Source organism: Actinomadura napierensis (assembly GCF_039529375.1).
In the GTDB taxonomy this organism is placed as follows: Bacteria; Actinomycetota; Actinomycetes; order Streptosporangiales; family Streptosporangiaceae; genus Spirillospora; species Spirillospora napierensis.
In genome coordinates, this window is sequence record NZ_BAAAMR010000032.1 from 1 (window position 1) to 57237 (window position 57237).

The following is a 57237-nucleotide window of genomic DNA, read 5'->3' on the forward strand; positions in this document are numbered from 1 at the left end:
GAGACCGCCGAACAGAACAAGACCGCCCGCGTCAACACCCTCAAAGGCCTGGTCAACGGCTGACCCCCACCCCCACCACCCAACCGCCACACCCCGCCCACACCGCACCGGGAGGACCCGCGATGAGCACCGACTACACCTACGTCAACTTCGGCGGCATGCAGAACGCCCAGGGCAACTTCACCAGCGCCCTCAAGAGCTACCAGGCCACCCTGGACACCCTCGACAGCCAGGTCCGCGCCCACCTGGCCGAATGGGACGGCGACGCCCGCAACGCCTACGAGCAGAAGTCCCGCGAATGGAAACTCGCCGCCCAGCGCATGGCCACCGCCGTCTCCAGCATGAGCAAGGTCATCGGCGAATCCCACGACATCCACCTCGGCGCCGAACGCCAGAACACCGCCATGTGGGGCAGCTGAACCCACGCCCTAAGCTCCCATCCGCCCCAGACGCCAAACCCCAGCCATCAGGGACACGGACGCCACACCACGGCGCGAGCCGCGTCGACCCGGACGGTGCCCGGTGGTTCAACGCCGACGATGCACGCCCGCTCAGCTAAGGCTTCTTCGAAGGCATGGAGCTCCTCCCACCGGGCGTGGTGTCGTGCACCCTGTGGAACCCTCCGGCCGCAGAGACCGCCTCGGCAAGCACGTGCAGCGCCTCGGCACCGCCTGCATGAATTGGCTCGGGCCTAGAAGAAGCTCATCGAAAGAACGAATGAACTCGCCAGAATCGTCGAGCTCATGACTTCGGCGGAAGCGTCGAAGCAGCGGAACGGTACTCCTGGAGGAGCAGGCAAAAGGTGCCAAGCAGGCTAACGAACAGGCGCAGAAGGTCGCCGCAGAAAAGCTGAAGTCGCTTTACTCTGGCATGGGGGAGAGTGGTCTGCCCTGCAGGGGAATCGGAAGCTTTGGAGGGTCGGTCGGACTTGGGGTGGGTGCGGCGGTCGGCGGAACCATCGGGAGTGTCGGCAGCGCAATCTGGGGCGACATCGAGGATCTCTTCCAGGAAGGGTCGCTCATGTATCAGTTCCAGCTTGCCGTCGGTATCGTCGTGATCGCCTTGGCGCTATTTTCCCTGATCGGTTGCGTGGTGAGGGCCAGTCGGAATGCGCCCTTGGATGGCACGCAGTTCGTCGTCGCGGCGAACTTCGGCCTTGGTCTGTTTCTGGTGGGCCATGCGCTTTCGTGGGACGGGGCCTTTGGCGGGGTAATCCTGATCTGCTCTGCGGTTATCGGCTTCGCTTCGGGCATTGTGCTTATCTTCAGGCTGATTCGCTCGCAGCTAAAAGACCCGTTTCGGTGAAGTTCTTCATCCTTTCGCGCTTGAATTATTCAGGGTTCGAGAAGAGCAATGTTGTGTTAGGGGGTGCGGCGGAGGTGGGTTAGGAGGTCTTGGTGGCGTTGCCAGTATTCGGGGGAGTAGCCGTCGCCCAGGTGGAACCAGGTGAGGGGGGCGTCCGGGGGGCCAAGGCGTTTGCGGGAGAAGCCCGGCGGGCCCGTGTAGACGCCGGCGGAGGCCAGGCCGATGGGAGCCGAGGAGCCCGTCCAGCGTGGTTCGGTGGTCAGGTCGGGGCGGCCGGGGGTGAGCTGGGCGAGGAGGGCGGTTATCGGGTGGTCGGCCGATAGGAGGTCGATGAGGGACGGGAGTTGGCTGATCGGGGGGTCTTCGTCCTCGGTGTAGCCGATAGTGAGGGTCGTCATCTCGGCCGTGCCGGAGGCTGGGGGGACGAGGGGCGAGAAGTCCGAGGTGGCCATTGCCGGGCGAGTGCTCGCGCCAATGGTGATGAGGCGGGACGACGTGCTGTTCGTTGCGCAGGTCGTGAAGTGTTCGGGGCTCCAAGGGTTTTGCACCGGCTCGGTCAGGCCCCAGCCTTTCGGGGGCTCGCCGGTCAGGAGGCGCATGAGTTTTTCCGTGTGCGCGCCGAGTGGAGCCGTTGGGTTGTGGCGGGCCTGGAAGGTCAGGACTAGCTGGCTGCCGGCGGGAGCGGTCGGGGGTGTTCTGTACGTGGGGGCGTAGTCGCGGGCGTCTGGGTCGGGGACGAAGGCGGTGCCGCTCCATTGCATGGGGCGGCCGGTGAGGCCTTCGTAGTAGCCGTTGCCGTCGTGGACGAGCCAATGGGTTCGCGACGCGCGCAGGGGGATGGTCAGCCGGCTCGTGGTGGGCGTGACGAGTTGGAGGATGCGGTTGGTGCTTTCGCACTCGGAGAGGGCCTGGGAGAGAGCCGGGGTGAGAGGGACGACGGGACGATCGTTCAGCACGACCATGGCCTGGGTGGTGAGGACGTCGGCGCCGCCGGTGGTCTGCGTCATGGGACCGTCCAAATCGTGCCATTGAGAGTTTCGGCGCAGCGGTGGGCCAGGTGATCGGCATCGGGTGAGTCTGTGGCGGCGTGGATTTCCGTCCACCAGACGGGAGCGGTCGATTCGATTCCCAGCAGGCGTTCTGTTTCGCCGGGGACGGACACCAGGACCGGTTCCTGGACGCGCAAGAGGAGGCGATCTTCGGAGTCGAAGACGTAGTTTCCCGCCGCCTGGAGGGGCGGCGGTGCCAGCGCCTGGAGGTCGAGTTCTGGTTTCCGGGCGGTCAGGACTATCAGTTCGCGGCTCATGGGGCGCTCAGGGAACGGGTGAAGACGTCGGCCGCGATTCTGGTCGCGGCGGCGTGGGTGGGCATGCTGACGCGTTCGGGGGCGATGGCGATGCCGGCCGCCAGGTGGCGGTCGAACGGGAGGAGGGTGACGGGGAGCGTGCCGCTGCTGAGGAGGTGGGCGGCGCGGTCGAGGTCGGCGTCCGGGTTCGGGGTGTGCGAGACCAGGGCGATGACCGTGCGCTGGAGGAGCGGGGCGAAGCCGTTCAGCGCCATCCAGTTGAGGGCGGCGCGGGCGCTGAGGGCGCCGTCGGGGGTGCCGGGGGTGACGAAGACCTGGGCGTGGGCGCCGTGCAGGATCCCGCGTTGCAGATCGGAGACGAGGCCTCCGCCGCAGTCGATGACGGTGGTGGAGAAATAGCGTCCGAGGCGGCCGGTTCCGTACTGGAAGGCGGTGTGGTCGAGATCGTCCGCGACGGCGCCCTTCGGAGCGGCGGGCAGGACGAAGAGGCCTTCGGGAGTGCGGCCGAGGTGGGCGGCGGTCTCCTCCCAGCTGAGCGGACGGGTGGCCGCGAGGTCGCGGAGCGAACTCGGGGCGCTGACGCCGAGGCGCAGTGCGAGGGAGCCGAGCCCGGGGTCCGCGTCGATCGCGAGGACGCGGTCCGGGCGGTACTGCCGGAGGATCCCCGCGATGAGCGCGGTGATCGTCGACTTGCCGGCGCCGCCGCGGATGCTCGTCACCGCGATCCGGCGGCCTGACGGGACGGGGACGCCGATCTGCACTGTGAGCTGATCCAGTTCACGGACCCGGCCCGCGGCCGACGCCCCCACCGCGCGGCGTACGCCGCGTCCTAGGCGGCGGGCCATCGGATCGCCGTGCGGGTTGCGTCGGACGAGGTCCTGAGGAGCCGGCACGCTTCCCGGCTGTGGGGCGGAGCGGCTGGTCAGGCCATTGCTCGCGGGCGGTCGCGCCGGCGGCGCGGCGTTGTGCGCGGTTGTCCCGGACGGCGGCGGCGCGGGCGTGCTGCTCGGCGGCGGCTCGGATGGCGGAGCGATCGTCCAGCCTGGGGACGCGGGAGGTGTCGAGGGGCTTGGCTGCGCGGGGACGACACCGGTCGGCCTTTCCGGACGCGCGATGGGCTCGATGTCTCCGGGCGGTGGCGTGTTGAGAGCAGCCCGCCCCGGCCGGGTGGTGGGTGGTGTGTTGTGCGCGGGTGACGTCGATGGTTCGTCGGTCGGGGCTCTGGGCGGCGGCTCGGGGAGAGGAGGGATCGCCCATCCTGGAGTTGCCGGTGCCGGTGCCGGGCGTTCGGTGTCGGGGGCGGTCGCTTCTCCTCGGGGTTCGGGGGGAGATGCCGATGTGGTGTGGGGGGTCGCTTCCCCTGGCGGTTCGGAAGTAGCGGGGGTGATCGCTACTTCGGAGGGCTTAGTGCTGGGGGTGGTCCTTGGTTCGGCGGGTGCCGGTACCTCGGCGTTCGGGGGCGCGGCGGGGGCGGTTGTTCGGCTGATGGAGGCGGCCGGGGCGGGGACCGTGTCGGCGGGTGGGGTCGGAGGGGGCGTCTCCGCAGTCGTCGCGGGTGTGGCCGAGTCCGCTGGGGTGGGTGGTTCGGTGGGGAGGTCCTTCGCTTCGGACGGTGATGGATCGTCGGTGTCCGACGTCGTTTCGGGGCCGGTGGGGGAGGCTTCGGGCTCGGATGCCCGGCTCGCCTGCGCGGCATGGGGTGGAGGGGCGGCGACCGGTGGGGGTGTTGGTTTCGGATCGGTCGCCTGAGGGGCTGGTTCGTTGGTTGTGGCTGAAGGGGTGGCTGGTGCGGGGAGTGTGGCCGCGGTTTCAGGTGTGGGGGATGGGACGCCGTTCTCGGACGTGGGGAACGTGGTGCGGGCGAAGGGGGCTGTCGGAGTGCGGGTGCCGGCGGGTGGTGTGGGGTGGGGGGCCGGTCCGGGGGCTTGAGACGAGGTGCCGGTGGCGGGGGTTTCAGGCGCCGGGGCAGAGATGGCGGGCGCCGGGGATGCGTTGCGTGTCCGGGGGCGGTCCGCGAGTGGCGGGGCGGGCTCGGGCGCCGGGGACGTGTTGCGAGGGCGGTCCGCGGGGGCGGGGGCCGGGGGCGTTGGGGGTGGTACCGGGCGCGGGTCCGGGGGGACCAGGCCGGTTTTCAGTGCGCCGAGGTCGCGCAGCACCGCGTGCTGCCAGTCTCGATCGGACACCGAGCCCCTTCCAGCTCCGCATTGATTGGGCGAGACGAGTCTAGACAGGCACAGGCGGAAGATTCCGACCAATTGTGTGTTGGGGCGTCAGACGTGGTGTGGACGGTCAGAGGTACAGTCCCGTGGCGGTGTCCGACGGCGTGGGGGCGGCGGTGCGGAGGTCGTCGGCGCGCAGGGTGGTGATCTCGGTCTCGGACGGGGCGCCCGCCGAGGTGAGGCGCTCGGACTGGGCGGCGATGGCGGCGTCCAGGAGGTTGCGCATGAGGCGGCCGTTGCCGAAGGACGGGCCGCGCGGGGTGTCGCGGAGGACGGTGCGCAGTCGCGAGGCGACGTCCGGGGCGAGGGCGAGGCCCTCGGCGGCGGCGAGGTGCCCGAAGATGGCGACGAGTTCGTCGTCGGTGTAGTCGGGGAACGCGATGCGCTTGGGGAAGCGGGATTGCAGGCCGGAGTTCGCGGCGAGGAAGGCGTCCATTTCGCGTTCGTAGCCGGCGGCGATGACGACGAGGTCGCCGCGGTATTCCTCCATGAGCTGGACGAGGGTGGCGACGGCCTCCTGACCGTAGGCGTCGCCGGCGAGGGAGTAGGCCTCGTCGACGAACAGCACGCCGCCGAGGGCCTGCTCGACGGCGGCGCGGACGCGCGGTGCGGTCTGGCCGAGGTAGGGCCCGATGAGGTCGGCGCGGGACACCTCGACGAGGTGGCCGGACGACAGCAGCCCGAGGTGGCCGTAGACGGACGCGACGAGGCGGGCGACGGTGGTCTTGGCGGTGCCCGGGTTGCCGGTGAAGATCATGTGCCTGGTCGGGACGGTGACCTGCTTGCCGGCGGCGCGGCGCAGTTCGGCGCCGCGGGCCTCGGCGGCGAGGCGGCGCACCTCCTCCTTGACCGCGGGCAGCCCGATGAGGGTGTCGAGTTCGGCGAGCGGGTCGGTGGCGGGCAGGACGCGTCCGGCGCCGCTGAGGCTGTCGGGGATGTCGTCCGGCAGCAGCGCGGCGAGGTCGTCGGGGGTGGCGCGGCGCAGGGCGGTGACGCGGCGGGCCTGCAGGGCGGTGGCGCGCTCGCACAGGTTGCGCATGACGCGGGCGTTGCCGAACGAGCGGCCGCGCGGGGCGCGGCGGAGCAGTTCGGCGATCTTGTCGAGGGCGGCCGGGGCGGGCGACAGGCCGGCGGCGGACGCCTGGCCGGTGAAGATCTCGATGAGCTCGGCGTCGGTGAAGTCGGGGAACCGGACGGTGGTGGGGAAGCGGGACGCGAGGCCCGGGTCGGAGGCGATGAAGCGCTGCATCTCGCGCTCGTAGCCGGCGACGACCACGACGAGGTCGTCGCGATGGTCCTCCATGACCTTGATGAGCTCGGCGATGGCCTCCTGCCCGTAGTCGTCGGACATGGTGGTCTGGGTGAGCGCGTAGGCCTCGTCGATGAACAGCACGCCGCCGACGGCGCTCTGCGCGACGCCGCGCGTCTTCACCGCGGTCTCGCCGACGTAGCGTCCGACGAGGGTGGAGCGGGACGCCTCGACGAGGTGGCCGGACGACAGGACGCCGAGGTCCTTGAAGATGCGGGCGAGCAGCCGGGCGACGACGGTCTTGCCGGTGCCGGGGTCGCCGGTGAAGACCATGTGCCGGGCCGGTGCGGCGGGCGAGGGCAGCCCGGCCTCGCGGCGCAGCTTGGCCGCCTTGGTGCCCGCGACGAGCAACTCGATCTCCGCCTTGACGGTGCGGAGGCCGGTGAGGGCGGCGAGTTCGGCCATCGGGTCGGACGGGGTGCCGGCGGTGTCGAACGTGGCGGGGACGTCGGCGCGCTTGACGACGAGTTCCTCGCCGGGCGGGGTGTTCGCGCGGACGTTCTCGACGACGATGTCGGCGAGGCGCTGGGCGAGGCGGGCGTTGCGCAGGTTCCGGACGGGCGGCGTCCGGACGAGCAGCTGCCCGGCGGCGGTCAGGGCGCGCTTGTGGGCGCGGGCGCCGCGCTGCTGGAGGGCCCGGTTGAACAGCTCGGCGTACCCGGCGGCGTCGAACGGGTGGGTCCGGACGACCTGGATCCGCAGCGCGAGCCCGGGGTTGAGCTCGCGGATCCGCTCGTCGCCGCCGGGTTCGCAGAGGACGACGATGTGCAGGTCGTCGTGGACGTCGAGGGCGCGGTGCAGGTCCTCCAGGACGGCTTCGCCGCTGCGGCCGTCGCGGGCCATGTCGTCCAGGCCGTCGATGACGACGAGGCGGTTCCCGGCGGCGTCGCGGACCTCGCTGTAGAGCTGCGCGGTGGCGGAGGAGACCTCCTTGCCGGCGAAGTAGTCGTCGGCGAGCCACAGCGGCGGCTCGACGATCTGGTGCTCCTGGAGCAGCCGGGCGATCTCCTGGGCGGCGTCGCGCTTGCCGGTGCCGTCGGGGCCGACGAGCATCAGCCGGACGGGCCCGCCGGTCTCGGCGATCTCCTGGAGCGCGGCGACGACGCCGGGCTGGCCGACGAGGCCGGAGCCGGCGTCGGCGCGGCGGGTGCGGCGGGTCCGGGACGGGGCGCCGCCGACGCTCGCGGCGAGCGGGTTGACCATGCGGCGGCGCGGGGTGAACAGCCGGCGGACGTCGGCGCCGAACTCGCCGACGGGGATCCATTCGGGGTCGGGGATGCGCGGCTCGTTGGGCAGGCCCTGGACGCAGCCGGTGAAGCGCATGGCCATGTCGAGCCAGCCGCGGCAGGCGTCGATGGCGCCGGCGCCGAGGGCGCGTCCGAGCCATCCCCATTCGTTGAGGTACCAGGGGTTCGGTTCGAACTTGTCGCGGGCGCGTTCGAAGCGGTCGAGCAGCTCGCCGTAGCGGTCCTCGGTGAGGACGGCGGACAGTTCGGCGGGGACCTGCTTCAGCCCGCCCTGGAGCAGCAGGTGGACGAGCAGGTCGTCGGCGGTCTCGTCGTGCGGGGCGACCTCGCGCAGGTGCTCGTGGACGGGCAGCAGCCCCGAGCACACCCATTCGAGGTAGCCGATGGGTCCGGCGAGTTCGGGCAGGGCGGCGACGATGTCGTCGCTCGCGTGGGCGAGCCACAGGGCGCGCTGCTCGGGGAGGGGCGTCTGGATCCGCAGCGTGGGCGGCGGGTCGTCGTACAGCTTGATGAGGGCCTGGCGGCGCCGCTCGATCGGCTCCAGGCCCGCGAAGACGTCGAGGGACTCGCGGGCGAGCGTGAGGGCGAGGTCCTGGTCGCCGCAGTCCTCCAGCCATTCGAGGGGCTGGAACGAGCCGCGGCTGACGCCCCAGCCGCCGGCGTCGCGCAGGGGATCGCGGGGTTCGTTGTAGTAGCCGTTGAAGAACTGGTACTGCAGCCGGGAGTGCGTGCCCGCGTTGACGGCCCCGGCGCCCAGCAGGAAGTCGAGGGTGAGCAGCAGTTCCGCGACGACCAGCGGGGCGGGCGCGGTGAGCAGCGCGTGGCCGTCGGTGGTGTGGTCCTTGCAGCGGGGGTCGGTGGCGAGCGCGTCGATGCGGGCGCGGATCTCGTCGTAGAGGCCGTCCGGGACGCGCCATGGCCCGTGCGAGTACACGTCGAGGACGGGCTCCTCGGAGACGAGAAGTTCCAGATGTTCCGGCAGCCGCACCGCGTTCCCCCTACAAGCACACGAACCCGACCGAAAGCCTAGAGCGTCGGACGGGGCGCCGTGGGCGAGTCCGCAGGACGCCGGGCCACGGCGGGGGCCTGTGGACGACCGGACCGGACGGACGGAACGATCGGGCATTTTTCCCGCTAAACGCGATCTATCACTTTGTTCACAAGGGAACGGGCTATCCCCGGTCACGTTCCGCCGGTCAACTGGGTAGGTATCCGAAGATTCGGTTCGCCCGCCGGACCGGCCCATGCTTCTGCGACGCTCAGCGCCGAGCCCGGGAGGCCGTCGGGTGCGGGCGGACGCGCCCGAGCCGTCTCCTGGGAGAACACGTGATCACCAAGCTGCTCGTCGCGAACCGCGGCGAGATCGCCGTACGCGCGTTCCGCGCCGCGTACGAACTCGGCATCGCCAGCGTCGCCGTCTACGCCCACGAGGACCGGCTGTCGCTGCACCGGCAGAAGGCCGGCGAGGCGTACGAGATCGGCGAGCACGGCCACCCCGTCCGCGCCTACCTCGACGTGGACGGCATCGTGGAGACGGCGCTGCGGGTCGGCGCCGACGCCGTCTACCCCGGCTACGGGTTCCTGTCGGAGAGCCCGGAGCTGGCGGAGGCGTGCGAGCGCAACGGCATCACCTTCGTCGGGCCGCCGTCGCGGGTGCTGAGCCTGGCCGGCAACAAGATCGAGGCGGTCGCGGCGGCGCGCCGGGCGGGCCTGCCGGTGCTGCGGTCGCTGACGCCGGAGGCCGGACGCGAGCTGGAGGCGGCCGACGAGGTCGGCTTCCCGCTGTTCGTGAAGGCGGCGGCGGGAGGCGGCGGGCGCGGGCTGCGCCGCGTCGACCACCGCGAGGAGCTCCTGGCCGCGGTGGACACCGCGCGCCGCGAGGCCGAGAGCGCGTTCGGCGACCCGACGGTCTTCCTGGAGCAGGCGGTGGACCGGCCCCGCCACATCGAGGTGCAGGTCCTCGCGGACGGCGCGGGCCACACCGTCCACCTGCGCGAACGCGACTGCTCGGTGCAGCGGCGGCACCAGAAGGTCGTGGAGATCGCGCCGGCGCCGCACCTGGACGCGGCCATCGCGGAGCGGCTGTGCGAGGACGCGGTGACGTTCGCCCGCGAGATCGGCTACGTGAACGCCGGCACCGTCGAGTTCCTGGTCAACGACCGGGGCGAGCACGTCTTCATCGAGATGAACCCGCGCATCCAGGTCGAGCACACCGTGACCGAGGAGGTCACCGGCATCGACCTGGTGCAGAGCCAGCTGCGCATCGCGGGCGGCGAGACCCTCGACGACCTCGGCATCTCCCAGCAGGACGTGACGGTCTCGGGGTTCGCGGTGCAGTGCCGGATCACGACCGAGGACCCGGCGAACGGCTTCCGGCCCGACACCGGGAAGATCTCGGCGTACCGGTCGCCGGGCGGCGCCGGGGTGCGGCTCGACACCGGCACGGCGCACGGCGGCGCGATCGTGTCTCCGCACTTCGACTCGCTGCTGGTCAAGCTGACCTGCCGGGGCCGGACGTTCGAGGAGGCCGTGCGGCGGGCGCGGCGGGCCGTCGCGGAGTTCCGCATCCGGGGCGTCGCGACGAACATCCCGTTCCTCCAGGCGCTGCTGGACGAATCGGACTTCCGCAGGGGCGGGGTCAGCACGTCCTACATCGCCGACCATCCGGAGCTGTTGACGGCCCGGTCGAGCGGCGACCGTGCGACGCGGCTCGTCCGGTACCTGGCGGACGTCACCGTCAACAAGCCGCACGGCGACGCGCCCACGACCCTGGACCCGGCGACGAAGCTTCCGCCGCTCCAGCTCGACGGGCCGTTCCCGGAGGGCTCGCGCGACCGCCTGCTGGCGCTCGGCGCGCGCGCGTTCGCCGAGCAGTTGCGCGCGCAGAACGCACTGGCCGTCACCGACACCACCTTCAGGGACGCGCACCAGTCGCTGCTGGCCACCCGAGTACGGACGTACGACCTCGTCTCTGCGGCGCCCTATCTCGGGCGCATGACTCCGCAGCTCCTCTCCATAGAGGCATGGGGTGGCGCCACCTACGACGTCGCGCTCCGCTTCCTGGGGGAGTCCCCTTGGGACAGGCTCGCGGCGATCCGGGAAGCAGCACCGAACCTGTGCATCCAGATGCTGCTGCGTGGCCGCAACACCGTCGGCTACACGCCGTACCCCGATTCGGTGGCGCGGGCATTCGTCAAGGAGGCCGCCAGTACGGGCGTCGACATCTTCCGCGTGTTCGACGCCCTGAACGACATCGAGCGTATGCGTCCGGCGATCGACGCGGCGCTCCAGACGCACGCGCTGGTGGAAGGCACCCTCTGCTACACGGGCGACCTGTCGTCCCCGGACGAACGCCTCTACACGCTCGACTACTACCTGCGCCTCGCCGAGGAACTGGTGGAGTCGGGTGTCCACATCCTGTGCATCAAGGACATGGCCGGTCTCCTGCGGGCTCCTGCCGCGCGCACACTGGTGAGTGCCCTGCGCGAGCGTTTCGACCTGCCCGTCCACCTGCACACCCACGACACCGCGGGCGGCCAGATCGGCACCTACATCGCGGCCATTGAAGCGGGCGTCGACGCGGTGGACGGCGCCGCCGCACCGCTCTCCGGTACGACGAGCCAGCCGCCCCTGCAGGCGATCGTTGCCGCAACCGATTTCACCGGACGCGCCACGGGAATCGACCTCGACGCCCTCACCGTGATGGAGCCCTACTGGGAGGCGGTGCGCAAGCTCTACGCGCCGTTCGAGATGGGCCTTCCGTCGCCGACCGGACGCGTGTACCAGCACGAGATCCCCGGCGGGCAGCTGTCGAACCTGCGGCAGCAGGCCGTCGCGCTCGGCCTCGGCGACCGGTTCGAGGAGATCGAGCGCTGCTACGCCGCCGCCGACCGCATCCTCGGCCGCCTGGTGAAGGTGACCCCGTCCAGCAAGGTCGTGGGGGACCTCGCCCTGCACCTGGTCGCCGCGGGCGCCGACCCCGACGACTTCGCAGAGAACCCCGAGCGCTACGACATCCCCGACAGCGTCATCGGGTTCCTCAACGGCGAACTCGGCGACCCGCCCGGCGGCTGGCCCGAGCCGTTCCGCACCAAGGCGCTCGCCGGACGCCAGTACACCCCGGCCCGCGCCGAACTCGACGGCGCCGAGGAGAAGGCGCTCGCCGGGGCGGAGGTGCGCGACACCCTCGACCGCCTGCTGTTCCCCGGCCCGGCGAAGGAATACCGCGAGTCCCGCGCCGCGTACGGCGACCTGTCCGTCCTGCCCACCGGCGCGTTCCTCTACGGGCTGCGCACCGGCCACGAGGTCGCCTTCGACCTCGAACCCGGCGTGCGCGTGCTGGCGGGGCTCGAAGCGGTCGGCGACATCGACGAGGCGGGCGTCCGGCAGGTCATCTGCACGGTGAACGGCCAGCTGCGGACGCTGTCGGTCCGCGACAAGTCCGTCGTGTCGGACGCGCCGCCGGTGGAGCGCGCCGACCCGTCCGAACCCGGCCACGTCGGCGCGCCGTTCGACGGCTCGGTCACGCTCCGCGTCGCGAAGGGCGACCAGGTGGCGGCCGGCGACGTGGTCGCCACGATCGAGGCGATGAAGATGGAGGCCGCGATCACCGCTCCGGTGGCCGGCGCCGTCTCCCGCCTCGCCGTCCCGCAGGCCACGCCCGTCCAGGCCGGCGACCTCCTCCTCGTCATCGGCTGATCCGGCCGGCGGTCCGCCGCTGTCAGGACTCCGGGCGGACGGCGTAACCGCCCAGGGACGGTTCGAGGAGGTCGAAGGCGTTCTTGGCGGACTCGGTGAGGGCCGCGGCGATCTCGTCGTGGTCCTCACCGGTCCGGGTGCGCCGCAGGGTCTCCTCGAACAGGACGCGGTGGACGCCGATGAGCTGCGCCGAAGCCACGCGGGTGAGCACGTCGTCCTCGCTCACCCCGGCCTCCTGGGCGAGGACGGCGGTGAGCGCGTTCTCGCGCTCCTCGTGGAACTCGCGCAGCCGCGCCACCAGCGCCGGGCTCTCGGTGATCATGCGGGCGAAGCCGGCGCCGGAGAAGCCGATGACGGCGTCGTGCCGGGCCACGGCGTCCAGGAACGCGCGGCGCAGCGCGGCCAGCGCGGACTCGCCCGGCGCGCGGCCGGCGACCGTCCGGGCGGGCTGCGCGACGAACTCCTCGTGCAGGTCGAGGGCCAGGTCCTCCTTGCGCGGGAAGTAGTTGGTGACCGTCATCTTCGCCACCTGCGCGGCGGCGGCGACGTCGGCGATGGTCACGCGGTCGAACCCATGCCGCAGGAACAGGCGGGTCGCCTGGTGCGAGATGGCCTGCCGCGTCTGCTGCTTCTTCAGCTCCCGCAGTCCCATGCCGCCATCCTCTCATAGCTCGGCCTAAATTTATATCTGACCCAGTTCTAGGCTTGACCTAAGTTTATGCCGCCGGGCTGCCGGGTACCGAGATCGCGTGACCCGTTCCCTCCCGGCCGGACGAGCAAAGGACACCGCCCTGAACGCCAGCACCCCCCGCGCCGCGTCCCCCGAGTCCGCCCGCGCCGCGTCCACCCGTGGCGCAGCGGCCCGGGGCACCTCCGCGCGCGGCGCGTCCGCTCGCCGCACGTCCGCGACCCGCGCGTCCACGACCCGCGACCTCATCGACCCGATGAAGGACTACCTCTCCCGCATCGGCCGGACCCCGCTGCTCACCGCCGAGCAGGAGGTCGAGCTGGCCAAGCGCATCGAGGCCGGGCTGTTCGCGCGCGAACGCCTGGAGACCCTCGGCGGCGCCCTGTCCGCGCAGGACCGCGAGGACCTCGCCTGGATCGCCACCGACGGGCGCCGCGCCAAGGAGCACATGGTCGAGGCCAACCTGCGCCTGGTCGTGTCGCTGGCCAAGCGGTACATGGGCCACGGCCTGCCGCTCAACGACCTCGTCCAGGAGGGCAACCTCGGGCTGATCCGCGCGGTGGAGAAGTTCGAGTACCGGCGCGGCCTGAAGTTCTCCACCTACGCCGTCTGGTGGATCAAGCAGGCGATCAGCCGCGCCCTCGCCGACCAGTCCCGGACGATCCGCATCCCCGTGCACGTCGTCGAGGTGCTCAACCGGATGACCCGGACCCGCCGCCGCCTGATGCAGGACCTCGGCCGCGAGCCCACCTCGCAGGAACTGGCCGTCGAGCTGGACGTCACGCCCGAGAAGGTCGAGTGGCTGCGCCGCCAGGCCCGCGAGCCGCTGTCCCTGCAGACGCCGCTCGGTGAGGACGGCGACGGCGAGCTCGGCGACGTCATCGAGGACCCGGACGGCGGCGACCCCGCCGACGTCGTCGCGTCCTCGATGCTGCGCGGCAAGCTCGACGCGGTGCTGGAGACGCTCACCGAACGCGAGGCCGGCGTCATCTCGATGCGCTTCGGCCTCGCCGGCGGCGAACCGAAGACGCTCGAAGAGGTCGGCAAGGTCTACGGCGTGACCCGCGAGCGCATCCGGCAGATCGAGTCCAAGGGCATGCACAAGCTGCGCCACCCGTCCCGCCGGGAGACCCTCGCCGACCTGCTCAGCTGACGCTCACTCGCCCACCTGGCCGGGCTTGTCGTCGGCGCCGAGCCGGTCGACGAGCCCGTCCAGGAGGCGGCGCAGCAGCTCGGTGAGCTGCGCGCGCTCGTCCTCGCCGAGATGGTCCAGGAGCGAGTTCTCGTAGGCGAGCAGCTCGTGCACGCTGTCCTCGATCAGCCGGTTCCCGGCGTCGCTCAGCCGGACCGACGACGTCCGGCCCCGCGGTCCCCGCACGGTCTCCACCAGTCCGGCCCGCTCCGCCCGCGCCACCCGCTGCGTGATCGCCCCCGCCGTCAGCAGCGACGCCTCCCGCAGCTCGCCGGGCGTCATCGCGTACGGCGCCCCGTGCCGGCGCAGCGTGGACAGCAGGTCGAGGGTGGCGGTGTCGATGCCGAGCCGGGCGAGCGTGCGGCGCCGCTCGTCGCCGAGCAGCTTCGCCGCCCGCCACACCCGCGTGATGATCCCGATCGAGCCGACCGGCATGTCCGGACGCTCCCGCGTCCACGCCTCCGCGATCGCGTCGACCGGGTCCGGCTGTTTGCGTCCGTCGTCCACGGCGCCTAGCTTAGAGCAAAAGTTTAGACCTAAACACTGGAGGTTCCCGATGACGCGCAACGCAGTGGTGACCGGCGGCGGGACGGGCATCGGCCGGGCCGTCGCGGCCGCCCTCGCGGCGGACGGCCTGGACGTGGTGATCACCGGCCGGCGGGAGAAGGTGCTCGCCGAGGCCGCCGCCGGCCTCGGCCCCCGCGTCCGGCCCGTGGTCTTCGACGTGACCGACCCCGGCCGGATCGAGGCCGCCCTCCCCGAACTCCCCGAGACCGTGGACGTCCTGGTCAACAACGCCGGCGGCAACACCGACACCGGACGCCCCGCCCCGTCCGGCCTCGCCGCCGTCCGCGACGCCTGGCTCGCCAACCTCGAGGCCAACCTGGTCAGTGCCGTCCTCGTCACGACCGCGCTGGAACCGCGGCTCGCCCGCGGCGGACGCGTGATCAGCCTCGGCTCGATCGCCGGCGGCCGCGGCGGCGGCTCCTACGGGGCGGCCAAGGCCGGCATGCGGGTCTGGAACGCCGAACTGGCCGTCCAGCTGGGCGAACGCGGCATCACCGCCAACGTGATCGCCCCCGGCCTGATCGAGGACACCGAGTTCTTCGGCGACCAGCTGACCGGCGACCGGCGCGCCATGCTGATCGGGCAGACCGCCACCAAGCGCGCCGGCACCCCCGCGGACGTCGCCGCGCTCGCCGCGTTCCTCGCCTCACCGGGCGCCGGCCACATCACCGGCCAGGTCCTCCACCTCAACGGCGGCGCCTACATCGGAGCCTGACTCCGGAATGTCGGCGGCGAGGTCTACCGTCCGGGGGCATGACGAGCACCGCGTGGCAGGAGGTCGCCGCGCTCATCGACGCGCGGAAGGCCGACGCGGTGGCTGGCGCCGTCCTCGCCCTGGACGCCGCCGGGCGCCGCGCCGTCGCCGAGGCGCTGCCCGGCCACGTCCGCGAGGTGCGGTCGCGGCGCGAGATCTGGGAGGGCATCGACGAGTTCGCGCCTGCCTTCCGCGCCGCCGGGGCGGGCGCCCTCGGCAGCGCGTCGGCCGTCGCGTCCTGGCTGACCCGCCGCGAGCTCACCCCCCGGCGGAGGGGCGGCCATCACGACACCGCGCGGCTGATGCGGCTGTGGGAAGGCCGCGACGACGCCTGGCTCGCCGACCTCGCCCGCCGCCTCACCCTCCGGCTGCGCGGCCCGCGGCATGTCGGTCTCGACCTCGTCCTCGCCCTGCTGGCCGAGTCCGGCATCGAGCCGCCCGACCACGATCCCCTCATCACCGGGTGGGTGTCGTCCCTGATGCCGCGCAAGAACGACCCGTTGCGGCCGCACCTGCTGCCGCGCATCTTCGAAGTCGAAGGCGCCGGGCGGATACTGCGGAACCGGGGCTCCTGGCTCGCGGTGCTGGCGCAGTCGGCCGAGCGCGGCGAGGTCGACCGGGAGATGCTGCTCGACGGCTGCGTCCGCCGGTTCCTGCGCGGTGGCACGGACCTCGACCTGCGGTTCTTCGTCCGGCTGCACGAACGGCTCGCACCGTCGGACGCCGAGATCCGCGCCCGCGCCCGCGACTACGTCCGGCTGCTACCCGCCGCGCCCGGCCCGGTGGCGGAACTCGCGCTCGGGCTGCTGACGGAACGCGACGACCTGCCGCCCGAACTGGTGACCGAAGCGCTGGACGGCGTGCTGTTCCGAGCCGAGGCGAGGCTCGTCCGGCCGGGCCTGGCGTGGCTGGAGCGGACCGTCCGCAGGCGTCCCGAACTCGCGGACGGCTGCGCCTCCGCGCTCGCCCGGGCGTTCGAGCATGAGTCGTACGCCGTCCAGCAGCGGGCCGTGCGCGTCGCGCTCAAACTCCCCGACACGACCGACGGAACGCCGCTGCGCGACGCCATGCCGTTGCTGCCCTCCGACCTCGCCGCGCAGATCACCGCCCGCTTCGGCGGCGAGGTGCCTGAACCGGAAGCCGTTGACGAGGACCCGCCGCCAGTCCTGCTGGCTTCGGCGGGCGCGCGCAGCGAGCCCGTGCCCTCATTGGCGTCCCCGATCACGACCCCGGAGGAACTGGCCGGGGCGTTCCATCACGGATACAGCGATCGGAGCGCCGCGGCCGAACAGGTGCTGGCGGCGCTCGTCCGGCTGGCCTGGAAGGACCGGGACGCCGTACGGAACGCGCTCGAATCCGTCATCCGCACCGACTCCCCTCGGCACCTCCGGCAGTCGATGAGCTGGTCCGGGACATGGGAGTGGCTCAACGGCATCGGGCTCGTGCTCACGAGCGCGGTACTGGTGCCCGAAGACGGAGACGAGCGCCTGCCGCATGGCCAGGTGAGCGTTCCGCGCATCCTCTTCCTGCGGCGGTTCGCGGAGGTCTACGACTCGCTGCGGGCGGGGACCCTGCCGCCGGTCCTGCTGGCGACCGCGACCCGGCCCACCGGCCATCTCGACCCGGGCGTGCTCGTGGAACGCCTGGAGATCTGCGAGGCGGCCGGCACCGAGCCCGGTACCGCCGATCTCCAGCACGCGTTGCTCCGGCTGCCCCCGGAGATCGATCCCGAGGCCGTGCGGCGCGCGAGCCGCCTGACGTCCGCGGCGGGCGGAGAGGTGGCGCGCCGGCTGGCCGAGGGCGGTCTCCCGGTCCCCGGGGCGGGCGCGTCGGCGCTCAGGGGGAGCGGGATCGAGGTGGTGGTCAAGGCGGAGGTCACCGGGCGGCCGGTCATCGACGAGGTGTTCTCCGTGCCGCCGACGGACGACCGCACGATCGACGGCTGGCAGGTGCCGTTCTGGTCATGGCTCCTGCCGTCCCATCCCCAGATGGTCGCGGTCCACCTCGTACCGAAACTGGTCGAGGGCGCGCCGGTCTCCGCCCTCATCGAACTGGTGCCGGGGGACGGGCCCTTCGCTGAGGCGGTCGCGTACTTCCTGGCTCGCGAGCTCGTCGGCGAGCGGGCGGCAGGGCCGCTGCTGACCCTGGCGGGGCGGGGCGATCTGCCCGCCGCCGCGCTCGGCCGGCACATCGGGCGGCTGGCGCTCGCCGGGGAGATCAAGCTGGTCCGGGTGGTCGAGGCGCTGGAGGGTGCGGCGGAGGCGGGTGCGTACGCGCAGGTGTGGGACGTGATCGCTGCCGCCCTGCCCGTCCTGCACCCGGAGCCGGGGCGGCGGTCGCTGTTCGCCCACGATCGGCTCATCGCGCTCGGCACCAGGACGGCGCGCTGGGCGAAGGCGTCCGGGCCCATCCCCGAGATCGATGAACTGGCCGGGCGGAAGGGTTCGTCCAACGTGATCCGCGCGGCGCGGGCGCTCGCCGCGCAGTTGGGCTAGGGGCGGTCGATCAGGTCGGTGGGGTCGGTGTTGGCGCCGCAGAGGACGACGACGACGCGCTCGCCGGGGGCGGGGCGGTAGGCGCCGGTGCGGAGGGCGGCGACGGCGGTGGCCGTGCCGTGCTCCACGACCTGCCGGTACTCCTCCCACACGAAGCGGCGGGCCTCGATGATCGCGTCGTCGGTGACCAGGGCGGGGACGACGCCGGTGCGGACGGCGACCGCGTGGGCGATGTCGCCGAGCCGGGTGGCGCCGAGGGAGTCGGCGGCGACGCCGGAGACGGGGACGTCCACCGGGCGGCCCGCGCTCAGCGCCCGTTCGAGGGTCGGGATGGTCTCCGGTTCGACGCCGACCACGCGGGCGCGGCCTTCGAGGGCGGCGGCGACGCCCGCCATCAGCCCGCCGCCGCCGACGGCGAGCAGGACGGTGTCGACGTCGCCGCCGGTCTGGTCGAGGATCTCCAGGCCGAGGGTGCCCTGACCGGCGCAGACGTCCGGCTGGTCGTAGGCGTGGCAGAGCAGGGCGCCGGTGTCGGCGGCGCGCTTGGTGGCGGCCTCCTGGGCCTCGGCGTAGCGGGTGCCGACCTGGACGACGGCGGCGCCGAGCGCGCGCAGCCGCGCGACCTTCACCGCCGGGGCCGTCTCGGGGACGAACACCTCGGCGGGCACGCCGACCTGGGCGGCGGCGTAGGCGAAGGCGAGGCCCGCGTTGCCGCCGGACGCCGCGACGACGCCCTCCGCCGGGAGCCGTCCCCCGGCCCGGGCGGCGAGGATGTGGTTGAACGCGCCGCGCGCCTTGAACGACCCGGTGTGCTGGACCTGCTCCAGCTTCAGCCACATCCGCGCGGCGGCGGCGGCGAGCGGCGCCGGGTCGATCGCGAGCAGCGGCGTCTCGCGGACGCGTCCGGCGACGCGTCCGGCGGCGGCCTGGACGTCCTGAAGCTCGATCACGGGGGGCTCCTCTCGGCGGACGTGGCGCCCGCCCCCTTTATCACTACCATCCCGACCAGACGCTCCTGGCGTCCGGCGCGATCCGCGGGATAGAGGGCGCGTCCGGATCGCTAGCCGCGCTAACTAGCCGGGCGTCAAGTAAGTTGCCGCGATACGGTGGGAGGAGGACGGCCGAGGAGGGCAACACCGTGAGCAAGCCGCAGACGCGCCGCAAGGACACCAGGGAACGCATCCTGGACGTCGCGCTGGAGCTCTTCCTCGAACACGGCTACGACCAGACCTCGCTGCGGGAGATCGCCGAGCGGCTCGACGTGACCAAGGCCGCGCTCTACTACCACTTCCGCACCAAGGAGGACATCCTCGACGCCCTCGTCGGCGGCATCGGCGAGCGGCTGGACGAGCTGATCGCCTGGGCCCACGCCCAGCCGGCGACCCTGGAGACCAGGCGGGAGCTGCTGCGCCGTCTCAACGAGGCGCTGGAGGAATGGGCCCCGGTCTTCCAGTTCCTCCAGGAGAACCAGGCGGCGCTGCGCGGCCGGGCCGGGCCCAAGACCTTCCGCGACCGCATGCAGAAGCTCGGCACGCTGCTCACCGATCCGGAGAGCCCCGTCCTCGACCGCGTCCGCTCCCTCAGCGCGCTGTTCACCGTCTACTTCGGCACCTTCGCGATCTCGTCCATGGACGGTACGCCGGAGGAGAAGCGCGCCGCCCTGCTGCAGGTCGCCTGGGAGCAGATCGACGCCGCCCACGCCGCCGGCTCCCGCCCCTAGCCGCCTGCCGGCCGGCCTCCGCGGTGACCGCGCCGTCAGCGGACGGTGCGGGCGCGGTCAGCGGGCGAGGCCAGTCTCCTGAGTGACGCGGGAAACACCTCCCGCCGACTGACGAGGAGTCACTCATGGAGAACACCAAGGTCCTCATCTCCGGTGCGAGCATCGGCGGGCCCGCCCTGGCCTACTGGCTGAAGCGCTACGGGTTCGACGTCACGATCGTCGAGGTCACGGACGGGCTGAGGGCTGGCGGGCAGGCGATCGACGTGCGCGGGCCGGCGCTGGAAGTGGCCGAGCGGATGGGCGTCCTGAACCGGATCCGCGAGGAGCGCGTCGAGATGCGCGGGATGTCGATGGTGGACGGCGACGGCAAGGAGCTGTACCGCAGCGAGGAGCACACCATCACGTCCGGCGACCTGGACAGCCCGGACATCGAGATCCTCCGCGACGACCTGTCGCGCATCCTCGCCGACGCGGCGGGCGACGGCGTCGAGTACCTGTTCGGCGACTCGATCGCGGCGCTGGAGCAGGACGACGACGGCGTCCACGTGACGTTCCGCAGCGGAACCACCCGGACGTTCGACCTGGTCGTCGGCGCGGACGGCGCGCACTCCAACACGCGCCGGCTGGTCTTCGGGCCGGAGGAGCGGTTCATCTCCCACCTCGGCACCTACCTCGGCGTGTGGACGGCGCCGAACTTCCTCGGCCTGGACCGCTGGCAGGTCTTCCACCAGATGCCGGGCAGCTCGTGGGGCGGCGGCGTGATGAGCGTCCGCGGCAACGAGGAGGTCCGCGTCTACCTGGGCTTCGAGTCCGAGCAGCCGATCGACTACGACTACCGCGACTTCGCCGCGCAGAAGAAGATCCTCGCGGACGCGCTGGAGGGCGGCGGCTGGGAGCTTCCGCGGCTGCTCGACACGATGTGGGACGCCCCGGACTTCCACTTCGACTCGATGGCGCAGATCCACATGGACTCCTGGTCGGAGGGCCGGGTCGTCCTGCTCGGCGACGCCGGGTACTGCGGGTCGCCGCTGTCGGGGCAGGGCACCAGCATGGCGATGGTCGGCGCGTACGTCCTGGCGGGGGAGCTGAAGGCGGCGGACGGCGACCACCGCGCGGCGTTCGCGGGCTACGAGCGCGAGCTGCGCGGGTACGTCGCGGCGAACCAGCAGCTGGCGCTGACGAACAAGGCGCGGGTGGACGCGCAGCGCGACGCGCAGATGGGCGTGGAGACCGAGGTCGTCGACTTCCAGGACTTCGGCGAGATCGTCAACGCGTTCACGGTGAAGGACTACTGAGCGCCGTCCAGGGCGGCGGCCCGGTCGAGGAGGACGCGGCGTTCGGGCGCGTTGCGGGTGAGCTCCGCGGCGTGCTCGAACTCCTTCCTGGCCTCCTCGGCGCGGCCTAGCCGGGCGAGCAGGTCGCCGCGGACGCCCGGCAGCAGCGGGTAGCCGCGCAGCGCCGGTTCGCCGGCGATGGCGTCGACGAGCCGGAGACCCGCCTCGGGGCCGTCCGCCAGCCCGACGGCGACGGCCCGGTTCAGCTCCACGATGGGGGACGGCGCGACCGACGCGAGGATCCCGTACAGCGACGCGATCTGCGCCCAGTCGGTCTCCTCGGCCGAGGCGGCCTGCGCGTGGCAGGCGGCGATCGCGGCCTGCAGGACGTACGGGCCGGGCGGCGCGCCGATCTCGCGGGCGCGCAGCAGCGCGGCGAAGCCGCGGTGGATGAGCAGCCGGTCCCAGCAGGCGCGGTCCTGCTCGTGCAGCGGGACGGGCTCGCCGGACGGCCCGGTGCGGGCCCGGGTCCGGGACACCTGGATCTCCATCAGGGCGACGAGCCCGTGCACCTCGGGTTCGTCGGGCGCCAGGCCCGCGAGGATCCGGCCGAGGCGCAGCGCCTCCTGGCACAGGTCGGCGCGGACCCAGTCGTCGCCACTGCTGGCCGCGTACCCCTCGTTGAAGATCAGGTAGAGGACCTCCAGGACGGACGCGAGCCGCGCGGCCCGCTCGGGGCCCTCGGGCACCTCGAACGGCACGCCCGCCTCCGACAGCGTCCGCTTGGCCCGGACGATCCGCTGCGCGACCGTCGGCTCGGAGGTCAGGAACGCGCGGGCGATCTCCTCGGTGGTCAGCCCGCCGAGCATCCGCAGCGTCAGCGCCACCCGGGCCTGCGTGGACAGCACCGGGTGGCAGGCGGTGAAGATGAGCCGGAGGACGTCGTCCTCGATGTGCTCGTCGTCGACGGCGAGGTCGAACTCGGGCGGGGCCTCCGACGCCTCCGGCTCCAGGCCGTGCCCGATCTCCTCGAGCTTGCTCTCCAGGCGCTGCTGCCGGCGGATCCGGTCGATGGCGCGGCGCTTGCCGACCGCCATGAGCCAGGCGCCCGGGTTGTCCGGGACGCCCGACTCGGGCCACTGCTCGAGCGCGGCGACCAGCGCGTCCTGCGCCAGCTCCTCGGCGAGGCCGACGTCGCGCACCAGCCGGGCCAGACCGGCGGTGATGCGGGCGGACTCCAGCCGCCAGACCGCGTCGATGCTCGCGTGCACGCCGGCCGGGCGTTCCGCGCGCGGGGGCACGCCGTGCGGCGCGGCGGATGCTGTCACGGTGCCGATGACAGCACCCGCACGGACCGCCGCGCAACCCGCACCGGCCGCCGCGGCGCCGCGTGGATCACCGGCGCCGCGGGCGGCGGGTCACGCGCCGGGGCCGTCCTCCGGTCCGAACACCTGCTGGATCACGCCCTCGCCGTCGCCGACGATCTGGAAGAACCGCTTGGACACCTCGATCGCCTCCTCCCGGGTGCGCACCTCGACCAGCGCGAAGCCGACGACGGTCTCCTTGGCCTCGGCGAACGGGCCGTCGGTCACGGTGACCTTGCCGCCCGAGGCGGCGATGTGCGTGCCGCCCGGCTCCAGGCCGCCGGTCGCCAGCAGCACCCCCGCCTTGGCCATCTCGGCGATGAACGCGCCCATCTCGGCCTGCGTCTTCTCGTCCGGCGGCGGGCCCTGCTGCTCGGCGCTGTCGGTGGTCATCATCATGAACCGCATCGTCGTCTCCTCTGCCGTGCCGAGGGCCGGTCCTTCCGGGCCCTTCACCAACGCGTCGACCGGCCGCGGGCCGGATCGACATCCGCCGCGACTTTTTTCGAGATTTTTTCGCGGGCTCGTATCGTGCCAGGTCACCACGGTTCGATGCCGGACGAAGCGGGAGGCGGCGGCTGAGAATCCCACGAAACGGTCCGTCACGGTGCATTGGGCAACGGCCCCGCAGGCGGGTAACTTCTTTGCGGAAGGCACGTCGCCGTGCGCCCGAGGAGGCGTCCGTGGGAGACCCGAAGCGTGGACCGGACGCGCCCCCGGCGCCCGGAACGCCCGAGATCGACACGTCCGTCCCGCAGTCCGCCCGCATCTGGAACTACTGGCTGGGCGGCAAGGACAACTACCCCGTGGACCGCGCCGCCGGCGACCAGTTCGTCGCCGTCTACCCGCAGATCGTGGACGTCGCCAAGCACTCGCGGGGCTTCCTCGCCCGCGCCGTCCGGTACCTGGCGGGCGAGGCGGGCATCCGGCAGTTCCTCGACGTCGGCACCGGCCTGCCGACCGTCGACAACACCCACGAGGTGGCGCAGCGGGTCGCGCCGCGGTCGCACATCGTCTACGTCGACAACGACCCGCTCGTCCTCGCGCACGCCCGTTCGCTGCTGACCAGCGCCCCCGAGGGGGCCACCGACTACGTCGACGCCGACCTGCGCGACCCCGGCCGCATCATCGCCGAGGCGTCCCGGACGCTCGACTTCGACCGGCCCGTCGCGCTGATGCTGCTGAACATCCTCGGCCACGTCGCCGACCACAAGGAGGCGTGCGCGATCGTCGGCCGGCTGATGGACGCCCTGCCCGCCGGCAGTTACCTCGCGGTCGCCGACGGCACCGACGTCATCACCGGCGAGGCGTTCCGCGGCGCGATCGAGATGTGGAACCAGGCCAGCCCCGCCGCCTACCACCTGCGGACCCCGGAGATGATCGCCGGCTACTTCGAGGGGCTGGAGCTGCTGGAGCCCGGCGTCGTGTCGGTGTCGCGGTGGCGGTCCGAGCCCGGCAGGTTCGGCGGGCCGCCGGAGGTCGACGAGTTCTGCGCCGTCGGGCGCAAGGCGTCATGAGCGCCCCGTACCCGGGCGAGGCGCCCGCGAGCGGCTCCGGCGCCGCGCTCGGCGCGGCCGCGGCCGGGCCGACCGTCCTGCGGATGGTCGTCGGCGCGCAGCTGCGCCGGCTGCGCGAGGCCGCCGAGATCTCCACCGAGGCCGCCGGCTACGAGATCCGCGGCTCCCACTCCAAGATCAGCCGAATGGAGCTGGGCCGCGTCGGGTTCAAGGAGCGCGACGTCGCCGACCTGCTCACCCTGTACGGGGTGGACGACCCGGCCCGCCGCGAGGCGCTGCTGGAGCTGGCCGAGCAGGCGAACCGTCCGGGCTGGTGGCAGCGGTACGCCGACCTCGTGCCCGGCTGGTTCGAGCCCTACCTCGGGCTGGAGCAGGGCGCCGTGCTCGTCCGGGTCTTCGAGGTGCAGAACATCCCGGACCTGCTGCAGACCGAGGACTACGCCCGCGCGCTCCTCGCCGCCCGCCTTCCCGAGGCCGGCCGCGAGGAGATCGAGCGCCGCGTCGAGCTGCGGATGCGCCGCCGCCAGGTGCTGGAGCGCCCCGAGCCGGTGAAGCTGTGGGCGGTGCTGGACGAGGCCGCGCTGCGCCGCGCCGTCGGCGGCCCCGACGTCCTGCGCGCGCAGCTGCGGCACCTGATCGAGATGGCGCGGCTGCCGAACGTCACCGTCCAGGTGCTGCCGTTCGCCATCGGCGGCCACGCCGGCGAGACCTGCCCGGTGACCCTGCTCCGGTTCGCCGAACCCGAACTGCCGGACGTCGTGTACCTGGAGCACCTCGCCGGCGCGACCTACCCGGACCGCCCGTCCGACGTCACCCGCTACCGCGACGTACTGAACCACCTGGGCGTCCAGGCCGAACCCCCCGCCCGCACCCCGGACTTCATCGAGAACGTCCTCGCCACTCTCTGACCCACCCGCCGCCCTGAGCGGACCGAGGCCGGTCAGACGTCGCCGTCGTCCGGCATCCGCAGGACGTAGACGCCGCGCCCCGGTATCCCGCGCAGGACGCCGCTCTCCCTGAGCGCTCTGATCACTTCGGCGATCGTCCGCTCGCTGACGTCGCACTCCCGAGCGAGCTCGCGGGTGGTCGGGATCTTCGACCCGATCGCGTAGGTGCCGTCGGCGATCCGCCCTGTGATCAGAGAAGAGATCTGCTCGCGCAGCGGACGCGGGTCGTAGAGGTCCACCATGTGTATGACGCTAGCTGTGCACGCACGAGCACCGAGTGGATTTGCTCGCCGCCACGAGGCGGCGCTATTCCGCCGGCTTGTCGGCGTCCTCGGCGACGAACGTGCCGAGCCCGTGCACGCTCACGGTCAGCCCGTCTTCCCGCAATGTCCGTAGGACGGCGTCGGCCGTCCGCAGTGAGACGCCCACGTCGTTGGCGATGCCACGGGCCGACGCGGGATGCGTTGCCCGGGGCGCAGCCTCCCCGCCCGTATCTCGTCCGCGATCGCGGCCGCGATGATCCGGTACGCGGGGCGCGGCTGGTCGAGGTTGATCGTGGTCAGGTCCACGAGAACACGCCTACATCCACGCGATCCGCCGGGTCACTCGGCGGGTGATGGTGCGATCACGTACGTACCGCGGCCTTTCGCCGTCACGACCCTGCCCTTTCCGCGCAGGATCTCGACGGCCGCCCGCGTGGTGGTCCGGCCGACTCCGAACTCCTCTCTGATCTCCGCCTCGCTGGGGATGCGCTGCCCGACCGGGTACACGCCCGCCTCTATCCGCCGCTGCAGCTCGTCCGCGAGTTGCGCGTACAGCGGTTCCGGTCCTGAGAACTCGAAGGTCACAGACCAAGTCTGGACGAGTCGGGGTAAAGCGACCGGAGACAAGACAGCCTGAGACAAGACGAGTACTGTAAGGCCCGAGAACAAGACGACCCCGGGCGGCGCGGCCACGTCGCCCGGGGTCTCGACCGATCTGCCTTCGAAGGAGGCCGACCGACCATGACTCCTGATGCTAGAGCCCGTCTGGAAGCGTTGGGGACCGTACTGCGGGCGCACAAGATCCGGGCGCGCATGACGCCGGACGGGCTCCATGTCTCGAACCCGGACGCGCAGGGGTGCGGCGTGGGGCGTCCGGGCGCCTGGCAGTGCGGCGCGGACCACCCGTCCGACCTGCTGATCCTGCGATCGCGCGAGGACGACGGCGGGCGCCCGTGGTTCTACACGTCGTGGGGGCACGCGATCGCTGAGGCGCACCAGATCTGCAATGCCGTGACCGCGCTCAAATCGCTGCTGAACGGACGTCCTGGAGTGTCGCTGTGATGGCGGGCGCGATCATCACGCTCGCCGGGTGGGGGACCGTCGCCCTGGCCCTCGGGTTCGTCGTGGCGTGCGTGCTCACGCTCGTCCCAGCCCGTCGACCGCGCTACCGGGGCCGCCACCGCGCGATGTTCTGACGTTGAGTTGCGGCGAGTCGTCGTTATGCGCGGCCGGATAACGACGACTCGCCGCAACTCAACGCGCGGGTGGGGGTTGGATGAGGAGGGGCGGGCCGATGAGGGCGGCTACCTCCTCGTAGGCCTCGCCGTGGTCCGTGAGGGTCCAGCCGGGCCAGAGGGCGGGGAGGCGACGCGGGTCGAGGGGGAGGTCGGTCGCCCACCAGTCGGCGCGGCGGGCAGGGGCGTCCACGTAGAGGCCGTTCCAGGGGACGCCTTCGAGGACGGCCATGTCGGTCGCCTGGTCTTGGGGGACGAGGAGGGCGTCCGGGCCGGCGAGGAGGGCGGCGTCCGGGGTGAGGATCCAGGTGGAGGCCAGGGAGAGGTGGCCCTCGGCGCTTCGGACGGCTATGAGCGTCTCGGGCATTTCGGTGAGGTCGTCGCCGTTCGGGGGGCCGGCCCATTGCTCGGCCAGGGGCGGTGGCGGGTCGTCCAGGTAGCGGACGGTGTCGTACGGCAGGCCGAGGTAGTCCATGACCTCGTGCAGGCCGCGCGCGGCCCAGCGGACGTCCCAGCCGGGCCACTCGGCGCGGACGTCGTGCAGCCACGCGCGGATCTCGGGGACGGACGGCGCGCACACGTCGTCGGCGATCTGGACGAGCAGGAGCCGGTGCCGCAGGTCGAGCAGGAGGACGGCCCGCCACCACACCGAGTTCATCCAGAAGTCGGGAGTGCCGCCCTTCTGGGCGCGGACGAACTCGATGGTGCGGTCGGGGCCGGACAGGAGGTCGGTCTGGAGGGTCCTCGCGCCGCGGTCGCGTGACCAGACGCGATGCCCTTTCCGGTCGACGATGACGTAGTGGGCGTGGCCTCCGCTCATCGGCACACCATAGGTCGAGGCAGGTCAGGGTGTCGGGGATAGTGAGAGGTATGCCGACTTCGTTCACTCGGCCGGGGTATGCCTGCGCCGATCACTTCCTGGACGTTCCGCTCGACCACGGCGACCCGGCAGGGCCGACGATCCAGGTCTATGCGCGTGAGGTCGTCGCGCCGGGCAGGCGGGACGACGATCTGCCGTGGCTGCTCTTCCTGCAGGGCGGGCCGGGGAACAGGGCGCCGCGGCCGGGGGCGATGCCCGCGGCGTGGCTGGAGCGGGCGCTGCGGGACTACCGGGTGCTGCTGCTCGATCAGCGCGGCACCGGGCGCAGCACGCCCGCGAACCGGCAGACGCTGCCTGCCGATCCGAAGGCCGCGGCCGAATATCTGCGGCATTTCCGTGCCGACTCGATTGTGCGGGACGCCGAACTGCTGCGCCGGCATCTGATCGGTGATCGGCCGTGGAGCGTTCTTGGGCAGAGCTTCGGCGGATTCTGCTCGGTGACGTACCTATCGATCGCGCCGGAAGGGTTGAGCGAGGCGTTCATCACCGGCGGGCTGCCGAGCCTGACGGCGACGCCCGACGACTGGTACCGGGCCGCGTACAGACGGATCGCGGCGGCCAATGAGTGCTATTTCGCGCGCTATCCCGAGGACCAGGACGCGGCGCGCCGCATCGCCGCGCACCTGGACGAGAACGATGAGCGGCTTCCTGGCGGGGAGCGGCTGACGGCGCGCCGGTTCCAGACGATCGGCATCGGGCTCGGCCATTCCGTGCAGTTCGACAATCTGCATTACCTGTTGGAGGAGGCGTTCATCTCAGGCGGGCGGCTCTCCGACACGTTCCTGCGGGGCGTCGACGGCATCGTCTCGTTCGCCGCGCAACCGCTGTACGCGCTCATTCACGAGGCGTGCGTGAGCAATGGGATGGCGTCGAACTGGGCGGCGGCGCGGGTGCTCGCGGAGTTCCCCGAGTTCGAGCCGCAGGCGGAACCGTTCCGTTTCCTCGGCGAGACCATCCTGCCGTTCCTGTTCGAGGAGGACCCGGCGCTGGTGCCGCTGCGGGAATGCGCCGACCTGGTCGCGGCCCACGAATGGCCCGCGCTTTACGACGCGGAGCGGCTGGCGTCCACGACCGTCCCGGTGACGGCCGCCGTCTACTACGACGACATGTACGTGGACCGCGAGATGTCGATGGCCACGGCGTCCGTCATCCCCGGCATCCGGACGTGGGTGACCAGCGAATACGCGCACAACGGTCTGTCGGCTGACGCGAACGTCCTCGACCGCCTCATCGCGCTGCGGCGCGGCGACCGGTGACCTCCGGAGGCCGCCGATTCTGTCGCGATCATGGTCAAGTATCGGAAATGTTGCGATAAGGACAAGCGCGTCGCGAGGTCTTGTCGTCCCGGCGACGGCGGTTGATCATGAACGGCCATGGGGCAACGGGGGCTCGTCGTCAGCCGCATGGCCGCCGACCGGACGCTGGTGCTCGCGGCGTGCGCCACCGCGCTGTTCGCCACGACCGTCCTCGCGGCGCTGGTCGGCTACGCGGGCTCGACGACCCGCGAGGGACTGCGGCGCACCCTCGCGCAGGCGACGTTCGCGTCCTCCGGCGCGACGCTCAGCACCACCGTCCCGCCCGGCGGCCTCGCCACCGCGCAGCGGCAGGTGGACGGGGCGCTCAAGCGGATCTACCGGGACGTGCCGCTGTCGGTCTCGATGGGCGTCCGCAGCGACTCCTACACGCTGCCGGGGCAGGAGAAGAACCCGCATCCCGAGCTGACGGTGTTCGAGACCTACACCGGCATCGACCGGCACGCCCGGCTCGCGCAGGGACGCTGGCCGTCGCCGGGCGCTGGGGCCGGTAAGGACACCGAGGTCGAGGCGGCCCTCCCGGCCACCGCTGCCCGCCTCATGCACGCCTCCGTCGGCGACGTCCTGACCCTGCACGGCCGGATCGACGGCAAGTCGGTCGTGCGGGCCAAGGTCGTGGGGCTGTTCGACGTCCCCAGGTCCGACGACTATTTCTGGCAGGGCGACGGGCTGATCGGCACCGGCGCCGAACGCGGCGACTACACCACGTACGGGCCGCTCATGGTGCCGCAGGACGTGTTCGCCGCCCGGTTCACCGGCACCGGCGTGTCCGTCCGGTGGACGGTTCTGCCCGACCTGCGGCGCCTGGACACCGGCGACCTCGGCCCGCTCGGCGACCGTGTCGCGCACGGCGGTGACGTCTACGGCAAGGCACTCGGCGGCGCCCAGTACACCGCCGTGACGAACCTCCCACAGCTCACCGGCCAGCTCGGCGACGCCATGCGGGTCACCCGGTCGCTGCTGCTGATCCCGGTGCTGCAGCTGATCCTGCTGGCGGGCTGCGCCTGGATGCTGGTCGCGCGGCTGCTCGCCGACCACCGGCGCGGCGAGGTGGCGCTGCTGCGCACCCGCGGCCTCGGCATGCGTCGGCTCGCCGGGTTGAGCGTCGCGGAGGGCGCGCTGATCGTGCTGCCCGCCGCGGTGTGCGGGCCGTTGCTGGCCGGGCCGCTGCTGCGCCTGGCCGGCCTGGCGCCCGCGATCCGGGCGTCCGGGCTGAGGCTCGACGCCGGGCCGCTGCCGCCCCTGTTCGGCGTTTCGGTCGCGACGGCGCTGGCCGGCGCCATCGCGCTCGGCCTTCCGACGCTGCGCGGCGCCAACCGCACGTTCGTCGAAGCGCAGGCCGGGATGGGCCGCACCGCCCGGAGCAGGCTGGGCGGATCGGGCGCCGACCTCGCGCTGCTGCTCGTCGCCGGGCTGGCGATCTGGCAGCTCACCCGGTACGGGGTGGACGGCTCCGGCGGCTCCGGCAGTGCCACCGGGGTGGATCCCGTCATCGTGTCCGGGCCCGCGCTCGGGCTGCTCGCCGGCGCCGTCCTGCTGCTGCGCGCCGTGCCGCTGGCGTCCGGCGCCGCCGAACGGATCGCCGCGCGCGGCCGGGGCCTCGCCCCCGCCCTCGGCACCCGCCAGGTCGGCCGCCAGTCCACGCGATACGCGGGGCCCGTGCTGCTGCTGATCATGGCGATCGCGGTCGGGGTCCTGTCGGTCACCACGATGGCGACCTGGCGCCGCTCGCAGACCGACCAGGCCGACTTCCAGAGCGGCGCCGACCTGCGCGTCGCCGGCGTGAACGGCGTCGGCGGCGCGACCCCGCTCGGCACCGGCGCGCGGATCGCCGCGCTTCCCGGCGTCACGTCCGCCACCGGCGTGCTGCGCACCGACGGCACCATCGGCACCGCGTCCGCGACCATGCTCGCCGCCGACGCGCGGGCGCTCGGGCCGATGCTGCGGGTCCGCTCCGACCTCCGCGACGCCCTTTCGCTCGGCCAATTGGCCGAAGGGCGTCCCGGCGCGCCGGCGCTGGCGGTCCCCGGCAGGCCCGGACGGCTGCTGGTCGACGTGCGGCTGAAGCGCACTGGCCCCACCCCCGAGCAGCCGCCCGACGCCCAGGTCAGGAGAGGCCGGACGTTCAAGGCGGAGCTGAGCGTCGGCGACGCGCGCGGGGTGGTCGGCCGCGTCGAACTCGACGGGGTCCCGCCGGACGGCAGGACGCACACGATCGCGGTCGACGCCGCGGCCATCACCGGACCGGGCGGCGCGCTGAGCTACCCCCTGTCGGTCCGCGCGCTGGACTACTCCTACGACGACAACCCCTACAGCGGGCCGCTCGACCTGACCGTGGAGCGCGTCCGCGGCGACGGCACCGGCGACGCGGCGATGCCCCCCAGGGCGGCCTGGGACGTCTTCGTCGAGCCGGTGGACCCCGCCAAGCCGGTGCGGCCGGAACTCGGAAAGGGACGCGGGATCGCCGAGATCGCGATCCCCACGACCCCGCCCGGCCAGCTCGTGTACGGCACCGAGCTGCCCACCAGCGGAACGATCGTGCACGCGGTGCTCGGCACCGGCACGCCGCCCGCCCACGACGGCAAGAACCCGCGCCTCATGCCGGTCGTGCCGGGCGTCGTCACCACCGCCGCCGCGTCCCGCGCCAAGGTCGGCGTCGGCGGCACCGTCACGCTGAGCGGAGGCGAGGGCGACCAGCCGGTCAAGGTCGTCGGGATCGTCGAGACGCTGCCGACCATCGCGCCCGGCACCCCGGCCGTCCTCGTCGACCTGCCCACCCTCGTGCAGAAGCGGGTCGCCGCAGGGCAGACCGGGCCCGACGGCACGCAGCCCGGCGAGTGGTGGGCGTCGGTCTCCGGTGACCGCACGGGGCCCGCGGCCAAGGCCGTCGGCGCGCACCACGAATGGGGCGAGGTCGCCGCCGACCGCGCCGCGCTGCGCTCCCGGCTGCGCGACGCCCCGCTCGGCGCCACCCTCCAGGGCGTGCTCGTCCTCGGGTTCGGCTCCGCGCTCGCGTTCGCCGTCATCGCCTTCGTGGTGAACGCCGCCGTCACCGCCGGGCGGCGGTCCCGCGAGTTCGCGGTGCTGCGCGCCCTCGGCGTGCACCCGCGCCAGGTCGCCGGGATGCTCGCGGTCGAGCAGGCGTTCCTCGTCGTGGTCGGCCTCGCCGGCGGCACCGCGCTCGGCCTGGCCGTCGCCCGGCTCGTCGTCCCGCACCTGGTCGTCGGGCTGCAGACCACCGAGCCGTACCCGCCGGCCGTCCTGATCGTCCAGTGGCCGCTGGTCGCGGCGATGCTCGCCGGGACGGCCGCCGTCCTCGGGCTGGTGCTGCCCCCGGTCATCCGGGTGCTGCGCCGCCGCAACGTCGGCGCCGGACTGCGCACGGGGGAGGAATGATGAGGCCGGTCCCGCAGGCCGGGCCGTGGCTCCGGCTGGCCCGCACGCAGTGGGCGCCGCTCGCCGCGCTCGCCGTGCTGGCGCTGGTGTCGGCGCTGCTGGCGGTCACCGTCCCGGCCGCGACCGCCGCCGGGTACGACCGCGGCGCCCCCGCCGCCGTCGGCTCGGACGCCGACCTGAAGGTCACCGGCACGTCGCACGGGCTCGACGCGGCCGTCGCCGTCCCGGACGAGGTGGTGCTGGACACCAACGGCCTCACCTGGCAGCAACTCCTGCCCGACTCGCTGCGCGAGGTCACCGGGCCGGCCGAAGCGTCCGTCGCCCTCACCACGCAGATGTACATCGACGGGACCTTCCGGCAGCCTCGGCTCATGGGCTTCGACTGGGAACCGGGCGCCTGGAAGCGCATCGGCCTCGTCGCCGGCCGGCTGCCCGTGAACCGGCCTCCCGAGCCCGACGTCGCCGCCTCCGGCCAGGAGGTCGAGGTGATGGTCGCCCAGCAGTACGCGCAGGCCATGGGCTACCGTCCCGGCGACCGGATGACCCTCAAGGACCCGGACGCCCGCGGCCCGCTGTACGCCCGCATCACCGGCCTCTACGCGCCCAAGAACCCCCGCGACCCCTACTGGGCCTCCCGCCCCGGCCTGCTCAAGGCGATGAAGAGGATCATCAGCCCGGACGGCGCCGAAGCGGACGTCGGCACCGCGCTGATGGACGCCCGCGGCTACACCGTCCTCACCCACGGCGCCGACCGGACCTTCACGTTCACGTGGCGGTTCCCGGTCCGGCCCGGCGCCTTCGACACCGGACGCGCCCGCGCCGCCGCCGCCGACCTCGACGCCTACCGCACCGCCGTCCAGGGCCACGCCGGCCCGTTCTCCTGCACCGTCGCGACCTCGCTGGACGGCCGGCTGCACGTCTTCCAGGTCCGGCTGCGCACCGCCCAGTCCATCCTCGGGACGGCGCTGGCCGGGCTCGCCGCCGTCGCCGCCGGCGTGCTGCTGCTGGCCGCCGGGCTGCTCGGCGAACGGCTCCGCCCGGTCCTCGGCACGATGCGCGCCCGCGGCGCGTCGCTGCGCACGCTCGCCGGGCACGCCTGCGGGCTCACCGCGCTCGCCGTCGTCCCCGCCGCCGCGCTCGGCTACGCCGCCGGACGCCTCCTGGACGCCGGACCGCCCCAGCCCCGGTCGATCGTCGTCGTGGCCGCGCTGGTCGTGCTCGTCCTGGCGGTGTCCGGCGCGCTGGTGCTGCGCGAACGCGGCGCCGCCCCCGGCCCTGCCGGCCGCGACGACCTGGCCACCGCCCGGCCGTCCGTGCGCCGCCTCGTCCTGGACGTGCTGCTGGCCGCCGTCGCCGTCGCCGGCGTCGTGGTGCTGCGGCGGCGCGGCGACGCGTCCGGGGACGATCCGCTCGTCGCCGCCGTCCCCGTCCTGCTCGGCGCCGCGCTCGGCGTGCTCGTCCTGCGCGCCTACCCCTACCTGCTGCGCGCCGCCGCGCCCGCGCTGCGTCGCGGCCGCGGCGCCGTCCTGTTCGTCGGCCTCGCGCGCGCCTCCCGGCAGACGATGACCGGCGCGCTGCCGCTGGTCGTCCTGCTGCTCGCCGCCGCCGTCGCCGGGTTCAGCGCGACCGTCGACACGGCGCTGCGGGACGGGCAGGTCCGCGCCTCGTACAGCATGGTCGGCGGCGACGCCCGCATCGAGTCCGCCGACCTCGACCCGGGCGCCGTCGCGAAGGCGCGCGCGGTCCGCGGCGTCACCGCCGCGGTCCCGGCCCGGATCGTCGAGGACGCGACCGGGCCCGGCGACCCGTCGCCGATCACCGTCGTCGCCGTCGACCTCGACGCCTACCGCAAGGCGTTCCCCGACGTCCCCGGAGTGCCCGGCGCGCCGAACGGGCAACTCGCCTCGCCGGACGCCGCCGCGATCCTCAAGTCCGGGTCCAAGCCGGTCACCCTCACCAGCTCCCTCACCGGCCCGATCCGGGTCGAGCCGACCGGGACGATCGACGACTTCCCCTCCGTGCCCCCCGGCTCCCCGTTCGTCATCGTCCCCTACAGGACGCTGGACTCCCTGCAGCGGCCGTCCGAGGTGTTCCTGCGCGGCGACCACATCGACGGCGCCGCGCTGGGCAAGGTGCTCGACGCCGCCACCCCCAAGGAGGTCACCCGGAACCTGCGGCTGCGGAGCGACGTCCTGCACGGCATGACCGGCGTCCCGACGATCGACCTCGTGCACCGCACCTTCCGGAACGCCGCGCTGATCGCCGGCGGCTACGGGCTGCTCGCCGTGCTGCTGGTCCTGGTCGTCGGCGCCCGTGCCCGCGCCCGGACCATCGCGCACCTGCGCGTCCTCGGCCTCGGCCGGCGGCAGAGCCGCACCCTCGCGCTCGTCGAGATCGCGCCGGTGCTGCTGTGCGCGGTCGCCGCCGGGTGGGTCCTCGGGCTGCTCCTGCCCGAGATCACCGGACCGGTCGTCGACCTGCGCCCCTACACCTCCGGGTACGCCGCCACCGGCCACGCGCCCGGCGCCGCCGCGTTCCTGGCGCTGCTCGCCGCGCTGCTGCTGGCCGCCGCCGCGGCCCTCGCCGTCGACCGCGCCTTCGACCGCCCGTCCCTGGGCGACGTCCTGAGAACGGGGGACTGACGTGAGGGAACCCGGGGCCGTCCCCCCGCACGGAGGAGGATCCTTGGCCGACGCACCCGACCTGGCCGAACTCGAACGCCGCGCCGTCGAGCGCGGCCCCGCCTACGGCGAGGGCGCGCACATCGTCTGCGACAACCTCGTGCGCATCTACAAGAGCGAGGGCATCGAGGTCGTCGCGCTCCAGGGCCTGGACCTGCTCGTCGACCCCGGCGAGCTGATCGCCGTCGTCGGCGCGTCCGGCTCCGGCAAGTCCACCCTGCTCAACATCCTGTCCGGGCTGGACGTGCCGACCGCCGGCGTCGCCCGCGTCGCCGGGTCCGACCTGCTCACCATGTCGGCCAAGGAGCGCCTGACGTTCCGCCGCGAGAAGGTCGGCTTCATCTGGCAGCAGACGGCCCGCAACCTGCTGCCGTACCTGACCGCCGCGCAGAACGTCGAGCTGCCCATGCGGTTCGCCGGGCGGTCCCGCCGCGAGCGCGCCACCCGCGCCGCCGACCTGCTCGGCATGCTCGGCGTCGGCGAATGCGCGGGCCGCCGCCCCGCGGAGCTGTCCGGCGGCCAGCAGCAGCGCATCGCGATCGCCGTCGCGGTCGCCAACGAGCCGCACGTCGTGCTCGCCGACGAGCCGACCGGCGAGCTCGACACCGCGACCGCGGCCGAGGTGTTCGCCGCGCTCCGCCGGGTCAACCGGGAGTTCGGCACCACCGCCGTGATCGTCACCCACGACGCCGGCGTGTCCGAGCAGGTCGACCGCACCGTCGGCATCCGCGACGGCCGCACCAGCAGCGAGGTCCGCCGCCGCGACGCGGCCGACGGCACCCGCACCGCCGAGGAGTACGCCGTCCTGGACCGGGCCGGCCGCGTCCAGCTGCCGCGCGGCTTCACCGAGACGCTCGGCATGCGCGACCGCGTCCGGCTGGCACTGGAGAGCGACCACGTCGGCGTCTGGCCCGACCGGCCCCGCGAGGAGGACGCATGACCGAGCCGATGGTCGCCGTCGACGACCTGGTCCGCACCTACCGCACCGGCCGGGTCGAGGTGCCCGCGCTGCGCGGCGCCTCGTTCCGCGTCGCGCCCGGCGAGCTCGTCGCGATCGAGGGCCGGTCCGGGTCCGGCAAGACGACCCTGCTGAACCTGATCGGCGGCCTGGACGCCCCGGACGGCGGCACCGTCCGCGTCGACGGCCGCGACATCGGCGCCCTCAGCGAGGACGAGCTGCTCGCGCTGCGCCGCGACGACCTCGGTTTCGTGTTCCAGTCGCACGGCCTCATCCCGGTGCTGTCGGCCGCCGAGAACGTCGAGGTGCCGCTGCGGCTGACCCGCACCGCGCCCGCCGAGCGCGACGAGCGCGTCCGGGTGCTGCTCGCGCTCGTCGGCCTCGCCGGCCACGCCGCGCAGCGCCCCTACGAGCTGTCCGGCGGGCAGCGGCAGCGCGTCGCGATCGCCCGCGCCCTGGCCAACCGGCCGCGGCTGCTGCTCGCCGACGAGCCCACCGGCCAGCTCGACTCCGAGACCGCCGCCGCGATCATGCCGCTGCTGCGCGCGGTCGTCGCCGGCGAGGGCGTCACGGTCCTCGTCGCCACGCACGACCAGGCGCTGCTGTCGGAGGCCGACCGAGTCCTGCACCTGGAGGACGGAAAGATCACCGAGGCGCCGGTGCCGGCCGTCTGAGGGCCGGTTGTGGGGGCGCGCGCGAGGGCAGGATCTTCGGAAGCGGAGTCCGGGACGGGAGGGTGCGGCGTGGCGACCGTGGTGCTGGTGGGGACGCTCGATACCAAGGGCGCGGAATACGCGTGGCTGCGCGACCAGATCCTGGATCTGGGCTGCGACGTCGTCCTCGTTGACGCGGGCGTCGGCGAATCGCGGACGGCGGCGGACGTGCCGGCGGAGCGGGTCGCGCGGGCGGGCGGCACGTCGATCGAGGTGCTGCGAAACGCGGGCGACCGGGGGCCGGCGGTCACCGCGATGGGCGAGGGCGCGGCGGTCGTCCTCGCGGAGCTGACCGTGCAGGGGCGCGTGGACGCGGTCCTCGCCGTCGGCGGCAGCGGCGGGTCGTCGATCGCGGCGCGGGCCGTCCGGGACCTGCCGATCGGGCTGCCGAAGCTGATCGTGTCGACGATGGCGGCCGGAGACGTGGCGCCCTACGTCGGCGCGAAGGACGTCACGATGACCTACAGCGTCGTCGACATCGCGGGCGTGAACCGGGTGTCGCGGCTGATCCTCGGGAACGCGGCGGCAGCGGCGGTGGGCATGGCGAAGGCGCACGCGGCGGCACCGCGGGAGGCGGGGGACGAGCGGCCGCTGGTGGCGGCGTCGATGTTCGGCGTGACGACCCCGGCGGTGGACGCGGCGCGGGAGCGGCTCGGCGAGCTGGGCTACGAGGTGCTGGTCTTCCACGCGACCGGCGCCGGAGGACGCGCGCTCGAAGGCCTGGTCGACAGCGGCCTCATCACGGGCGTCCTCGACCTGACCACGACGGAACTCGCGGACGACCTGGTCGGCGGGGTGCTGTCGGCGGGCCCCGACCGGCTCACGGCGGCGGGGCGGCACGGGATCCCGCAGGTCGTGGCGCCGGGCGCCCTCGACATGGTGAACTTCGGGCCGCGCGGCACCGTCCCCGAACGGTTCGCCGGCCGCAACCTCTACGTCCACAACCCGACCGTGACGCTGATGCGGACGACACCGGACGAGATGGCGGAACTCGGGCGGCGGGTCGCGGCGAAGCTGTCCGCCGCGACCGGGCCGACGGTGCTGTTCCTCCCGCTCGGCGGGGTGTCGGCGCTGGACGCGCCCGGCCTGCCGTTCCACGACCCGGACGCCGACGCCGCCTGCTTCGCGGCGATGGACGGCGCCGTCGAGACCGAGAGGCTGGACGTGAACATCAACGACCCGTCGTTCGGCCGCGCGATGGCCGACCGGCTGCACGGGCTGATCGCAGGGGGAGAGCAGTGAACCGTCGGACCGTCCTGGAGCGCCTGCGGGCCGCCGTCGCGGCAGGCGAGCCGGTGATCGGCGCGGGAGCGGGCACCGGCCTGTCCGCCAAGTGCGCGGAGGCCGGCGGCGTCGATCTGATCATCATCTACAACTCGGGCCGGTACCGGATGGCGGGCCGCGGCTCCCTGGCGGGCCTGCTGCCGTACGGGGACGCGAACCAGATCGTCGTCGAGATGGCGTCGGAGGTGCTGCCGGTCGTGCGGGACACCCCGGTCCTCGCGGGCGTGTGCGGCACCGACCCGTTCCGGGTCATGCCCGTCTTCCTCGACCAGTTGAAGGCGATGGGGTTCGCCGGGGTGCAGAACTTCCCGACCGTCGGCCTCTACGACGGCGTGTTCCGGCAGAACCTCGAAGAGACCGGCATGGGCTACGACCTGGAAGTGGAGATGGTGCGGCTCGCACGCGAACGCGACCTCGTCACCGCCCCCTACGTCTTCGACGAGGACTCGGCGCGCGCGATGGCGGAGGCGGGCGCGGACGTCCTCGTCCCGCACGTCGGGCTCACCACCAAGGGCAGCATCGGCGCCGGCACCGCCCTGTCCCTGGACGAGGCGGTCGCGAAGGTGCAGGCCATGCGGGACGCCGCGGCCGCCGTCCGCGACGACGTGCTCGTCCTGTGCCACGGCGGCCCGATCGCCGAACCGGACGACGCCGCCTACGTGCTGTCCCGCACGAACGGCGTCGTCGGCTTCTTCGGCGCCTCCTCGGTCGAACGGCTGCCGACCGAACGGGCCATCACCGACCAGGTCGCCGCCTTCAAGAACCTGGAGCTCTCATGCACGTGACTCCCGGCGACGTGCCCACGATGACCTTCGACTGGGGCTCGATCAAGTGGTTCGTCGCCCCGTCCGGCGTCGACGGTGCGGGCAGCACGCTCGGTGAAGTGATCGTCAACCCGGGCAAGGGCCACGCGCGGCACAACCACCCGAACGCCGAGGAGATCATCTACGTGATCTCCGGGGAGGCGGAGCAGATGGTGGACGACGGTGAGCCGTTCACCATTCGCGAGGGCGACGCCGTCCACATCCCGAAGGGCGCCTGGCATTCCACCTACAACGCGACGTGGCGTCCGCTCCGGCTGATCGTCACCTACACGCCGGGAGGCGAGGAGAAGGCCCTCGAAGGCGCGCCGGACTTCTGCCTCCACGCTCCCGGAACCGTCCCCGAATGGCGCCAGACCTGACCCGGCGCCATTCCGGAGCGGCCGGCGCGGCCACCGCGATTGCGTATTTCCGGTGCGACATCGTGAGTCTCTCTTCCTGCGGGCGCCTGCCGCCCGCCCCCACAACGTCCCAGCCGGTACAGCGGAGGCTCTTCCCCCGCACGGCCGATGCCGCTCCCTCTCAGGTGTCGTCGGCGTTCCTCGGGCGGGTCAGAGCACCTTGCCGCGGACGTAGACCCAGGCGCCGTCGTGCCGGACGAACCGGCTGACCTCGTGCAGGACGCCGTCCTCGCCGCCGGTCGCGTAGTGCGCGCGGAACTCCACGACGCCCTTGGCGTCGCCGGGGCCGCCGTCCTCGGTGCGGACGATCTCCAGCCGCGTCCAGCGCGTCGCGGGGTCGAAGCCGACGTCGCCGGGCCGCGTCGCCGGGTGCCAGCTCCTCAGCAGGTAGTCCTCGTCCTCGACGGCGAACGCGCTGAACCGCGACCGCATCAGCTCCTCGGCCGTCCGCGCCTCGGCCTCGCCCCGGTGCAGCCGCCCGCAGCACTCTCCATAGGCGGCCCCGGACCCGCACGCGCACTTCTTCGCCATGCTCCGATTGTCCCGCAGCGGGAGCACGTCCTCGCAGGACATCCGGCTATTCCGACTTATGGCGGGTAAGAGGATGAACATGCATGAACAGCATGAGGACGACCTCGTCGAGTCGCAGGGGGTGAACGCCGGCGGGCCGGTGGACGCCCCGCCCTCCGGCGCGAAACCGGACGGCCCCGATCCGGAACCGCCGGAACTGCCGCTCACCGCCGGAACGCTCGACGACGAGATGGTCGGGCTCCCCGTGCAGAAGCCCGGCTACCCCGGCCAGCAGCGCTCCGTCGACACGAGCTGACTCAGCCGGTCGTCATCACCAGCGTGCCGAGCGCGCTCTTGCCGACGCCCCACATCGCCGTCCCGCCGGGCGCGACGCTGAGGCCGGTCAGCACGGAGTTCCACGTCCCGGCCGACTGCGGCACGTCCACCCGCGACCACGCGCCCGTGGCGGGATCCAGGTGCAGGATCATCGGCGCGCCCTGAACGTCGCTGGTCATCCCGCTCGCGTACGCGCCGCCACGGCCGTCCGGCGCCAGCGTCGCCAGCGTCGCCGGCCCGGCTCCCGGAAGCGGGACGTTGCGCCAGGCCGTCCCGTCCCAGTGCGCCAGGAAGGGCGGGCCCGAGGGGTCGTCGGACTGGCCGATGGCCCACACGTCGCCGGTGCCGAGCGGCAGCACGTCCGTCGCCCGCGCCGTCGCGGGCCACACGTTGACCGGGTGCTCGGTCCAGGTGCGGCCGTCCCACTGGGCGGTGTCGGGGTAGTAGGCCCACTGGCCGTCCCAATGCCCGTGCCTGCCGGCCACCCATGTGCCGGCGCCGTCGCCGACGCGGATCCGCGCGATCGAGATCTCCTGCGAGGGGCCCGTCAGCGGGACCTTCTCCGCGCTGCCACCGCTGACCCGGAAGACCTCGTGGTAGTCGAACGACACCCACACGTTCCCTGGACGCGCGTCGACCGACGCCGTGCCCGCGGCGCCATCGTCGCCCTCCGCGATGTGGACCTGCGTCCACGAGGTCCCGTCCCAGTGCAGGATCCAGTTCTTCCCGATCTGGTACGCGCTACTGGTGTATCCCGCCGCCCACGCGTCGGTCCGGGACGTCGCCGCCACCGCGTCCAGGCTCGCGTCGTACTGCCCGTTCGGCAGCGGGTAGCCCTGCCAGCCCGAGCCCGTCCAGCGCTGCATCACCGGCCGCGGATGATCGAAGACCGTCGAGCCGATGTGGTAGTAGGTCCCGACGACCCAGGCGTCGCCCGGCGCCATCGCCGCGACCCCCGCCAGCGTGCCGCCCGGAACGAACGGTGACGCCACCGAGTGCCATCCCGTGTCCGCCGCGGCCGGTGCCGCTCCGAGCCCCAGCACCGCCAGCGCACCCGCCGCGACCGCACCCCGCCACCCGTATGACCGTTTCATGACGCCAGCATCCGCTGGCGCAATCGTCCCCGTCAACGCCCCGCGTCACATGGTTCGCGCGGCCGGCGGGGCCTCCGGTCTCCGGGCGCCCGCCGGCCGCGCCGTCCTTCGAGGTCAGCCGCCGATGCCGGAGTCCTGCGCGGCCTTGACGATCGCCGCGGCGTCCTCGGGCAGCAGGTATCCGCCGTCGACGGATTGCTGCGCGGCCGCCTGGACCTTGCTCACGTACCCGGCGTGCGTCGGGTAGAGCCGGCTCAGCACCGGCTCGGCGGTCGGCGGGAACGACGGGTCGGACGGGTCGCCGGAGTCATGGCGGTCCCACCCGTCCTTGTCGCCGTTCCAGGGGTCGCGGGCGCCGTAGAGGCCGCAGAACACCCCGTCGTCGAGGCCGATGTTCCGCAGGCCGGTGAGCGTGCGCGTCGGCACCGTGACGTCCGGCAGCCGGACGCCGCCGGCGGCGAGGCCCGTGCGCGGGTCCCGCAGCACCGTGTTCAGCGGCGCGCCGCTCGGCGGACGCGCCCCGCCCCGCGCCCACGACGCCAGATGGCGCAGCGCCGCGTTCATCGAGTAGTGGCCGGGACCGTCGTTGAACGGCGCTGACCCGGCCGAGCAGTCCGCCTGCGGCGCCGCCGACCCCGCCGACTTCTTCAGCGTCGGATCGCCCAGGTCGTAGGCCCACTGGTCGCCGTGGGACGTGCCCGCCAGCTCCCAGTGCACGACGCTGTCCGTGTCCGGCTGCCGCGCCACCGACGCCAGCGGCACGTCGGTCTCGGTGAGCACGACGAACGTCGGCACCTTCAGGTCCGTCCGGATCCTCGACGGGTTCGGCATCGACAGCGTGTCCGCCAGCTGCCCGCTGATCGGCGAGCCGACCGCGCTGTTGCTGTGGATCATGAGGCCGTCGTAGACCTGCGCCACCGGCTGCACGGCGTCGGCGTAGGTCGTCATGAACCCGGCCGACTGCGACTCGCCGTCCGCGAGCAGCGTCTTGATCTTCAACCCGCCGAGCGGGTCCGGCCCGTCCGGGGAGCGCAGCGCCTGCCCGGCCTGCGAGAAGATGTCGTAGGAGTAGGCGTCGCCCGGATGGACGAGCGTGCCGTACCGCGCCGGGTCCCAGCCCTTGAGGCCGTGGATCTCGCCGAGCCCGCCGTTGACGCCGACCGCCTGCGCCGAGACGCCGACCCACGCGTACCCCTCGCGCAGCAGCTCGTCGCGCTCGAACCAGTAGTCGGGCGACAGCTCCAGCTGCCCGCTGACGTTGAGCCATTCGACGACGACGGTCCCGTTGAACTTCGCCGGGTCGGTCGGCCGCCGGACGAGCAGCCGGGTCTTGTACGCGGCGCTGCCGGACTCGCGCACGTTCCACCGCCCGTCCGAGCCCCAGATGCCGGACTTGGCGTACGACTTCGCGGTGCCGGAGATGAAGTACTCGTTCTCGGTGTAGCCGAACGAACCGAGGTCCTCCGCCGCGGCGAGGAACGGGAATCCGTGGCTGCCCGCGGGCGGGACGCTGACGGCCGGATCGTCCGCCGCGGCGTGCGCGGCCGGCGCGGCGCCGACGAAGGAGCTGAAGAGCACCGCTCCCAGCACGGCGGCGATGGCCCGCCGGGGGGAGCGCAGGGGTGGTCGCACGGTTGCCTCCTGGAGCACAGGTCGGGGAAGCACAGTGTCGGCCGCCCAGCCCGTCCCGGCATCGGGGAAATCGCCAGTCCCCCGGACCTCGGCGCCGCGTCCCGCGGGTTTCGGGCGACGCCCGCCGACGAGACCGGCGATTCTGCCGATGCGGGAGAGGCCGCCGCGCCCTACGTTGCGGGGCTGACCGGCCCCGAATCGGTCGGGGCCCGGAAAACGTTCCCACCCTGCGCGTTCGCGCACGAAAAGAGGCCCGCATGTCCCTCACCCCCTCCCTGCGGCGGCTCGCGGCCGTCGCCCTCGCCGGCGCCGTGGGCGCCGCAGGCCTGGCAGCGGTGGCCGCCGCCCCCGCGTCGGCCGCCGCCTGCTCCGACGTCGACTTCGTCTTCGCCCGCGGCAGCGGCGAACTGCCCGGCCTGGGCATCGTCGGGACGCCGTTCGCCAGCGCCCTCAAGGGCGACCTGCCCGGCAAGTCGGTGAGCTCCTACGCGGTGAACTACGCCGCCGACCTCGGCCAGACCAGCGCCGGACCCGGCGCCACCGACATGAGCAACCACGTCAAGTCCGTCGCCGCGTCCTGCCCCGGCACCTCGTTCGTGCTCGGCGGGTACTCGCAGGGCGCCAGCGTCACCGACATCGCGATCGGCATCCGGACCCTGCTGGGCACCGGCGGCACGATCCCGACGAACCTCGCCCCGCGCGTCAAGGCCGTCGTGGTCTACGGCAACCCGCTGCGCCTCTATGGCCAGACGATCAACAGCGCCAGCTCCCTCTACGGCCCGAAGGCCAAGGAATTCTGCAACACCGGCGACCCGGTCTGCGCGAACGGCGTCGACATCACCGCCCACCTCACCTACGCGACGAACGGCACCGTCCCCCAGGGCGCCCAATTCGCCGCCGCCAGGATCAACGGCTGACCCATCGCCGCCCGCGCATTTAATGAAATGCGCGGGCGGCGATCCGCGAGGTATGTTCGCCGCAGTACACCAGATCGCGCCGGCGCGATTTGCGAACACAACTGAAACGCACCTCCCGGTGCGCAGGCGGACGGATACTTCAGGTTCGACTCCTTGCGGGGACGCATGGCGCCCCTGTGGCCCGATTCGGCCGGGCGATCCCCGTACGCCGCTTTGACCTCGGGAGGAGCGCGCTCCTCGCGGGAGCCCGGTGCGCAGGCAACGGTTACTTCCTTTGGGATCCATGGGTCGCGGGTTCGAATCCCGTCGTCGTCTTCGGGACGGCGTAGCTCAGAATGGCAGAGCAATGGACGCGTCGGACCGTCGCCGGTCTTCCGACCTCGGGCATCCCCGCGAGACGAGCGTCTCCTCCCGTTCTGGAAGGAGGCTCCTTCATGGCGAAGTTCAATGTTCGCGGCGCCCGCGCCGCGGCGTCGAGCCCTGTGGCGTCCGAGCGGATCCCGACCGGCCGCACGCACGAGGGCGCACCCGGGCACGCCCGCGACGCCAAGTCGGAGCTTTTCCTTCTCGCCGTCTCGAACATGGTCGGCGAGGACAGTTTTTATGAGAAGTCCGGCGACCGCGACGACCGTTTCCGCGCCCTGGTGCACAAGGTCGCCGTCGAGGACGTCGAGTGGCTCGCCGCCTTCCTGCCGTGGCTGCGCGCCGAGGCCGGCATGCGGTCCGCGCCCGTCGTGGCCGCGCTGGAGGCGGTCCGCGCCCGTCTCGGCGCCGGCCTGCACGGCGGCAACCGGCAGCTCGTCGCGAGCGTCCTTCGGCGCGCCGACGAGCCGGGCGAGGCGCTCGCCTACTGGATGTCCGCCTACGGCCGAGCGATCCCCAAGCCGGTCAAGCGCGGCGTCGGCGACGCCGTCCTGCGGCTCGGCACCGAGTTCAACTACGTCAAGTGGGGGAGCGAGGGCAAGGGCATCGGCTTCGCGGACATCCTCAACATCACCCACCCGGGCGACCGGAAGGGCAGCGCGCAGGCCGGCCGCTTCCAGGGGCCGTGGCAGCACGACCTGTTCGGCTACGCGGTGAAGCGCCCCTACCGGCCCGACGCGCCGATCCCCGCGTCGCTGGAGACCCTGACGCGGCGCGACGCGCTGCTGTCCATGCCGGTCGGCGAGCGCCGCCGGGTGCTGGAGGACCCCGAGACGCTGCGCCGCGCCGGCATCACCTGGGAGGCCCTCGCCGGATGGCTGCAGGGCCCGATGGACGCCGCCGCCTGGACGGCGATCATCCCGTCGATGGGGGTGTTCGCGCTGGTCCGGAACCTGCGGAACTTCGACCAGGCGGGCGTGCCGGACGAGGTGGCGCGGCGGGTCGCGGAGAGGATCGCCGACCCGGAGGTGATCCGCCGGTCGAAGATGTTCCCGTTCCGGTTCCTCGCCGCCTACAACGCGGCGCCGTCGCTGCGGTGGGCGTGGCCACTGGAGCAGGCGCTGAACCACTCGCTGGCCAACGTGCCCGCGCTCGGCGGCCGGACGCTGGTCCTGGTCGACCGGTCGGGCTCGATGTTCGGCCGCGTCTCGCAGCGCTCGGGGCTCGACCGGGCCGACGCGGCCGCCGTCTTCGGGACCGCGCTCGCGCTGCGCGCCGGCGCGGCCGACCTGGTCGAGTTCGGCACCGGCCACCGGCCGGTCGAGGTCCGCCGCGGGGAGTCGCTGCTGGCCGTGCTCCAGCGGTTCCACTCCATGGGCGGCACCAATACCGCCGAGGCGGTCCGGGCGAACTACCGGGGCCACGACCGCGTCGTCATCGTGACCGACGAGCAGGCATGGGGCGGCGTGCGAGGCGCCCACCCGGCCGGGCAGGTGCCGGAGAGCGTTCCGGTCTACACCTGGAATCTCGCCGGCTACCGGTACGGGCACGGGCCGTCCGGCACCGGCAACCGGCACACCTTCGGGGGCCTCTCCGACGCCGCGTTCCGCCTCGTCCCGCTGATCGAGGCCCGCCGTACCGCGGCGGCAGGCTGGCCCTGGCAGAACTGACGCGGTTCGCCGTCGGCCCGTACCCCTGACCCGGGTGCGGGCCGCCGGCGCGGCGCGTCCGCCGATTCCCGCGCGCCGGTTGTCGGCTCCCGACATCCGGACGCCCGCACGTTGGCTCCCGCGACCTTTGCCGCGCCCGCCGGGCTCCTCACACTTGACGCTACCCGTTCTGACGGAGGCGACTTCCGGAGGAGACGTCATGTCCAGCAGAAGACTGAAGGCCCTGGTGGCCTGCGCGGGAACGGCCGCGGCCCTGGCCGTCCCGGTGGGAGCGGCCGCCGCGCCCGCGGACGCCGCGGCGATGCGCGACGTGCTGCTGGTGGGCAACAGCCAGTCGGGAAGCGTGAGCTTCGTCGACGGCCGCACCTACCAGAATCTCGGATCGTTCAACGTCATCCCCGACCTGCAGCAGCGCCTCGCGGAGATGACGCTCGTCCAGCGCGCCGGATACGAGACCGTCAAGCAGATCGAGGGCGGCGACCGGTTCGTCGACGACGTCCAGCTGGCCGCCGACGGCCGCACCCTGTACGTCTCGCGCGGCAACCTCGACGACGCCGCGGCCTTCGACGTGGCCACCGGCCGGGAGCTGTGGCACACCCGGCTGGACGGCTTCCACGCCGACCACGCCGCCCTGTCGCCGGACGGCACGAAGTACGTCATCTCGGCGACGACCGCGCAGGTCGCCGAGGTGCTCGACCCGAGGACCGGCGCGGTCACCGGCAAGTTCGGCACCGGGACCTATCCGCACCAGAACGACTTCACCGCGGACGGCCGCTACATCTACAACACCAGCATCGGGATCACGTCGCTGCCGAAGTCGCTCGAACTGCTGAAGGGCGACTTCCTGCTGGAGAAGGTCGACGCGAACACGCTCCAGGTCGTCAAGACGTGGAAGTTCCCGCACGGCATCCGGCCGAACCTGGTCGCCCCCGACGGCAACACCTTCTACGCCCAGCAGTCCTACCTCAACGGCTTCATCAAGTACGACCTGAACCAGGGGAAGATCGTCAACACGGTCACCATGCCCTACAGCGACCACGGCAAGGCGCTGAGCCCGGACGACTACCCGCAGAACTCCGCGCACCACGGCCTCGCGCTGTCCGGCGACGGGCGGCGGCTGTGCGACGTCGGCACCATCGACGACTACACGGCCATCGTCAACACCTCGGACCTGTCCACCAAGGGCATCTTCAACTACCCGGTGAACAGCCTCCCGTACTGGGGGACGACCAGTGCGGACGGGACCCGCTGCTTCGTCTCCCTCAGCAAGGCCAACGCCGTCTCGGTCATCGACTACGCGACGGCGAAGGAGGTCGCCCGGGTGCCCGTGGGCGTCTTCCCGCAGCGCGAGCGCACCGGCCTGGCGGCCCCGGAGGCCGTCGCGGCGCTGACGCCCGCGGGCTGAACCGGGCAGACTGGGGCGTCGCGGGATCCTCGCGGCGCCCCACGCGGGAGAGGACATGTCGGAACGCACGGTGCTCCGCCGGCTCATGGAACGCATGCGCGCCGACCCCGGGCTGCTCGACGCCGTCGTCGAGGCCGCCCGGTCGGAGTCCCCGCCGATCGCGGGCCTGCCGGTGCAGGAGGTGCGGCGGCACATCGCCGCGCTGCTCGCCGTCGTGTCCGCCGCGTTCATCGACATGTCCGGGCTCAGCGAGGAGGACACCCGGGCCGCCGACCGGCTGGCCACCGACCGCGCGCTGCAGGGCGTCCCGCTGGCCGCCCTGCTCGACGGCTTCCAGGCGGCCCGCTCGTACGTGCTGACGCGCCTGATGCAGGAGGCCCGCGCGGCCGGGGTGTCCCTCGACTCCATGATCGGGGAGATCATGGAGCTGGACCGCTACGCCAACGGCCTGCAGAACCGGCTGATCCACGCCTACCGCGAGTCCGAGCTGAGCCTCGCCCAGTCGGCGCACGCCGCCCGCGTCCAAGCCCTGCGCGAGCTGCTCGGCGGCGGCCCCGCCCGCGCCGCCGACGCCGGCCTGTCCGCCACCCGCCGGTACCACTGCCTGGTCACCGACATCGGCGATCCGCGCGAGGCCCGCCGGACGGAGGCCGCCATGGCCCTGCCCGACGGCGTCTCCGGCCTCGTCGACGGCCACTGGTGCGCCGTCACGACCCGCCTGCCCGCCCGCACGGACCCGCTGGCGGTCGCCGGCCCGCCGGTACGGCCCGGCGACCTCCCGGGCGTCTACCGCCTCTGCCTGGCCGCCCTAGCCTCGGCGCGGCGCCGCGGCCTGGACGGCCTCCGCCGCCTCACCGACCTCGCCATGCCTGTCGCCCTCGACGCCCACCCTGGCCTCGGCGCCGTCCTCGCCCGCGAGCACCTCGCGCGGCTCGACCCGTCCGACGAGTTCCACCGCCTCCTGGCCGAGACGGCCCTCACCTACCTCGACCACGGCGAGCACCCGGGCCGCACCGCCGACGCCCTGCACATCCACCCGAACACCGTCAAACACCGCCTGCGCCGGTTCGGCGCCCTCACCGACTTCACCCACCAGGCCCCGCCCGGTGAGACCCTCGGCCGCGCCCTCACCTGGCACTGGGCCCTCCAGACCTGGCTGGCCCCGCCGGCCGGGCGGCGTCCGGAGAGGGGCTGAGGGGCGCGACGGCGGTTCCCTCGAGTTCGACCATCAGGGTGGGGATCGCCAGCCGTGTCACCCCGAGCATCGTGGTGGCCGGCGCCGCCCCGGCGGCTCCCAGCCGCGACGCCAGGACGCCGTAGTGCTGGAAAAGCAGATCGACGTCGGTGGTGTAGACGTTGAGCCGGACGAGGTCTGCAAGAAACATGCCGCCCTCGCTGAGAACGGCCTCCAGGTTGTCGAGGCTCAGCGCCAGCTGTGCCGCCATGTCACCGGCGTGCTGCGGCCTGCCGTCGCCGCTCATCGCGGTCTGCCCGGCGCAGTACAGGGTCCGGGCGTGCCCGGAGACGATCTCGCCCTGGTTGTAGCCCATCTCCACCGACCACGTCCACGGGTTGACCGCCGTTCGTTCCATGACCACATCGGCTCCATTCGATTCGTCGAGGCGTACGTCCATCGGCTCGGTAGCCGCCTTGGACGCCATGGAGAAAGCCTCGCAACGAATCACGACACCCTCTGTCGTATATATCGCTAAGGTCCGCGTATGCGCGCCGACCGGTTGGTCTCCCTGGTGCTCCTGCTGCGCCGGCGCGGGCGGCTGTCCGCGGCCACGCTGGCCCGCGAGCTGGAAGTGTCCACCCGTACCGTGCTGCGCGACATCGAGGCGCTGTCCGCGGCCGGCGTCCCGGTCTACGCCGAACGCGGCCGGCACGGCGGGTTCGCGTTGCTGCCCGGTTTCCACACCGAGCTCACCGGACTGAACCACGACGAGGCCCTCGCCCTGCTGATCGCCGGATCGCGGCGCGGCGCGCAGGCGTTCGGCCTCGGCTCGGCGCTCGCCTCCGCCATGCTCAAGGTGGTCGACGCGCTGCCCGAAAGCCATCGGGACATCGCGGCCGGCGCCGCCGAGCGGCTGCTCATCGACCCGGAGATCGACCTCCTGTCGCGCCGCGTGGCCGACGAGGAGGTGCCCGGCACCATCGTGGCCGAGGTCCGGCGCGCGGTCTTCGCCGGACACAAGCTGCGCATCCACTACACGGCCGCGGGCCGGCCGCCGCAGTGGCGCACGGTGGACCCGATCGGCCTGGTCACCGTACGCGACCGGGGCTACCTGCTGGCCACGAGGTCCGGCGCGGACCGCACCTACCGGCTGTCCCGCATCCTGGCCGCCGAGGAGCTCGACGAACCCGCGGAGCGACCGGACCGGATCGATCTGGACCGGGCCTGGCAGGAACGCAGCACACGGTTCCGGGCCGGCGGCGACCAGGTCACCGTGCTGGTGCGGCTGAACCCGGCGCGGCAGGAGGAGCTGCTCGACACCGCGCTGGCCGTCCGCGCCGAAGAAGCCGGTTCGGACGGCCGGCTGCGGCTGAGCGTGACCTTCCAAGATTCGAGGCACGCCGAATGGGCGCTGTGGCAGCTCGGCACGGACGCGGAGGCCCTGACCCCGCAGTGGTTGCGCACCTCCCTGCGCGACCGCGCCGCCGCGATCGCCGCACGCTATGAACCGCCGTAGTGCCGTCCGTGCAGAGGCGGGCCGGCAGGCGCGCGGGCTGCCCTACCATGCAGGCACGTCCGGCTCTGAAGGGAAGTCATGGGCTACCAGGAACGACGAGTCGAACTGATCGCCAAACGGGCCGCGCCGTACTTGGAGCCGGGTGAGCGGATTCAGACGGGATTCCTCACGCAGACCGGTTGGTGGATCTTCACCGTGCCGCTGGCGACGTTCGTGGTGACCGACCGCGCCATCTTGATCGTGGGCGGCGACGGCGCACAGCGCCTCCCGCGGGACTTCCGCTTCGGCAAGCCGACCGGGCTTTACCACCGGATCGAGGTCGACCGCACGTACAAGGTGCATCGGCAGTATCACCGGGAGGTCGTAGCCGCCGACGAGGCCCTGGACGAAATGAAGGCGCGCGGCGACCTGCCGAGGAGCGAGTAGACCTGAACCCCGCATTTGGGCGGTTTTCAGGAGTTCATCCGTTGGCCATCGGGCTGACGCCCGGGTACCGGCGGGACCTGGGAGATTCTCGCCATGTCCGCGGGCCTGAGTGCCGCCGCCGCTCAGGGCGCGGCCCCGTCAGCCCCGGCGGCTCGCCGCCGGGCGGTTTCGGCGCGGCTGCTGCCGGGTGGGCTCGTGCTCGCCTGGCTCGTGGTCCTGCTGACCCATCTGCGTACTCCCGTCCCGTCCGACCAGCTCAATTACCTGGAGGCCGCGGCGCGGTTCCCGAAGCCGGTCGAGGTCACGACGGAGATGCACCAGGTGACCCGGTTCGGGCTGATCATTCCCGCTCGCCTGGCCATCGCCGTGTTCGGGTACTCGCAGGCCGCCTACGCGACCGTGCCGGTGCTGGCCACGCTGACCCTGCTCCTTGGCACGTACGCGCTGGGCACGGCACTGTTCGCGCGGTCGGTGGGGACGGCCGGCGCCCTGGTCGTGGTCGCGGCGACCCCGGTCTTCGCCGACTCCACGGACCTGCTGCCCGACGTCCTCGCGGCCGGCCTGTTCACCTGTGCGGCGGCTCTGGCGGTGTCCGCCGCCCGCCGGCCGGACCCGCCCGGCAGAGCGCTGCTGCTCACGGTGGGAGCGTTGCTCGGCTGGTCCTACCTGGCCCGCGAGTTCGTGGTCTTCATGTGGCCGGTCGTCCTGGTGCTGCTGTATCGCAGGGCGCGGCTGGCCGGGATGGTCTGGGTGTTGGTCCCCATCGTGGTGATCGGGGCCGCCGAACTCCTGCTGTGCTGGCGGCTTTACGGCGACCCGCTGGCGCGGGTGCTGGCGATCACCGGACACGGCCAGCGGCCGTCGGCGCCCGACATCGCCACGACCTACCGCGACAAGCCACGGATGCTGTACGTGCTGCGGCTGCCCAAGACCCTGCAGACGTATCCGGACGGCGGGCTTCTTGTCGCACTACTCGGCCTGACCCTGCTGGGAGGGCTGCTCCGTCCGCGCCGGATGGCGGTCCCCGTTGCCTGCTGCGCGCTGCTGTGGCTGCCGCTCACCCTGCTCGGCGGCGTCCTCAACCCCAGCGCCCCCAAACTGCGGCTGCAGCTGATCCGGTACTGGTTCCCCATCTTTCCCGAGTTCGTGCTGGGCGGGCTGGGGCTGCTCTGGCTCGGCGCGGTGTTCTTGGCCGGCCGTCTCCCCGATCGGGCACGGTTGCGGCTCGTCCTGCCGGCTGGACTGGTGCTGGCCGCCGCCCTGATCACCTGCGTCACCGCCGCCCGCTCCTGGTGGGAGGCACCGTCGACCCGGGCGGGCGGCGGCACCCAGATGGAGTCGCTGCGGTCCTGGATGCATGATCACGACAGCCCCGGCTCCCGCGTGTGGGCCGATCCTCGTACCGGCAAGCTGCTCCGCGTTTACCAGGACGGCGCCTGGGGCGGGCGGGCCTGGTCGACCCGAATCCGCGCCGTCCGTCCAGAATCCGAAGGGCCGCGGCCAGGAGACCTTCTCGTGCTGTACGACACCGACAGCGGACGGCTATGCGCGGTCTGCCGCAGGGCCGCTCAGCCCATGCTGGCCGATCCGACCTGGACGGGACCACGCTGGCAGCAGGTCTACGGAACCCGCGACCATGTCGTCCGCGTCTACCGGCTCACCCAATGACCGCGTCCCAGTAGCGCCCCTGGAACTCCCCAGGCCACCTGTTCATCTGAGACCGGCGACCGAGGCCATCAACACGATGCCCACGCCCGCGATCACCTCATGCCCCAGGGTTGTTGCGGGTCGCGTCTCTAGTCGATGGTGTCGCGTTCCAGCAGGGTGATGCCGACGGCGATGCCCCGGAACGGGTCGCCGGCGGCAGGCGCGCGGGCGGCCTCCGCCTCGCGGGCCAGGCACAGGGCCAGCAGCCGGATCGCGGTGGCCTTGCGGGGCGTGAGCGGCTCCTGCTGGGCGAACACCGGAGTCGCGATCGCTTCGAGGCGGCTCACTGCCTGCTGCGCCCATGCGCTCGGTGCCGTGCGGTCGAGGGCGCGGCGTCCGTCGCGGATGTTGACGGCCAGGTCGCCGATGGCAACCTCGTTGCCACGGTCCAGCTTGGCGCACGCGGCGGCGTGCAGGACGCCGGCGACGCGGCGGCGCCACTGGCATTCGGGCTGCCCGCTGAACAGGTAGTAGCGGGCCTGGTAGTACATGCCCCGTTTGAAGACGCGGTCGAGGGCGCGGTCCAGCAGCACCGAGCCGGTCTTGCCGCTGCCCAGGCCTGCGGGAACCGCATGGCGGGCCTCGCGGAGGTGCCCCCTGTGCTCGTCCCACTGGTTGCCCAGCTCACCCGCCCGGTTCTTGTCGATGGAGATGTCGGGGTCGGTGGCCATCGAGTATCTGGCGTATGCGGCGTCCTCGCTGCTGATGGCGTGGCTCAACTGCCGGGTCGCGTCGATCGCGGGGGTGAGATCGCGGTCGGGGTCGTGGCCGGGGACCAGAGCGCGGGCCAGTTCCCGTGTGGCCGCCCCGGCCGCCTTGAGTTCCGCGCCGCAGTCGGCGGCCATGTCCTTCGCCACCCAGAGGGCATGGCCGCCGCGGTGGTGGCGGATGTCCGAGACCGCGCGGACGAGCAGTATCCGCGCGAGCAGCGGCGCCGCCCGGTCGACGTCGGCGGCGATGTGGCGGGCGAGCGCCCTGCGGTCGATTCCACTCGGCACGTCCATGAACGCTCCCGTCCGCTGGCGAAACCTCACCTTTGCCGGAAGCCTAACCACCGATCGAACCGTCGGCCCGCTCATGCGCTTCTTGTCGAGCTGGACCTGGTGGGGGATAACCGTTATATGGTGAGCTAACGGTTATCTAGGAACGCCGTGCGGCAGGAAGTGATGCTGGTCAAGGAGCCTTCGAGACGCTGCGCGAGCCACAGCAGACCACCGGCGGCACCACCGGGCAGCTCGGCGCCTTCCTCGGAACGGAGTGCTGAACGCGATGGGCCGCATCCTGCTCGTAAGCCGCCTCGCCCTGCGTGACCTGCGGCGGCGCCGCACCGAGGCCGTTCTGCTGCTGCTGGCCGTGATGGCGGCCACCACGACCCTGACACTTGCGCTGGTCCTGCGCGACGCGGCCAGCGACCCGTACCAGAGCACGCGCGAAGCCACCAACGGACCCGACGTGGTCGCCAACAGCCGGTCCGCCGGGCTCGACCGCCTCGAGAACCTGGTGAGCAAGGCCGGCGTCACCGACCACAGCGGGCCGTACCCGGTCACCGCGGCGAAACTTCAGACCGGCGGCAAGACCTCGGACGTGCAGGCCGTGGGGCGCGACGCCGCGTCGGTCTCGGTCGACCAGCCCAAAGTGGTCCAGGGCCGCTGGGTCAGCGACGGCGGCGTGGTGGTCGAAGCCGCGTACGCCAACGCGGTCGGCGTGCGGGTCGGCGACACGGTCACCCTGGAAGGCAGGGCGTTCGAGGTCGTCGGCGTCGCGGTCACCGCCGCCACGGCGCCCTATCCGGGGTCGTCCTGCATCGTCGCCTCCGGGTGCGTGAACGGAGCGGTCAGCGACGACGGCAAGGTGCCGGCGGGGTTGCTGCACAACCCCGGGCTGGTCTGGCTCACTCAGGCCGACGTCCGCGACCTCGCATCGGATCCGGCCTCCCTGGCCTACGTGCTGAACCTGAAACTCGCCGATCCGGCCAAGGCCCAGGCGTTCGTCGACACCGGGCAGGGCGACCGCGGCCACCCCCTGCCCATGCAGACCTGGCAGAACATCCAGAGCGACGCCACCGAGCTGGCCCGGGACTCCCAGATCCTGCTGCTGCTCGGCGCCTGGCTGCTCGCCCTGCTCGCCGTGGCGAGCCTGTCGGTGCTGGTCGGCGGCCGGATGGCCGACCAGACCAGACGCGTCGGGCTCCTGAAAGCCGTCGGCGGCACCCCGGCCCTGGTCGCCGCGGTGCTGCTCGCCGAATACCTCGGCGTGGCCGTCATCGCGGCCGCGGCCGGATTGACGATCGGCTCGCTGACCGCTCCGCTGCTCGCCGGGTCGAGCGCCGGGCTGGTCGGCGGCGCGGGCACACCGTCGCCGACCGCGTCCACCGTCGGTCTGGTGCTCGGCGCGGCCCTGCTCGTCGCGGTCGTCACGACCGCCGTCCCGGCCGTGCGGGCGGCCCGCTCCAGCACCGTCCAGGCGCTGGCGGACGCGCCGCGCCCGCCCCGCCGCCTGGGATGGCTGATCGCGCTGTCGGCACGGCTGCCCGTGCCGCTGCTGCTCGCCCTGCGGGTCACCGGCCGCCGGCCGCGGCGTGTCGCGCTGGCGGCCGCCAGCATCGCGATCACCGTCAGCGGCATCTACGTCCTGCTGATCCTCAACGCCTTCCTCGCGACCCAGCCGGGCGAGGGCGGATACGACCGAGCCCAAGTCGGGACGTTGCGCCACGTGCTGCTCGCCTGGTCGATCATCCTGCTCTGCCTCGCGGCGATCAACGCCGTCGTCATCACCTGGGCGACGGTGCTCGACAACCGGCATTCCTCGGCGCTGACGCGTGCGCTCGGCGCGACTCCCGTGGAGGTGACGACGGCACTGGCGGCCGCGCAGGTGCTGCCGGCGCTCACCGGCGCCGTCCTGGGCGTCTTCCCGGGCGGCTTCGCCCTGTTCCAGACCATTAATGTCATCACCGGTGGCGACAGCACCAAGGCCACGTCCCCCTCACCATGGCAGACGTTCGCCCTGGTGGCGGCCACAGTGGTCATGGTGGCAGCACTCACCGCCATTCCCGCCCACCTCGGCGGCCGTCGTTCGGTGACCGCCCATCTCCGAGCCGAACGCGCATGATTCCGGCCGCCAGGACCGGTCCCGGCGGGATTCCGGGATACTCCGCCTATGCGCAGCCATGCCTTGGCCTTGATCACCTGCCTGATGCTGGCGGGCTGTTCCGGGGGCGGGGCCTCCGCACCGTCGGCGGCTCCCGCCACGACCGCGTCGCCGGCGCCATCGCCCGCCACGTCGGCGCCGATGCCCGGGACGACCGCGATTCCGACCGAACCGATCCACCTGACCGATGAAATGACCCGGCCTGGTACGCGACTGCGGTTCGGCGAGAAGGCGATCGTGCCCGTCCGCGACTATTACCCCCAGCAGAAGACCTACGTCGAGGGTGTGCTGGGCATCGTGGTGCAGCGCATCCGGACGACCCCGGGTTCGAAGGTCCAAGGCAACTTCGACGAGGACAGCAGGGCGATACTGAAACGCCACACCGCGTACCACGCAAGGATCATCGTCACCAACGAGAGTGGCAATCCCTTCTCGCCGGGCACGCCGCGCTTTACCGGCGAGTTCGGCGAATGGGGGCCTGCCGTCACCGTGTCCGGCGAGATGCGGCTGCCGGGCTGCCGGGAAGGGTACCCACCCGATTTCGACGAGTTCGATCGCAAAGGCGCCGAGTGGAAGACCTGCCTGCTCGCCGTGTCATCGCGTTCCCGTCCCATGACGCAGGTGCGGTACGAAGGTCCGCCGTACGGCAAAGAGATCCAGTTCGAACAGGACCCGTCACCGGACTTCAACAAACACTACGACCTCGGTGCGATCACCTGGTCCTAGGTGAGCTTCCAGTATTTTGTTGATCTGGCGGCATCGCCGCAATCAACGAATGGCTCGGGTCAACTTGGAAACAGGCTTGAGGGTGGCGGCGTGGGATTCGAGGATCGGCTGGAAGCGTACCGGGTCGAGTTGACCGCCTACTGCTACCGGATGCTCGGCTGCGCCGCCGAGGCCGAGGACGCCGTTCAGGAAACGTTCGTGCGGGCCTGGAAGAACGCCGACCGGTTCGATGAGGGCAGGGCTCGCCTGCGCACCTGGCTGTACCGGATCGCCACCAACGTCTGCCTCGACATGGCCCGCAGCGTCCAGCGGCGCGCGCTTGCGATGGACCTCGGCCCGGCCGCGTCCGCCGGGAGCGCCCTCGGAGCTCCGCTGGAGCCTGGCGCGTTCGTGCGGCCGGTCCCCGACCGGCTGGTGCTGCCCTCCGACGGCGACCCGGCCGAGCTCGCCGTCCAAGGCGAAACGATCAGGCTGGCGTTCGTCGCCGCCTTGCAGTCGCTGCCGCCGCGTCAACGGGCCGTCCTCATCCTGCGCGAGGTGCTGAGCTGGTCGGCGGAGGAGACGGCCGCACTGCTCAGCAGCAGCCCGGCAGCGGTCAACAGCGCCCTGCAACGCGCGCGGGCGACTCTGTCCGGCCGGCGCCCGGCGGCCGGGAGCGGTGAGATCGATCAGGACCTGCTCGACCGGTACGTCAAGGCGTTCACCTCCTACGACGTCGAGGGTCTGGTGGCGCTGCTCCATCGGGACGCCACCATGTCGATGCCGCCGTTCGCCTGGTGGCTCAGCGGCCGGGAGGCGATCCGCACGGCCCTGCTCGGCGCGGGCGGAGTCTGTGCCGACGACCGGCTGGTCCGCACGGCGGCCAACGGCTCGGCCGCCTTCGCGCAGTACCGGGACGGACGCGCGTTCGGCCTGGTCGTCCTCGATGCCCGGGACGGGCTGATCGCCGCCATGGCCACCTATCTCGACCCTTCGCTGTTCCCGATGTTCGAACTGCCGATGACTCCTGAGCCGCCGTCCCGTATGTAGTGCATGACCGACATCGTTGACATGTGGCATGACGAGCGCGGCGCGGGCGCCCCGGTGGTGCTGCTGCACGGCGGGCTGACCGACGGCCGCTGCTTCACCGGCAACCTCGACGGCCTCGCCGACACCTTCCGCGTCCACCTGCCCGACCGGCGCGGCCACGGCCGCACGCCCGACGCCCCCGGCCCGATCACCATCGACGTCATGGCGCGCGACACGATTGCGTTCCTGGACCGGGTGGTCGGCGGCCCGGCCCGGCTGGTCGGCTACAGCGCCGGCGGCAGCGTGGCGCTTCGCACCGCCATGCTCCGCCCTGACCTGGTCGAACGCCTCGTCCTGATCAGCACGGCCTACGATCTGGACGGAATGATCTTCAAACCGTCCGCCGAGGGGCCGATGCCCGCCGAGATCGTCGCCGCCTACGCCGAGGTCTCCCCGGACGGCCGCGACCACTTCCCGGCCGTCCTCCGCAAGATCGTGGACGCGGCCGCGACCGAGCCGGCCCCGGACCCGTCCGACCTGCGCGCGGTGACGGCCCGCACCCTGGTCCTGGCCGGCGATGACGACCTGGTCACGCTCGACCACACGGTGGCGCTCTACCGGGCGCTGCCCACCTCCGAACTGGCCGTCCTGCCGAACGCCAGCCACCTGCTGCTGATGGAGCACCCCGAAACGGTGCGTGCCATGGTCCGGACGTTCCTGACCACCGATCCCGCCCCGACCTACATGCCCATCTCCCGAGCAGGCCACAGCTAGAGGGTGCTTCCTGCCTCAGGCTTCAAACCCCTCCCCACGGCACTGGCCTGGCCGGCGCTCCGCTCACCGCTCCCGCCCAGGTGCCGCGGGCTGGGTGATGATCAGAGGTTGGAGGGTGCGGGCGGCGATCCGCATACCGTGCAGGGTCCGGTCGAGGGTGCCGCCCCAGACGGGATCTTCGTGTTCGACGGCGATGTCGCCGGTGTATCCGGCGGCGTAGAGGGTGTCGATGATCTGGTTCCAGTCCAGGTGTCCGCAGCCAGGGACGCGGTAGCGCCACCA

The 57237-nt window shown here is 72.7% G+C and carries 49 protein-coding genes and 2 pseudogenes (1 of these 51 only partly in view); 32 read left to right on the forward strand and 19 right to left on the reverse strand.

Going from position 1 to position 57237, the window contains the following annotated elements:
- The first annotated feature begins 122 nt into the window (after positions 1 to 122).
- Both ABD296_RS19320 and ABD296_RS19325 read left to right on the forward strand, forming a co-directional pair.
- Positions 123 to 419 (forward strand): WXG100 family type VII secretion target, encoded by a 297-nt coding sequence (locus ABD296_RS19320; protein WP_344268590.1) that lies wholly within the window; start codon positions 123 to 125, stop codon positions 417 to 419.
- A gap of 514 nt (positions 420 to 933) precedes the next feature.
- On the forward strand, positions 934 to 1305 hold the full coding sequence (locus ABD296_RS19325) for a hypothetical protein (protein ID WP_344268592.1): 372 nt from the start codon (positions 934 to 936) through the stop codon (positions 1303 to 1305).
- Between the two features lie 56 nt (positions 1306 to 1361).
- Here the strand turns inward: ABD296_RS19325 and ABD296_RS19330 are convergent, their stop codons facing one another.
- The 4 genes from ABD296_RS19330 to ABD296_RS19345 all read right to left on the reverse strand — a co-directional run bounded on the left by ABD296_RS19330 (position 1362) and on the right by ABD296_RS19345 (position 8374).
- Positions 1362 to 2312, reverse strand: a complete 951-nt coding sequence (locus ABD296_RS19330) for a DUF6177 family protein (protein ID WP_344268594.1) — start codon at positions 2310 to 2312, stop codon at positions 1362 to 1364.
- On the reverse strand, positions 2309 to 2611 hold the full coding sequence (locus ABD296_RS19335; RefSeq protein WP_344268595.1) for a hypothetical protein: 303 nt from the start codon (positions 2609 to 2611) through the stop codon (positions 2309 to 2311). The genes ABD296_RS19330 and ABD296_RS19335 overlap by 4 nt, the downstream gene beginning before the upstream one ends.
- Entirely contained in the window at positions 2608 to 3504 is an 897-nt protein-coding gene (locus tag ABD296_RS19340) for a MinD/ParA family ATP-binding protein (protein WP_344268597.1), read from the reverse strand. Before ABD296_RS19340 ends, ABD296_RS19335 begins: the two co-directional genes overlap by 4 nt.
- A 1396-nt stretch (positions 3505 to 4900) precedes the next feature.
- Complete coding sequence (locus ABD296_RS19345; RefSeq protein WP_344268598.1) at positions 4901 to 8374, reverse strand: AAA family ATPase; 3474 nt, start codon at positions 8372 to 8374, stop codon at positions 4901 to 4903.
- Positions 8375 to 8712: 338 nt separating this feature from the next.
- Between ABD296_RS19345 and ABD296_RS19350 the strand changes: the two genes are divergently transcribed.
- On the forward strand, positions 8713 to 12084 hold the full coding sequence (locus ABD296_RS19350; RefSeq protein ID WP_344268600.1) for a pyruvate carboxylase: 3372 nt from the start codon (positions 8713 to 8715) through the stop codon (positions 12082 to 12084).
- A 22-nt stretch (positions 12085 to 12106) separates the two neighbouring features.
- On the opposite strand, the gene ABD296_RS19355 is transcribed toward ABD296_RS19350, so the two are convergent.
- Positions 12107 to 12736: a TetR/AcrR family transcriptional regulator gene (locus ABD296_RS19355; protein WP_344268603.1), complete on the reverse strand. Its 630-nt coding sequence runs from the start codon at positions 12734 to 12736 to the stop codon at positions 12107 to 12109.
- Between the two features lie 286 nt (positions 12737 to 13022).
- On the opposite strand from ABD296_RS19355, the pseudogene ABD296_RS19360 reads away from it, so the two are divergent.
- Positions 13023 to 13925, forward strand: a pseudogene (locus tag ABD296_RS19360) (RNA polymerase sigma factor); the annotation flags it as partial.
- Between the two features lie 3 nt (positions 13926 to 13928).
- Here the strand turns inward: ABD296_RS19360 and ABD296_RS19365 are convergent.
- Positions 13929 to 14471: a MarR family winged helix-turn-helix transcriptional regulator gene (locus ABD296_RS19365; protein ID WP_344268609.1), complete on the reverse strand. Its 543-nt coding sequence runs from the start codon at positions 14469 to 14471 to the stop codon at positions 13929 to 13931.
- 49 nt (positions 14472 to 14520) lie between these two features.
- On the opposite strand from ABD296_RS19365, the gene ABD296_RS19370 reads away from it, so the two are divergent.
- Positions 14521 to 15246, forward strand: a complete 726-nt coding sequence (locus ABD296_RS19370; protein ID WP_344268612.1) for an SDR family NAD(P)-dependent oxidoreductase — start codon at positions 14521 to 14523, stop codon at positions 15244 to 15246.
- A gap of 38 nt (positions 15247 to 15284) precedes the next feature.
- A complete protein-coding gene (locus ABD296_RS19375) occupies positions 15285 to 17780 on the forward strand; it encodes a DUF6493 family protein (protein WP_344268616.1) in 2496 nt (831 codons plus the stop codon).
- Here ABD296_RS19375 and ABD296_RS19380 read toward each other — a convergent pair.
- Positions 17777 to 18730: a threonine/serine dehydratase gene (locus ABD296_RS19380; RefSeq protein WP_344268619.1), complete on the reverse strand. Its 954-nt coding sequence runs from the start codon at positions 18728 to 18730 to the stop codon at positions 17777 to 17779. The genes ABD296_RS19375 and ABD296_RS19380 overlap by 4 nt on opposite strands.
- A 188-nt stretch (positions 18731 to 18918) precedes the next feature.
- Between ABD296_RS19380 and ABD296_RS19385 the strand changes: the two genes are divergently transcribed.
- Both ABD296_RS19385 and ABD296_RS19390 read left to right on the forward strand, forming a co-directional pair.
- Positions 18919 to 19500: a TetR/AcrR family transcriptional regulator gene (locus ABD296_RS19385; RefSeq protein ID WP_344268622.1), complete on the forward strand. Its 582-nt coding sequence runs from the start codon at positions 18919 to 18921 to the stop codon at positions 19498 to 19500.
- A gap of 125 nt (positions 19501 to 19625) precedes the next feature.
- Positions 19626 to 20795, forward strand: a complete 1170-nt coding sequence (locus ABD296_RS19390; RefSeq protein WP_344268625.1) for an FAD-dependent monooxygenase — start codon at positions 19626 to 19628, stop codon at positions 20793 to 20795.
- On the opposite strand, the gene ABD296_RS19395 is transcribed toward ABD296_RS19390, so the two are convergent.
- Positions 20789 to 22075: an RNA polymerase sigma factor gene (locus ABD296_RS19395; protein ID WP_455363861.1), complete on the reverse strand. Its 1287-nt coding sequence runs from the start codon at positions 22073 to 22075 to the stop codon at positions 20789 to 20791. The two genes, ABD296_RS19390 and ABD296_RS19395, sit on opposite strands and share 7 nt — an antisense overlap.
- Positions 22076 to 22192: 117 nt before the next feature.
- Positions 22193 to 22546: a YciI family protein gene (locus tag ABD296_RS19400; protein WP_344268628.1), complete on the reverse strand. Its 354-nt coding sequence runs from the start codon at positions 22544 to 22546 to the stop codon at positions 22193 to 22195.
- 275 nt (positions 22547 to 22821) lie between these two features.
- On the opposite strand from ABD296_RS19400, the gene ABD296_RS19405 reads away from it, so the two are divergent.
- Complete coding sequence (locus tag ABD296_RS19405) at positions 22822 to 23655, forward strand: SAM-dependent methyltransferase (protein ID WP_344268631.1); 834 nt, start codon at positions 22822 to 22824, stop codon at positions 23653 to 23655.
- Positions 23652 to 24563 carry a helix-turn-helix domain-containing protein gene (locus ABD296_RS19410; RefSeq protein WP_344268634.1) on the forward strand — a complete coding sequence of 304 codons (912 nt, stop codon included), beginning with the start codon at positions 23652 to 23654 and terminating at the stop codon, positions 24561 to 24563. Before ABD296_RS19405 ends, ABD296_RS19410 begins: the two co-directional genes overlap by 4 nt.
- Positions 24564 to 24595: 32 nt before the next feature.
- On the opposite strand, the gene ABD296_RS19415 is transcribed toward ABD296_RS19410, so the two are convergent.
- The 3 genes from ABD296_RS19415 to ABD296_RS19425 all read right to left on the reverse strand — a co-directional run bounded on the left by ABD296_RS19415 (position 24596) and on the right by ABD296_RS19425 (position 25450).
- Positions 24596 to 24844, reverse strand: a complete 249-nt coding sequence (locus ABD296_RS19415; RefSeq protein ID WP_344268637.1) for a winged helix-turn-helix domain-containing protein — start codon at positions 24842 to 24844, stop codon at positions 24596 to 24598.
- A 64-nt stretch (positions 24845 to 24908) separates the two neighbouring features.
- Positions 24909 to 25031, reverse strand: coding sequence for a hypothetical protein (locus ABD296_RS19420; protein ID WP_344268640.1), 123 nt, complete (start codon positions 25029 to 25031; stop codon positions 24909 to 24911).
- A 173-nt stretch (positions 25032 to 25204) separates the two neighbouring features.
- The gene (locus tag ABD296_RS19425) at positions 25205 to 25450 is read right to left on the reverse strand and encodes a winged helix-turn-helix domain-containing protein (protein WP_344268643.1); all 246 of its coding nucleotides are present in this window, start codon (positions 25448 to 25450) and stop codon (positions 25205 to 25207) included.
- Positions 25451 to 25639: 189 nt separating this feature from the next.
- Here ABD296_RS19425 and ABD296_RS19430 point away from each other — a divergent pair, with 189 nt between their 5' ends.
- Positions 25640 to 25927, forward strand: a complete 288-nt coding sequence (locus tag ABD296_RS19430) for a hypothetical protein (protein ID WP_344268646.1) — start codon at positions 25640 to 25642, stop codon at positions 25925 to 25927.
- Complete coding sequence (locus ABD296_RS19435; RefSeq protein ID WP_344268649.1) at positions 25927 to 26061, forward strand: hypothetical protein; 135 nt, start codon at positions 25927 to 25929, stop codon at positions 26059 to 26061. Before ABD296_RS19430 ends, ABD296_RS19435 begins: the two co-directional genes overlap by 1 nt.
- A 58-nt stretch (positions 26062 to 26119) precedes the next feature.
- Here ABD296_RS19435 and ABD296_RS19440 read toward each other — a convergent pair whose 3' ends face one another.
- Positions 26120 to 26920, reverse strand: coding sequence for a hypothetical protein (locus ABD296_RS19440; protein WP_344268652.1), 801 nt, complete (start codon positions 26918 to 26920; stop codon positions 26120 to 26122).
- Between the two features lie 50 nt (positions 26921 to 26970).
- Here ABD296_RS19440 and ABD296_RS19445 point away from each other — a divergent pair, with 50 nt between their 5' ends.
- The 8 genes from ABD296_RS19445 to ABD296_RS19480 all read left to right on the forward strand — a co-directional run bounded on the left by ABD296_RS19445 (position 26971) and on the right by ABD296_RS19480 (position 38508).
- On the forward strand, positions 26971 to 28236 hold the full coding sequence (locus ABD296_RS19445; RefSeq protein WP_344268655.1) for an alpha/beta fold hydrolase: 1266 nt from the start codon (positions 26971 to 26973) through the stop codon (positions 28234 to 28236).
- Between the two features lie 117 nt (positions 28237 to 28353).
- Positions 28354 to 31689 (forward strand): ABC transporter permease, encoded by a 3336-nt coding sequence (locus ABD296_RS19450; protein ID WP_344268658.1) that lies wholly within the window; start codon positions 28354 to 28356, stop codon positions 31687 to 31689.
- On the forward strand, positions 31686 to 34331 hold the full coding sequence (locus tag ABD296_RS19455) for an FtsX-like permease family protein (RefSeq protein ID WP_344268661.1): 2646 nt from the start codon (positions 31686 to 31688) through the stop codon (positions 34329 to 34331). Before ABD296_RS19450 ends, ABD296_RS19455 begins: the two co-directional genes overlap by 4 nt.
- A 43-nt stretch (positions 34332 to 34374) precedes the next feature.
- Entirely contained in the window at positions 34375 to 35310 is a 936-nt protein-coding gene (locus ABD296_RS19460) for an ABC transporter ATP-binding protein (RefSeq protein WP_344268664.1), read from the forward strand.
- Positions 35307 to 36002, forward strand: a complete 696-nt coding sequence (locus ABD296_RS19465; RefSeq protein WP_344268667.1) for an ABC transporter ATP-binding protein — start codon at positions 35307 to 35309, stop codon at positions 36000 to 36002. The genes ABD296_RS19460 and ABD296_RS19465 overlap by 4 nt, the downstream gene beginning before the upstream one ends.
- Positions 36003 to 36071: 69 nt before the next feature.
- Positions 36072 to 37283 carry a Tm-1-like ATP-binding domain-containing protein gene (locus tag ABD296_RS19470; RefSeq protein WP_344268670.1) on the forward strand — a complete coding sequence of 404 codons (1212 nt, stop codon included), beginning with the start codon at positions 36072 to 36074 and terminating at the stop codon, positions 37281 to 37283.
- Complete coding sequence (locus tag ABD296_RS19475) at positions 37280 to 38110, forward strand: phosphoenolpyruvate hydrolase family protein (RefSeq protein ID WP_344268673.1); 831 nt, start codon at positions 37280 to 37282, stop codon at positions 38108 to 38110. The genes ABD296_RS19470 and ABD296_RS19475 overlap by 4 nt, the downstream gene beginning before the upstream one ends.
- Entirely contained in the window at positions 38101 to 38508 is a 408-nt protein-coding gene (locus ABD296_RS19480) for a cupin domain-containing protein (protein WP_344268676.1), read from the forward strand. The genes ABD296_RS19475 and ABD296_RS19480 overlap by 10 nt, the downstream gene beginning before the upstream one ends.
- 189 nt (positions 38509 to 38697) lie before the next feature.
- On the opposite strand, the gene ABD296_RS19485 is transcribed toward ABD296_RS19480, so the two are convergent.
- Positions 38698 to 39078 carry a YchJ family protein gene (locus tag ABD296_RS19485; protein ID WP_344268679.1) on the reverse strand — a complete coding sequence of 127 codons (381 nt, stop codon included), beginning with the start codon at positions 39076 to 39078 and terminating at the stop codon, positions 38698 to 38700.
- A 79-nt stretch (positions 39079 to 39157) separates the two neighbouring features.
- Between ABD296_RS19485 and ABD296_RS19490 the strand changes: the two genes are divergently transcribed.
- Positions 39158 to 39373: a hypothetical protein gene (locus tag ABD296_RS19490; RefSeq protein WP_344268682.1), complete on the forward strand. Its 216-nt coding sequence runs from the start codon at positions 39158 to 39160 to the stop codon at positions 39371 to 39373.
- Between the two features lies 1 nt (position 39374).
- Here ABD296_RS19490 and ABD296_RS19495 read toward each other — a convergent pair whose 3' ends face one another.
- The gene (locus tag ABD296_RS19495; RefSeq protein WP_344268685.1) at positions 39375 to 40487 is read right to left on the reverse strand and encodes a hypothetical protein; all 1113 of its coding nucleotides are present in this window, start codon (positions 40485 to 40487) and stop codon (positions 39375 to 39377) included.
- A 114-nt stretch (positions 40488 to 40601) separates the two neighbouring features.
- Positions 40602 to 42119: an alpha/beta hydrolase domain-containing protein gene (locus ABD296_RS19500; RefSeq protein WP_344268688.1), complete on the reverse strand. Its 1518-nt coding sequence runs from the start codon at positions 42117 to 42119 to the stop codon at positions 40602 to 40604.
- A gap of 257 nt (positions 42120 to 42376) precedes the next feature.
- On the opposite strand from ABD296_RS19500, the gene ABD296_RS19505 reads away from it, so the two are divergent.
- The 4 genes from ABD296_RS19505 (at position 42377) to ABD296_RS19520 (ending at position 47669) form a co-directional block, all read left to right on the forward strand.
- Positions 42377 to 43036 carry a cutinase family protein gene (locus tag ABD296_RS19505; protein WP_344268691.1) on the forward strand — a complete coding sequence of 220 codons (660 nt, stop codon included), beginning with the start codon at positions 42377 to 42379 and terminating at the stop codon, positions 43034 to 43036.
- Positions 43037 to 43470: 434 nt separating this feature from the next.
- The gene (locus tag ABD296_RS19510; RefSeq protein WP_344268694.1) at positions 43471 to 45069 is read left to right on the forward strand and encodes a TROVE domain-containing protein; all 1599 of its coding nucleotides are present in this window, start codon (positions 43471 to 43473) and stop codon (positions 45067 to 45069) included.
- Between the two features lie 199 nt (positions 45070 to 45268).
- Entirely contained in the window at positions 45269 to 46474 is a 1206-nt protein-coding gene (locus ABD296_RS19515) for a YncE family protein (RefSeq protein WP_344268697.1), read from the forward strand.
- Between the two features lie 55 nt (positions 46475 to 46529).
- Positions 46530 to 47669, forward strand: a complete 1140-nt coding sequence (locus ABD296_RS19520; RefSeq protein WP_344268700.1) for a helix-turn-helix domain-containing protein — start codon at positions 46530 to 46532, stop codon at positions 47667 to 47669.
- A gap of 4 nt (positions 47670 to 47673) precedes the next feature.
- On the opposite strand, the pseudogene ABD296_RS19525 reads toward ABD296_RS19520, so the two are convergent.
- A pseudogene (locus ABD296_RS19525) lies at positions 47674 to 48066 on the reverse strand (RidA family protein); the annotation flags it as partial.
- Positions 48067 to 48195: 129 nt separating this feature from the next.
- Between ABD296_RS19525 and ABD296_RS19530 the strand changes: the two are divergent.
- From ABD296_RS19530 to ABD296_RS19540, 3 genes are all read left to right on the forward strand, one after another.
- Complete coding sequence (locus ABD296_RS19530) at positions 48196 to 49167, forward strand: helix-turn-helix transcriptional regulator (RefSeq protein WP_344268703.1); 972 nt, start codon at positions 48196 to 48198, stop codon at positions 49165 to 49167.
- 78 nt (positions 49168 to 49245) lie between these two features.
- Positions 49246 to 49593 (forward strand): hypothetical protein, encoded by a 348-nt coding sequence (locus ABD296_RS19535; RefSeq protein ID WP_344268706.1) that lies wholly within the window; start codon positions 49246 to 49248, stop codon positions 49591 to 49593.
- Positions 49594 to 49686: 93 nt separating this feature from the next.
- The gene (locus tag ABD296_RS19540) at positions 49687 to 51261 is read left to right on the forward strand and encodes a hypothetical protein (protein WP_344268709.1); all 1575 of its coding nucleotides are present in this window, start codon (positions 49687 to 49689) and stop codon (positions 51259 to 51261) included.
- A gap of 128 nt (positions 51262 to 51389) precedes the next feature.
- Here the strand turns inward: ABD296_RS19540 and ABD296_RS19545 are convergent, their stop codons facing one another.
- Complete coding sequence (locus ABD296_RS19545; RefSeq protein WP_344268712.1) at positions 51390 to 52304, reverse strand: hypothetical protein; 915 nt, start codon at positions 52302 to 52304, stop codon at positions 51390 to 51392.
- Positions 52305 to 52569: 265 nt separating this feature from the next.
- Here ABD296_RS19545 and ABD296_RS19550 point away from each other — a divergent pair, with 265 nt between their 5' ends.
- The 4 genes from ABD296_RS19550 (at position 52570) to ABD296_RS19565 (ending at position 56955) form a co-directional block, all read left to right on the forward strand.
- Complete coding sequence (locus ABD296_RS19550; protein ID WP_344268715.1) at positions 52570 to 54408, forward strand: FtsX-like permease family protein; 1839 nt, start codon at positions 52570 to 52572, stop codon at positions 54406 to 54408.
- A 48-nt stretch (positions 54409 to 54456) separates the two neighbouring features.
- A complete protein-coding gene (locus ABD296_RS19555) occupies positions 54457 to 55173 on the forward strand; it encodes a hypothetical protein (RefSeq protein WP_344268718.1) in 717 nt (238 codons plus the stop codon).
- A gap of 90 nt (positions 55174 to 55263) precedes the next feature.
- Positions 55264 to 56202: a sigma-70 family RNA polymerase sigma factor gene (locus tag ABD296_RS19560; RefSeq protein ID WP_344268722.1), complete on the forward strand. Its 939-nt coding sequence runs from the start codon at positions 55264 to 55266 to the stop codon at positions 56200 to 56202.
- A 3-nt stretch (positions 56203 to 56205) separates the two neighbouring features.
- The gene (locus ABD296_RS19565; protein WP_344268724.1) at positions 56206 to 56955 is read left to right on the forward strand and encodes an alpha/beta fold hydrolase; all 750 of its coding nucleotides are present in this window, start codon (positions 56206 to 56208) and stop codon (positions 56953 to 56955) included.
- A gap of 63 nt (positions 56956 to 57018) precedes the next feature.
- On the opposite strand, the gene ABD296_RS19570 is transcribed toward ABD296_RS19565, so the two are convergent.
- Positions 57019 to 57237 carry the 3' portion of a sugar phosphate isomerase/epimerase family protein gene (locus ABD296_RS19570; RefSeq protein ID WP_344268726.1) on the reverse strand. It continues 735 nt past the right edge of the window, so only the last 219 of its 954 coding nucleotides appear in the window; the start codon falls outside the window, past its right edge; it ends in the stop codon at positions 57019 to 57021.

Bases quoted from the DNA above. Each gene is read 5' to 3' on its own strand.
- ABD296_RS19320 (WP_344268590.1), top strand. From the start codon at position 123: ATGAGCACCGACTACACCTACGTCAACTTCGGCGGCATGCAGAACGCC.
- ABD296_RS19330 (WP_344268594.1), bottom strand. From the start codon at position 2,312: ATGACGCAGACCACCGGCGGCGCCGACGTCCTCACCACCCAGGCCATG.
- ABD296_RS19335 (WP_344268595.1), bottom strand. From the start codon at position 2,611: ATGAGCCGCGAACTGATAGTCCTGACCGCCCGGAAACCAGAACTCGAC.
- ABD296_RS19355 (WP_344268603.1), bottom strand. From the start codon at position 12,736: ATGGGACTGCGGGAGCTGAAGAAGCAGCAGACGCGGCAGGCCATCTCG.
- ABD296_RS19370 (WP_344268612.1), top strand. From the start codon at position 14,521: ATGACGCGCAACGCAGTGGTGACCGGCGGCGGGACGGGCATCGGCCGG.
- ABD296_RS19375 (WP_344268616.1), top strand. From the start codon at position 15,285: ATGACGAGCACCGCGTGGCAGGAGGTCGCCGCGCTCATCGACGCGCGG.
- ABD296_RS19390 (WP_344268625.1), top strand. From the start codon at position 19,626: ATGGAGAACACCAAGGTCCTCATCTCCGGTGCGAGCATCGGCGGGCCC.
- ABD296_RS19400 (WP_344268628.1), bottom strand. From the start codon at position 22,546: ATGCGGTTCATGATGATGACCACCGACAGCGCCGAGCAGCAGGGCCCG.
- ABD296_RS19410 (WP_344268634.1), top strand. From the start codon at position 23,652: ATGAGCGCCCCGTACCCGGGCGAGGCGCCCGCGAGCGGCTCCGGCGCC.
- ABD296_RS19415 (WP_344268637.1), bottom strand. From the start codon at position 24,844: ATGGTGGACCTCTACGACCCGCGTCCGCTGCGCGAGCAGATCTCTTCT.
- ABD296_RS19435 (WP_344268649.1), top strand. From the start codon at position 25,927: ATGGCGGGCGCGATCATCACGCTCGCCGGGTGGGGGACCGTCGCCCTG.
- ABD296_RS19440 (WP_344268652.1), bottom strand. From the start codon at position 26,920: ATGAGCGGAGGCCACGCCCACTACGTCATCGTCGACCGGAAAGGGCAT.
- ABD296_RS19445 (WP_344268655.1), top strand. From the start codon at position 26,971: ATGCCGACTTCGTTCACTCGGCCGGGGTATGCCTGCGCCGATCACTTC.
- ABD296_RS19450 (WP_344268658.1), top strand. From the start codon at position 28,354: ATGGGGCAACGGGGGCTCGTCGTCAGCCGCATGGCCGCCGACCGGACG.
- ABD296_RS19455 (WP_344268661.1), top strand. From the start codon at position 31,686: ATGATGAGGCCGGTCCCGCAGGCCGGGCCGTGGCTCCGGCTGGCCCGC.
- ABD296_RS19465 (WP_344268667.1), top strand. From the start codon at position 35,307: ATGACCGAGCCGATGGTCGCCGTCGACGACCTGGTCCGCACCTACCGC.
- ABD296_RS19480 (WP_344268676.1), top strand. From the start codon at position 38,101: ATGCACGTGACTCCCGGCGACGTGCCCACGATGACCTTCGACTGGGGC.
- ABD296_RS19485 (WP_344268679.1), bottom strand. From the start codon at position 39,078: ATGGCGAAGAAGTGCGCGTGCGGGTCCGGGGCCGCCTATGGAGAGTGC.
- ABD296_RS19490 (WP_344268682.1), top strand. From the start codon at position 39,158: ATGCATGAACAGCATGAGGACGACCTCGTCGAGTCGCAGGGGGTGAAC.
- ABD296_RS19495 (WP_344268685.1), bottom strand. From the start codon at position 40,487: ATGAAACGGTCATACGGGTGGCGGGGTGCGGTCGCGGCGGGTGCGCTG.
- ABD296_RS19505 (WP_344268691.1), top strand. From the start codon at position 42,377: ATGTCCCTCACCCCCTCCCTGCGGCGGCTCGCGGCCGTCGCCCTCGCC.
- ABD296_RS19510 (WP_344268694.1), top strand. From the start codon at position 43,471: ATGGCGAAGTTCAATGTTCGCGGCGCCCGCGCCGCGGCGTCGAGCCCT.
- ABD296_RS19515 (WP_344268697.1), top strand. From the start codon at position 45,269: ATGTCCAGCAGAAGACTGAAGGCCCTGGTGGCCTGCGCGGGAACGGCC.
- ABD296_RS19520 (WP_344268700.1), top strand. From the start codon at position 46,530: ATGTCGGAACGCACGGTGCTCCGCCGGCTCATGGAACGCATGCGCGCC.
- ABD296_RS19530 (WP_344268703.1), top strand. From the start codon at position 48,196: ATGCGCGCCGACCGGTTGGTCTCCCTGGTGCTCCTGCTGCGCCGGCGC.
- ABD296_RS19535 (WP_344268706.1), top strand. From the start codon at position 49,246: ATGGGCTACCAGGAACGACGAGTCGAACTGATCGCCAAACGGGCCGCG.
- ABD296_RS19540 (WP_344268709.1), top strand. From the start codon at position 49,687: ATGTCCGCGGGCCTGAGTGCCGCCGCCGCTCAGGGCGCGGCCCCGTCA.
- ABD296_RS19545 (WP_344268712.1), bottom strand. From the start codon at position 52,304: ATGGACGTGCCGAGTGGAATCGACCGCAGGGCGCTCGCCCGCCACATC.
- ABD296_RS19550 (WP_344268715.1), top strand. From the start codon at position 52,570: ATGGGCCGCATCCTGCTCGTAAGCCGCCTCGCCCTGCGTGACCTGCGG.
- ABD296_RS19555 (WP_344268718.1), top strand. From the start codon at position 54,457: ATGCGCAGCCATGCCTTGGCCTTGATCACCTGCCTGATGCTGGCGGGC.
- ABD296_RS19565 (WP_344268724.1), top strand. From the start codon at position 56,206: ATGACCGACATCGTTGACATGTGGCATGACGAGCGCGGCGCGGGCGCC.